Genomic DNA, 57,671 nt, shown 5'->3' with positions numbered 1-57,671 from the left:
ACTCTGTCCTCCTCTTTCTAAGAAAAAACATCAATAGCGAGCCGATGATAGGCCGTCAAGTAGAAACAGGGCTAGACCATTTGGGTCAAGTGCTGGATGAATTGTTTTTGAAAAACAAAGATGCAATTGCTTTCGTTCCCATTACTGACCCTAAGCATCCAATCATCTGGTCTGCAGGGATTGGCCTTATCATCGTTAGTGTTTTATCTTTCGTGGGCTGGCGGATGTACCAATCCGGTCGGCATATCGTTCCAATTAAGCACTCCCGAGCGCGGGAAAAGGAACTTGGCGATTAAAAAAAGGTTGAGCAGATGTCGAAATCTGCTCAACCTTTTTATTGTGCTTTAAAGCCTTCGCCTATTACGTCATGGACTTCACCTATGATGATAAATGCGCGAGGATCGATGGATTGAATGAGCTCGCGAAGACGTCTTGTTTCATGGCGATACACGACACAATACAATACTTCTTTATTGTTGCCGGAGTATGCACCCCTAGCAGGAAACAGAGTCACTCCTCGGTCTAATTCCTTTGTAATGGCTTCAGATAAAGGCACGGCTTCATCGCTTATAATCGTGAATGCCTTAGCAGCATGAGCGCCTTCGGATATGTAATCGATGAGTCGGGATGTAACAAAGACAGCAACGAGTGAGTAGAGGACTTTTTCCTTGGGCAAATAGAGAAAGGAAGTACCAATTACGATAACATCAATAATTAAGATAACTTGTCCAACACTCCAGCCCCTTTTCTTATTTCCGATTCGAGCCAGGATGTCTGAACCGCCCGTTGTGCCGCCGAAGCGGAAGACAAGGCCAAGTCCGGTACCTAGTGTGATCCCGGCATAAAGTGTGGCTAGAAAATAATCCTGGGTGGTATGAAAGGGGATCAGCCAGTTGTTATGTATGAGTTGTTCCATCACCCAGAGAAAAAACGACAAAGATACTACCCCGTAAATCGTGTACATCATCGGGCCTTTCCCGAAAACACGCCACCCGAGATAAAACAAGGGGATATTACATACCAAGGTAGATATGGAAGGAGGAACGTTAAGCACATATTTCAGCAGCAGAGCTACACCCGTAACGCCGCCTTCCATGAGCTCATTAGAAATAACAAAGTAATGTAAACCAAACGCATAAATTGCGGTGCCAATCGTAATGGCAAGTACATTTGTGAATTGATCGGCAAATCGTTCCTTAAAAATCATTTCGTTTCCTCCAAACCTCATGGTTCGCATCTGTCAAAAAAATTTGTCAACTTTTCTTGTTTAGTTTAACATAGTAATGATATCTTGGTGAAGAAGAAGGGGAGAAGGGTGAACATGTCGGAACGCACGCTGAAAGATATACAGAAGGAAGTCGATACTTATATTTCCCAGTTCAAGGAAGGATATTTCAGTCCTTTGGCTATGCTCGCTAGAATGTCCGAAGAAGTGGGGGAGTTAGCCCGTGAAGTGAACCATACCTACGGCGAAAAACCGAAAAAAAGCACCGAAGCGGACAACTCCATCGAGTTAGAACTCGGCGATATTATGTTTATAACGATCTGTTTCGCGAACTCACTGGGGATTGATTTGACGGATGCACATGATAAAATCATGCATAAGTTTAATACGAGAGATGCGGGTAGATGGACTAAAATTAACACCGAAATTACATAAGCTTCATAAACTATACCATCCCCTCTGAAGGGAGACTCTCTTTCGATAAGGAGGATGGGCAGATGAATGGAGAAGATCAAATACAGAAAGCGTACGAATCTATACTTTCACAAGACTTCGATAAAGCCATCGAATGGTTTGAAAAAGCGATAATCGCAGAACCGCACAATGCTGCCTATCACTACAAACTATCGATTACTTATGCAAGAAGCAACAAGCTGAGTAATGCCATTGAACATGCTTCAGAAGCTACCCAACTGGAACAAGATAATCAAGTGTACCGCTATCACTTGCAAGTGCTGCATGCCAGAGAATTGGTCGATAAAGCACGCAAGCAGTTAAGCACACAATCTGAGCATGCCGAAAGAGCAATTTTCTTGTTGAAGGAAGCAATTGTGCTCGATCCTCTTGCAATAGAAGCCTACCTGATACTTGGGGAAGCTTTTGCTTTTCGTAAAGACTACGGGAGAGCCTATCAAACGGTGATGGAAGCTGTTCGATTAGAACCGACTCACGAATTAGCCAAGCAGCAGGCTGCTCGCTACCAGCAAAAGATGAAAAATAGAGTTTGAAACATACACAAAGGAGAAACATCGTCATGGATCGTAAAATTCGAGTAGCCGTCATTGGGGCAAGTGGAAGAATGGGGAGAGAGGTTGTAAAGACCGTACTCACGGAGTCCGATATGGAATTAGTGGCGGGCATAAACCGCTCCTCTGGCCCAATTGATCTTGGAAAAATGGTAGGATTAGAAGAATGCGGCGTCAAAATGAGCAATGATTTGGAACTTGCGCTAACCGAATCCAAACCGGATGTAATAGTGGATTTTACTGGACCGCAAACAGCATTTTCGCATACAAGTTTAGCGATTCGGTTAGGCATTCGTCCCGTAATGGGGACTACTGGATTCACACCGCAGGATATTGCAGAGTTGGACAAGCAGTGTCAGGATAAAGGAATCGGCGGAATTATTGCGCCTAATTTCTCCATTGGAGCCATTCTGATGATGAAATTTGCAGCGCAAGCTTCTAAGTACTTCCCTCACTTGGAAATTATCGAGTATCATGGTGATCAAAAGCTCGACGCGCCTTCAGGAACTTCCGTGAAAACCGCTGAACTTATTTCTGAAGTTAGAGAAGAGATGAGGCAAGGTAATCCGAAAGAAGAAGAAACGATTGAAGGTTCGCGCGGCGGGTATTACAATGGGTTTAGAATACATAGCGTACGTCTGCCGGGTATTTTTGCTCAACAGGAAGTCATTATGGCTGAACAAGGGCAGGCACTTAAGATTAGACACGACTCTTATGACCGTGCTGCCTATATGCCGGGCGTAGCGATTGCTGTTCGTAAAGTAATGACATATAGCGGTATGATTTATGGATTCGAGCATTTTATAGATTAAGAAAGTCCTAGGGGAGTGGAAGTCAGAATGTTAAATATTGCGCTAATCGCTCACGACCGCAAAAAAGATGAGATGGTCAATTTCGTTACGGCGTATGAGCATGTCTTTGCAGGTCACAAATTATATGGAACTGGCACGACAGGACAGAGAATCATGGAGAATACGAAACTCGATGTCCATCGCTTTATGTCGGGTCCACTTGGCGGAGACCAGCAAATTGGTGCTTTGGTCGCTCAAAATGAGATGGATTTGATTATCTTCTTGCGCGATCCGTTAATGGCCCAGCCACATGAGCCGGATATCATTGCTCTATTGCGTTTATGCGATGTTCAAGGAATCCCATGCGCCACCAATATTGCTACAGCGGAAATCCTCGTTAAAGCGCTAGATCGTGGGGATTTTGCATGGAGAGAACTCGTACATAAATATAAACCGGGACTTGAATAAGATGAGCGAACAATTAGATATTCTTATTTTTGGCGCACATGCAGACGATGCGGAGATTGGGATGGCCGGAACGATTGCGAAGCATACCGCGATGGGCTATCGGGTGGGTATTTGCGATCTAACCTACGCAGAGATGTCCTCCAATGGGACGGTTGAGACGAGGAAAGAAGAAGCAGAGCAAGCGGCACAATTATTAGGATTGACCGTGCGAACGAATCTGGGCTTACCAGATCGAGGCTTGTTCATGACTCCCAGTCATATTGAACGAATTACAGCAGAAATCCGAAAATATAAACCTAGAATCGTTTTCGCTCCTTATTGGCAGGATCGACATCCCGATCATATTGCCTGCTCGGCATTAATTCAAGAAGCTGTCTTTAATGCCAAACTGCGCAAATATTTGCCGGAGTCTGATCCAGTCAACGTGGAAAACATGTATTTTTATTTTATAAATGATGTGTACGAAGCTGATTTTATAGTCAATGTAACAGATTATTACGAGACCAAAAAGGCTGCACTCAGCGCCTATCGTTCGCAGTTTATAACAGGGCAAGGCAGCGTAGCGACACCGCTTAATCAAGGTTATGTAGAGCGTGTAGTGGCACGTGATCATTTATTGGGACAAAAGCGTATGCTTCCATATGCAGAAGGTTTCGTCTCTAAACTGCCTATGGTGGTAGATCGATTCGATTGATCTGGAAAAGAGGTGCAAAATGAACGATAAACTTAAAATTGGAATTACGTGTTATCCGACGTTAGGCGGTTCAGGCGTTGTTGCAACAGAACTCGGCAAGCTGCTTGCCGAAAAAGGGCATGAGGTTCATTTTATTACGCATAGCATGCCGTTTCGCCTGGGTAAATTTCATAAAAATATTTTTTATCATGAAGTGGAAGTCAGTCAGTATTATGTGTTCCGTTACCCTCCATATGATCTTTCTCTTGCAAGCAAACTTGCACAAGTTGCCAAGATGGAAGAGCTTGACCTGCTTCATGTTCACTACGCGATTCCACATGCCGTCTGTGCACTGCTTGCCAAGCAAATGGTTGGAAGTAAGCTGAAGGTCGTCACTACGCTTCACGGAACGGATATTACGGTACTTGGCCAGGACCAATCCATTTCAGATTTAATTCGATATGCAATTAATGAGAGCGATGCCGTTACAGCGGTGTCGAAGGATTTAATTAAGGAAACTAGGGAATTACTGGATATTGACCGCGATATCGATTTGACCTATAACTTTGTTGATAAAAGGGTGTATTATCCGAGAGATGTTACAAAGCTTCGTGGAGAGTTTGCAAGGCCGGAAGAGAAGATCCTTATTCATATTTCCAATTTCAGACCGGTCAAGCGCGTTCAGGATGTCATTGATATCTTTGCGAATGTAAGCAAGCGGATCCCTTCGAGGCTCCTGTTTGTCGGCGAAGGACCTGATTTGTCCAAAATGATTGCCAAGGTAAAAGAGCTGGGTCTTACCGACAAAGTCACGTTCTGCGGTAAGCAGGATGACGTATCACAGGTGATTTCCCTTGCTGATGTCATGCTCCTGCCTTCGGAGAAAGAAAGCTTCGGATTGGTCGCTCTGGAGGCTATGGCGTGTGGTGTGCCTACGATTGGTTCAAATGCAGGAGGAATTCCAGAGCTGATTACGCATGGGGAAACCGGTTACCTTGCCAATGTGGGCGATACGGAAGCGATGGCAGATCATGTAGTGAACCTGCTCAGCAACCAAGTACTGTATGAGCAAGTGGTGCAAAATTGCTTAGACCGTGCCAGATACACATTTTGTAATGATATCACCACGCAACAGTATGAAGAGATTTATTATCGCGTGTTGGGAAGAGAACTTCCGGAATCACATCGGATTACAGCTTCATCCTGTCAATAAGAGGATGTACGCTGGATAGGAGTAACATGTTGGATGCTCGAAAAATATGGGAGGAAGATCGAGGCGCTTCCTACGTACTGGCAAAGCTTACGGAGGCAGGCTATGAAGCTTACCTCGTAGGCGGCTGCGTACGGGATGCCGTACTCGATCGGCCGATTAAAGATATCGATATCGCGACGTCAGCCTTGCCAGAGCAAGTGATTGCCTGCTTCCCGCGGACGGCGCCGACAGGACTTCAACACGGGACTGTCACCGTCATCCTGCAGCAGGGGACGTATGAAGTAACGACGTTCCGCCAAGAGGCGGAGTATGAAGGCTTTCGCCGCCCGGCTTCAGTCGCGTATATCTCCGACTTGACGGAAGATCTGAAGCGGCGTGATTTTACCATGAACGCGATGGCGATGGACCGCGAAGGCGAAGTGATCGATCCGTTTGCCGGGCAAATGGATCTCGCTTTAGGCGTGCTCCGTTGCGTAGGCAAAGCGGAGGAACGCTTCGGCGAAGATGCGCTGCGCATGCTTCGCTGCATTCGCTTTGCCTCGACCTATGAGCTGCAGGTCGAGGAGAGCACGTGGCAGGCGCTGCTAGCGCAAGCCCCGCTGCTGCGCCACATCGCCATGGAGCGCGTGCGCAGCGAGCTCCAGCGCATGATTGACGGCCCAGCCCCTGCGCGGGCCGTCCGGCTGCTTCTGGCGAGCCGCCTAACGGCGCACCTCAAAAAGCAGCTTCCGCTGCCTTTTGAGCGCTGGCTCGCCTGGGATGACGCGCTGGACGCTGTCAGCGCGCTGGAGGGGCAGCATGACCGCTGGTCCATGCTGCTGATGCTCCTGGAGGTGCCGGCGGACGTGGTCCGCACGGCGCTCCAGGAGCTGACCTTCTCCCGCGCCGACGGCGACGCGGTAGTGGCCGTTTTGGCCCTGCGCGAAGCAGTGGCCGCCTCTCCGTCAGACCCTGCTCCGCTGGAGCGGGTCTGGAAGCTTGGCGCGGTGCGCAGCGGCATAGCCGCCGCCCGCGCGCTGCTGCGGCTGCTGCGTGCGCTGCAGCCGAGTAACGGTCAGCGCGGCGAGCTCGCGCTGTTTCTTGAAGCAACCGCGCCGGAGCTGGTGCGCCGCGGAGAAGTTTGGCTGAGCGAGGTACCCTGCTTCAGCCTGAAGGACCTCGCCATATCCGGCAAGGATCTGGCGTCAGAGCTGGGCATGCAGCCGGGCCCATGGATGGGCAAGCTGCTGCAGGAATTGCTGGAGAAAACCGCGCTCGGGGGATTGCCGAACGAGCGAGAATCGCTTTTACATGCCGCGCGTGCTGCGAAGTAGCAGCGCGCGTGGTTTTTTTACTCGTGTTTTTCAACTAGTTAATTGGAGTGAACAAAATGAATGAGCGGATTTTAGAGCTATTTCAAGAATCCCCGGAAACTTACGTGTCAGGTGAGGAAATTAGCCGTAGATTAAACGTAAGTCGAACAGCGATTTGGAAGCATATCGAAGAGCTGCGGGCGGCTGGTTATGAATTTGAGGCAGCCCCGCGCAAAGGTTATCGGCTGGTGAGCAAACCGGATAAATGGCAGGTAGCTGAGCTGCTGCAGGGATTGAAGACGAAAGTGCTTGGACAAAAGGTGCACGTGTATGGAGAAGTTAGCTCGACTCAGACGATTGCGCACGCACTGGTAGCGTCAGGGGCTTCTGAAGGCACGCTTGTGCTTGCTGAGGCACAAACAGCTGGGCGTGGCCGAATGGGGCGTGCGTGGCATTCTCCAGCGGGTAAAGGGATATGGATGAGTCTTGTGCTAACGCCAAAGGTACCCGTCTACTTTATGCCGCAGTTGACACTGCTGAGCGCAGTCGCGCTTTGTCGCTCAATCCAGAAAGTATGCCGTGTTGACATCGGGATCAAATGGCCGAATGATTTGCTGATTAAAGGAAAGAAAGTCAGCGGGATTTTGCTGGAGAGCAGCGGCGAGGATGAAAGATTGAAGTATGTCATTGCTGGCATTGGCATATCCGTGAATTTGAAAGTCGAAGACTATCCGGAGGAATTGCGTTCAATTGCAACTTCTTTGGCGATTGAGTCTGGGACGGATATCAAAAGAGAAACGTTGGTACAAGCCTTTCTTTTAGAATTCGAAGAGCTGTATGCTTTGTACTTGGAAGAAGGATTCTCCCCAATACGATTGCTTTGGGAAGCCTTGAGTGTCACTCTCAAGCGTCCTATCCGAACACATACCCCGAGTGGTGTGATTGAGGGTATTGCGGACTCCTTGGATGACTCAGGTGCGTTAACGGTGATTAAAGGGGACGGAGAGAAAATCAAAGTCTATTCTGGCGATATTGAACTGCGTTAGAAAAGTTGAGGTATCAATTGGAAGCTACATTTGGTATAATTGAATAGCGAGGCGGTATCCTTAAAGGAACTGCACTTGCTGCAATACAAGCGTAGTAACATGTTCAACTCAGCCAAATAACGAGTAAACAAGATGTTAGATTCTGCTCTGAGCCTACGGGACCGAGACAGAAGAATCATTGGATTCTTTCTGAACGCGATCCTTTTAGCTCTTAGCTAAAAGGTTTTTTTATTTTATATGAGGAAGCTGGGATACAAATGGAAAAGCGCAAGCCGCTAACAACAGCTAGAATGAGAAAAATGAAGCAAGACGGCGTACCTATTACGATGGTAACGGCTTATGATTACCCGTCAGCTCGCTTGTCGGAAGAAGCCGGCATTGATGTGATCCTTGTTGGAGATTCACTTGGAAATGTTGTGTTAGGGTATGATTCGACCCTGCCGGTGACGCTTGATGACATGGTCTATCATACACGTGCCGCGGTCCGCGGCGCTTCGAACACGTTTATCGTAGCGGATATGCCATTCTTTACGTACCACGGAAGCCTGGACACCACTTTAAAAGGCGTCGCCCGTTTAATGCAAGAGGGTGGAGCGAAGGCTGTGAAACTCGAAGGAGGAGCTGAGATTGCCGCTACGGTCAAAGCGATCACAGAAGCTGGCGTTCCTGTTATTGGGCATCTTGGGTTGACTCCGCAGTCGGTTCATCAGCTTGGCGGTTTCCGTGTGCAAGGTCGGAGCTCAGAGCAAGCAGAGAAGCTGCTCAGCGACGCCAAAGCCATTGAAGAAGCGGGTGCTTTCGCGATTGTGCTGGAACTGGTTACAGATGAGCTAGCAGAATGGATCACCAAGCAGTTGTCGATCCCAACAATTGGTATTGGATCTGGGGTTCACTGCGATGGGCAGGTTCTTGTCTACCATGATCTATTACAGTATGGTTCTGACAGCGCGCCCAGAAAGTTTGTAAAAGCTTACGCGAATATCGGGGAAACTATTCGTGAAGGCATTCGTGAATATGTAAAAGAAGTGAAAGAGCGCACGTTCCCCGCGCAGGAAAATACGTTTCATATGGATAACGATGTAGTTCAATATTTGTACGGCGATAAGGAGTAGTGAGCGGCCATGAAAGCGATCCAGACAATGGAAGTGATTCATTCGATAGCCGATTTGCGTTCTCGTATTAGGGAATACCGACGTAAGAATGATGGATCTGTAGGTTTTGTGCCTACAATGGGTTATTTGCACGAAGGCCACGCCAGCTTGCTGCGTAAAGCACGTTCGCAGAGTGGGCTTGTGGTATTGAGTATTTTTGTCAATCCGCTGCAGTTTGGTCCTGGAGAGGATTTTGAGCGGTATCCGCGCAACACCGAGCGAGACCTTGAGGTTGCTGAAGCAGCCGGCGCAGATCTGGTTTTCATGCCTACGGTGAGTGAAATGTATCCGACTCCGACGCGCACGACTGTTGCTGTTTCAGGACTAACCTCGAGGCTCTGCGGAGCGTCGAGACCAGGACATTTTGACGGCGTTGCGACAGTGGTTAGTAAGTTGTTCCATATTGTGCAGCCAGATCAAGCATTTTTTGGACTAAAAGATGCCCAGCAGGTTGCTGTGATTAAGCAGATGGTGCAGGATCTGAATTTGCCGGTCGAAATCGTGCCTTGCCCAACACTGCGCGAAAAAGATGGTCTCGCCATGAGTTCACGCAATGTTTATCTTTCGGACGAAGAGCGGAAGCAAGCGTTAGTTCTTTCGCAAGCTTTGGACAAAGCAAAGGAATTCGTGCAAGCTCGAAATAACTTCAAAGCTGCCGAACTGGAAAGCCTGGTTAGCAGCCATATCACGTCAGCACCATTAGCCGTTATTGATTATGCGGAAGTTCTTGCCTTTCCAAGCTTAGAACCATTTGAAAACAGCACTCATACCGATTCCATCATTCTTGCCCTTGCCGTTAAATTCGGCAAAACACGTCTAATCGATAATGTCATTTTACAATTAAGGAAGTGAAGTTTATGTTTCGCACAATGATGAAAGCTAAAATACACCGCGCTACCGTAACAGAAGCGAATTTGAACTATATTGGAAGCATCACGATTGATGAGGATTTGCTTGATCTCGTTGATATGCTGCCGAATGAGAAAGTACAAATTGTTAATAACAATAACGGCGCACGCCTTGAAACGTATATCATTGCAGGCCCACGCGGGACTGGGGTCGTCTGTTTGAACGGTGCCGCGGCACGTTTGGTGCAAGAAGGTGATACGGTCATTATTATGACGTATGCCATGATGACCGACGAAGAAGCCAAGAAGCATCAACCAACTGTTGCGATCATGGGAACAAATAATAAAGTAGCCCAATTGTTAAAAGCAGAGGAGCATTCCACCATCCTTTAAGATGGTCACTTCCATGCATGAAATCGGCTCTGTTTACAAAGAATGAGGGTAAGCTTTCGAAGCAAAGGTGGGATGCCAAATGTTTAAGCATTTATTTTCCACAATGAACGAGGTTTTGGAAGAAATCCAAAAAGAATATCCGAATAGTGATGTGGAGAAAAGAGCGGAGCTCGACGAACAATTGCAAGTGTTGAAAACAATGAGCGATGAGTTCATTGAGGCGTGGCTGCTTTTTGAGGAGAAGCTGGGAAAGTTTTATGGGGCCGTGCCGATCAGTACCCAAACCCTTCATAAAGAACTGATGGACCTCGATCTGTCAGGGAAGCAAACGGATGAATTTGTCCGGGGGCAAGGGTACTACAAGCTTTACATGTATGATCAAGCGATCAAGGAATTTGAAGTCTTGATTCGCAGGCAGCCTGATTTCTTGTTGGCAAGGGTCTATTTGGCAATGGGGCATCTGCGGAAAGGGGAGTTTGGAGAGGCGTATAGGCACTTCAAATTCCTGCTGCCTCTGACGGATAACTCCAAGATGAAGGCTATTTCCTACAACGCCATGGGAGTCATACAGGTGCAGAATCAGAATATAGAAAAAGCATTCGAGTATTTTCAAAAAGCATACCATACGGACCCATCATGTATGGAGCCTCTCATCAATCTGGACGAGTCCTAAAACCAATGTGGCGATCAGGTATTCCCTTTTCCTAATAAGATTTGGTATGCTAGGAGAAGTGCAGGACGAAGGGATTGAAGATACACGTCATGAAATTTGCAGTTTTGGATTTTGAAACGACAGGAAGTCAGCCTGCGGATGAAATCATCCAAGTTGGACTGGTCATTATAGATCAATTTCAAATTATCGACAGGTATACTTCTCTGGTTAATCCAGGGATTGGTATACCTTCTTCCATTACAACACTTACTGGCATTACGGATGAGATGGTTGCTGATGCTCCCACGCTTGATCAAGTGATGTCGGATATGTTTCCACTTTTGTTTGATTGCGTACTCGTTGCGCACCATGCAGCTTTTGATGTTTCTTTTTTGCAAAAGGGACTGACCAAAACCGGTTACCCGCCATTCTCAGGTCGAGTGCTGGATACGATGGATATGCTTCGCATATTATTTCCATCCATTTCCAGTCTTCAATTGAGCATGGTAGCCGGTTTGTTTGGCATTGACCATGAACGGCCTCATCAAGCTGACAGTGACGCTGAGGTTACGGCTGAGATCTGGGTTCGATGCCTGGAAAGGCTGATTGGGCTGCCTCTCCTTACTGTGCAGCGGTTACAGCATATTTTCGAAAATAGCTCCAGCGACTTAGGTTGGTTTTTGGACGAAATATGTCTATATAAAGAATCGATTACTAGCATCGATACGGATACGAATCGTTATTTCCGCCAATTTACGCTGAATGTTACGGATTGGGGCGAAGAGGATGACATACGTGGGGTTTCTGATGAAGACGGACTAGGTACTTCCTTCAAAGAATTCCAGCAAGGCTTGAAATTAGCGCTTCAGCAGAAGTTTGAAGTTTTCGAAGAGCGGGAATCTCAAGAGCAAATGATCTACGAAGTGGAGAAATCGCTTGAGAACGATCAGCATTTGATGATTGAGGCGGGAACAGGCACAGGGAAATCACTTGGGTATTTGATACCGGCACTCTATTATGGCATCAAATATGAGAAGAAAGTGGTTGTCTCTACGCACACGATTAATCTGCAAGAGCAGCTTAGAGAGCGGGATATTCCGCTGTTGAAAGAGATTTTTCCGGTTCCTTTCAAGGCGGCGGTATTGAAAGGGAGAAGTCACTATTTGTGCTTGCGCAAATTTGAGACGAAACTGACAACTCGCGATTACGAGAATGGCAAAGAGGACCCAGTCACTGCGGCACAAATGGTCGTGTGGCTGAGCGAAACGGAACACGGGGATGAAGAGGAAATCCATTTTGGGAATAAAGGGGCTCAATTCTGGTACTCTGTTGCCAGTGATACAGACTCTTGTTTGAATCGGATGTGTCCATGGTACAAAAAATGCTTCTATCATCGCGCGCGTAACGACGCCAATACGGCTGATGTGATTATTACGAACCATTCCCTCCTGTTTACTGATATGAAGGCTGAGAACCGCCTCCTACCGGCTTACAAGCACCTTGTCATTGATGAGGCGCATCACTTTGAGGAAGTGGCGAGTAAACATCTTGGCATCGAGTTGCATTCCTCGGCGATGTATCATTCGTTAACTTGGCTTTACAAAGATAATCGGAGCGGACAACTGCCAATGCTGCGGTTTCGACTGCAGAAGTCGGATGAGCAGCAAGAACGTGCAGCGGCATGGAGTCATACGATTGATGGACTTTTCCCGAAAATTGTGCAGATGAAAGAGAATTGGGACCAGCTGAGCGAATCACTATATGAGCTGGTGTCGTCCAAAAGTGACCCGTCGCAAACGGAGAATTCCACGTATGTGCTGCGCATGAAGCCGGAGACATTGCCTGCTAATTGGCACGAGCTGATGACGATGGAGGACAATATTTATTTGAATGCGAATGATTTGCTTCGCACGCTTGATAAATTATTAAGTGATGTGAAGGAACATCAGGAGGCGTTCGGGGTTCAAGGGTTAGTGACGGACCTGAATGGAACCGTGAAAGAGCTCTATGAGCATCGAGATGCGCTGCACTTCTTTATGAAAATGGCGGATGAAGGCTATGTGTATTGGATGGAAGCGGGAACTTATGCCAGAGCGAAATCTCTTCAGCTTTTCTCTATTCCGACAGATGTCAGCAGCTTGCTTCAGCAGCATTTCTTTGAGACGAAAGAAAGCATTATCATGACATCCGCGACTTTGTCCGTGAATAAATCATTCCAGTATTCAGCTGATCAATTAGGGCTGGTGATTCCGCAGGATGAAGAGAGTGGTAAACTCAAAACCGTGCAACTGCCATCTCCTTTTAACTATCGAGAGCAAGCTCTGGTTGTTATTCCAAGAGACTTTCCTACGATTAAAGGTGCTGGAGATCCCGTTTTCATTGCATCGCTCATTGAATCGCTAAGTGAAGTAGCTATTGTGACCAAAGGTCGAATGCTGATCTTGTTCACATCCAATCGGATGCTTAAGCAGATTTATGCCGGGATGAAAGATTATTTGAAATCATACGGCATTACGGTGCTGGGTCAAGGAGTTGACAGCGGCAATCGCAGTAAATTAACCCGTATGTTCCAGGACAACAAGATGTGTGTGCTGCTTGGCACAAGTTCATTCTGGGAAGGCGTTGATATACCTGGTGATGCGCTGAGCTGCTTGGCCATTATCCGGCTGCCGTTTCAACCTCCGAACCATCCGCTTGTTGAGGCAAAATGTGAAAATATTAAGAAACGGAATGAGAACCCGTTCATGAAATTTTCTGTGCCGCAGGCGGTCATTCGATTTAAGCAAGGCTTCGGCCGGTTAGTTAGACGCGCATCTGACAAAGGGATTGTGATCATCTACGATACGCGTGTCATTGAAACCTTTTATGGCAAGCACTTCCTCTACTCACTGCCAGGACCCAAAATCGAGCATATGACAACGGAACAAATGTTACCAAGGATTGAGCAGTGGATGGGGGTGGCGCAGAAATGAAATCACAAAAAATATCGGAGGCTGTTGTTCGCAGGCTGCCCATTTATCTACGGTTCCTAAACGAGCTTGCTATGAAAAATGTCGCAACGGTATCTTCGCAGGATTTGGGTCAAAAGCTTGATCTGAATCCGGCCCAGATTCGTAAGGATTTGGCCTACTTCGGAGAATTCGGCAAAAAAGGCATCGGTTACGATATTGCTTATTTGATCGAGAAAATTAGACAGATACTCAAGCTTGATCGGCACATTCAGGTTGCTCTTGTTGGAGCGGGGAATCTTGGCCGCGCCTTATGCAATTATAATACTTATCTGCGAAATGATATGAAAATTGTCGCTGTTTTTGATGCGATGCCGTCCAAAGCAGGAGAGACCATCAATAACTTGACGGTTCAACCAATGGCGGAAATGAAGACGATTTTATCGGATTTAGGCGTGCGAATCGGGATTATCACAGTGCCTGCTAGCGAAGCTCAAAATGTGGCCAATCAATTTGTTGATTGCGGCATTGAAGCTATTTTGAATTTTGCTCCTGTTATTATAAAGGTTCCACCGGAAGTTCGCGTGCATTACGCGGATTTCACAACGGAGCTGCAAAGCTTAGCTTATTATTTAGATTAATATCGCAGATTAATATCCAAAAAAAGAACCTGACCATTAGGGAATTAGTTCCCTGGTCAGGTTCTTTTTCAATTAGAGAATCAGTCTAAAGATAAGGAAGTAGAGCGAGTACGCGAGCGCAATGCTGATTGGTATGGTAATGACCCAAGTAATCAACATACGGCTGACGGTGCCCCACTGAACTTCATGGAAACGCATGACACTGCCTGTCCCAATAATGGCGGAGGAAATTACATGTGTTGTCGATAAAGGTTTTCCGATATGGGTTGAGAACTGAATGACGAGAGACGATGTGAGGTCGGATGCAAAACCGTTAATCGGTTCAATCTTTACAATTTTACCAGATACGGTTTTAATAATTTTCCATCCACCGATCGAAGTTCCAAGACCCATGGCCAAAGCTGCTGAAATTTTGACCCAAAGAGGGACGTCGAGCGTTGTTTGAACATCGGCAGCGACTAAACCGAAGACGATAATTCCCATCGCTTTCTGTGCATCGTTACCGCCATGTGAGTAGGAAAGTAAACCCGCAGAAATAATCTGTAAAGTCCTGAATATACGATTGAGTTTGGATCTAGATGTATTTCCGGACCAGATGACGATGTATTTGATCAAAAGCATGATGAGGTAACCAAGGCCGAAGGCAATGATTGGTGAAAGAATCAAGATGATAATGATCTGTGTAAAACCGCTCCAATTCACAGCATTCACGCCAGCACCAGCAATAACCGCACCGGCAAGGGCCCCGAGCAAGGTGTGAGAAGAAGAGGAAGGAATAGCAAGATACCATGTCAGCAGGTTCCATATAATCGCCGCGAGCAGGGCTGCGATGACGATTTCAACGCCATTTTCAATTTTGGCCGGATTCGCGATACTGCCACCGACTGTTTTGGCTACTTTGGAAGATACCATCGCACCAACAAAGTTAAGCGTCGCTGCCATGGCGATAGCTACCCGCGGGCTGAGTGCGCGCGTAGAAATGGATGTTGCAATCGCATTGGCTGTATCGTGAAATCCATTAATGAAATCAAAAAGTAAAGCTAGTACAACAATTACGATTAAATAAGTTAACATGATTTCCTCCTAAGAGCTTTCCATTCGGAAAACTATCCTTCGTACACATCGACCGATTAAGTCTTATGAATAACGAAGTACCACGCTGTCTAGGATATTGGCTACGTCTTCGCAAGCGTCCGTTGTTTCTTCTAAGCGCTCGTAGATTTCTTTTAGTTTGAAGTCTTCGTACACGTCTTTACGCGTGATGAAAATTTGGCGAATTCCTTCACGCATCAAGCGATCGCCGTCATTCTCAAGGGAATTGATTGCAACCGTATGTTCAGGGATTTGCATATATTTCTTCTTCGCAAGCAGTTTGAAGGCATCGAGCATATGTTGGCAGGAATCCACGATGACAGCCGAGAAGTCTTTCATATATGTATCCGTATGGGAGACGTTCAAGTAGTCAAAACGAGCGATTGTAGCTTCAATACCGTCCGTGACATCATCCACTTTGGAGGCAAGAACCATGATGTCCTCACGATCGATCGGTGTAATGAACACTTTATTGAGTCCTTTGAAAATTTCGTGAGTGATGGAGTCTCCTGCATGTTCGAGATCGTGAATGGACTGAACGTAGTCTATTGGGGATTTGTCACCCATCATGGCTGTGCGAAACAGCTGTGCAGTTTGCAATGCGTTTTCTGCAGCGCGGATGAGCAGTTGCAAGAAATCGACTTCGTTCTTTTTTGTGAATAACGTGGTCATAAATGCCTCCTAGTATTTACTATATGTACAAGATTTTGATCGAATTTATAAGATAAACAGACCAACTTGTTGAAAAAACTCACAAAGTTAAAAATATCATAACAATTGGACCTAAAGCAACGAAAATTCCGTGACATTTTACAATTTCTTAACATTGGGCACTTCCTTGATTTTACAAGCACGAAGATGTAAAGTTTATATAGCGGTGTTTAACTTAGAATGAGCATAGAGAGGGTTTTTTAGTATGAAAAAAACATTAATTATGAACGGTCATTTCATTTCTACTATTAAAGGAAAATCATCTATCAAAGGCTGTATGGTCATAGAAGGCGATCTGATTACATATATCGGTGAAGAAATTCCTGAACCCAAGGAAAACTACGATGAAATCATCGATGGTGCGAATAAATTGTACATGCCTGGCTTAGTCAATACGCATGGTCATGCCGCGATGTCGCTGCTTAGAGGATATGGCGACGATTTAGCGCTTCAGATCTGGCTAGAAGAGAAAATGTGGCCGATGGAAGCGAAATTTACGGCTCAAGATGTGAAATGGGGCACCAGTCTGTCCATTTTGGAAATGATGAAAGGCGGGACTACTACTTTCGTCGATATGTACGACCATATGAACGAAGTGGCGAAGGCCGCCCAAGAATCAGGGATGCGCGGCGTACTTGCACGGGGTGTGATCGGGCTGTGCCCTGCTGATGTACAAACGGCTAAACTGAAAGATGCAACTGAATTTGCAAAAACCTGGCATGGTGCAGCGAATGGACGCATTACGACGATGATGTCTCCTCATGCACCATACACATGTCCACCTGATTACATTGAACGAATCGTTCAAGCGGCTCATGATTTGAATTTGCCGATTCACACGCACATGTCGGAAACAAGCCGCGAAGTGCAAGGAAATGTAGATCAATACGGATTGCGTCCTGTTGCACATCTTGAGAAGATCGGTGTTTTCAGCAGACCTACACTTGTAGCGCATGGTGTCCATTTAACGGATGATGAAATAAGCGTTCTAAAACAATATGATGTTCGCGTCTCGCACAACCCAGGAAGTAATCTGAAGCTTGCCTCTGGTGTAGCGCGTGTGCCTGAGCTGCTTCGCGCTGGGGTGAAAGTTTCACTTGGTACGGACGGTGCTGCATCCAATAATAATTTGGACATGTTTGAAGAAATGAGACTTGCCGCGTTGATTCACAAAGGTGTTTCTGGTGATCCACTAGCTGTACCTGCTGCTGAAGCGTTATTGCTAGGAACGAAGATGGGGGCGGAGTCCATCTGGTTGGATAACGTAGGATTACTGCAGCCAGGCATGAAAGCAGATTTTATCGCGCTGGATATAGATCAGCCTCATTTCCTGCCAAAAACTGATTTTGTTTCTCACGTTGTTTATTCCGCTTGTGCCAAAGATGTCGTAGACGTCTGTGTGGACGGCAATTGGATTGTCCGCAAAGGCGAATGCTTAACGATGGACGAAGAAAAAATCAAACGTGAATTTGAACTGTGCTTCGACAGATTAATTGGTTAAGAAGGTGCCGGCAGTTTGTTTGGGGAGGTGAGCGGCGCTCATGGGTGCAAAGCGAACGAGAATTATTACTTTTGGTGTTTTTATTGTATTGACGCTTGGCGTCGTGCTCAGCCGCTTCTACTTAAATGTGCAAAAAGATCATTGGGACGGCAAACGCATCGCGGTAGAAACAGCTTTTGAGAAAAGCATCATGACGAAAGCGGCAAAAGTGGATTTCTTTTATGGGGATGAGCCTTTTCGGATCGTTTATGGGGAAGATAAGCTTGGCCAAGGTGTCATTGTGTGGGTCTCTGATAAGGACATTCACACGGAGATGGCTTCTGAAGGCTTCACGGAAGCACAAATCCGGGATGTTGTTATGAAGAAAAATTCGGGTGTGGAGATTGAACGCGTCATGCCGGGGAAGCTGGGTCAGGAGTACATTTGGGAAGTTTTTTATAAAAAGAAAGATGATAGCGGCACAAGATATTTTTATGATTATTATAAATTCAAAGATGGACTATATTTGGATACCTACAGACTCAGCCTGCAATAGGCTGAGTTTTCTTGTTTCCACTCATTTCATAAGGTCATAGTATATATCGCATGATATACTATTCGTATGGATTTGGACGCAACATAATATATCGAGAAAGGGGGACGTTGACTGATGAAGCTACGTCTCTTACCTGTCGTACTGAGTGTCATTATTTCTGCCGGCGTATTATTCGGAGGCTGGTTTGCTTATACAAGTTTTGCTATGGAAAACCCATTATCAGATATCATTAGTAAAGTTCCCGGAGTGACAAGCTCAACAATGAAATTGGAAAAAGATCGTGTTGATATAGAAGTAAATTTACAAGCAGATGCGAATTTAAGAACAGTTGTTGAGCGGATTAATAAAGATGGAGCATCGATTATTGGCAAACGTACTGTGAATATTCAAGTTAAAGATAATCCGTCTGAGAAGCTTAATGAGTGGTGGTCCAAAGCTCTATTCGAGGTCGCTCAAGCGATGGAGACCAAGCATTACGCGGACATTCCAACGACCTTGCAAAAGTATGCGGCTGACATGCCTAGTATGAAGGTTGAAAGTGAAATGGACCAAACTTACGTGTATATTCGATTAACAGATGGTGATGCCACAAAATTCATTATGCTTCCTAGATCCACGCAGATTGGAGTGTGGCCGAATGAGTAAAATTTATAAAGAAATTGGTATAGGCGCTATTCCGGTATTGCTTGTTTTTTTAATTTTCTTAGGGGTTAATATTATCCCGATTTTATTCGTCGGTATATTAGGCGTTTCTTTGTTTTATATGATTAGAGGACGCGGCGGTGTAGGAATTTCTGCTGGTGGTGGCGGTGATCGTAAAAGCAAAACTCGGACACCGGCTTATCTCACCTTTGACGAGATTGGCGGTCAGGACAGAGCGAAGAAAGAGTTGACGGAAGCTCTTGATTTTTTAATTAAACATGAAGAAATTAAGAAGTTGGGGATTCGTCCTCTCAAAGGGATATTGCTTACAGGGCCTCCTGGGACCGGTAAAACATTGATGGCTAAAGCTGCAGCTCATTATACAAATTCCGTTTATTTAGCCGCATCAGGCAGTGAGTTTGTAGAGATGTATGTCGGTGTAGGTGCAAGCCGTGTTCGTGATCTTTTTAAAGAAGCTAGAAGCCGCGCTGCGAAAGAGGGCAAAGATAACGCGATTATTTTTATCGATGAGATTGATGTTATTGGCGGTAAGCGTGATGGCGGTCAACAGCGCGAGTACGACCAAACACTGAACCAATTGTTAACGGAAATGGACGGTATTCATACGAATGATGCTCCGCGTATTTTGATTATGGCAGCAACGAACCGTAAAGAAATGCTCGACAGCGCGCTGCTTCGTCCAGGGCGTTTTGACCGTCATATCGAAGTGGATTTACCGGATAAGAAAGGTCGACTATCCATTCTAAATATTCATGTGAAAAATAAGCCGTTAGCTATCGGAGCTTCCTTAGATGCTATTGCGGAACAAACGTTCGGTTTCTCTGGTGCGCAGTTGGAAGGTGTGCTGAATGAAGCAGCCATTTATGCTATGCGTGAGGATAAAAAGGAAATTGAACAGCATCATTTGGCATCCGCGATTGATAAAATCATGATGGGTGAGCGGACGGATAAGGAAACCGCGCAGGATGAGAAAGAACGCGTTGCTTACCATGAACTAGGCCATGCTATCATTGCAGAGCTCGTGCGTCCTGGCTCAGTTTCGCAAGTAACCGTTAGCCCGCGTGGGAAAGCGCTTGGTTATGTACGTCATAATCCTCCGAAGGACCATTATTTGTACACGAAGGATTATATCGAACAACAAATCATGATCGCTTTAGGCGGCGCTGCGGCGGAGGAAATGTTCTATGGCGGACGCAGTACGGGTTCGCGGAATGACTTTGAGCAAGCTTTGTCTATGGTACGTAACATGATGGACTCCGGCTTAACATCACTAGGGATCATAGACCGTGAAATGGTCACTAAGGATCAACTGATGAAAGAGAACACAGCTATTCTTGATGCGTTAATGATACGCACCAAGTCGCTGCTGGAGCAGCAGCGGAGCGTATTTGATCATTCCTTCGCGATTTTGATGGGCGAAGAAGTGATCTCGGGCGATACATTCCGTAAATTGTTCGATGCTTCCGTTTCACAAATTGCATAGAAATTGTTGAGGTTGTCACCAAAAGTAGCGATAAAGCGGCTATTTTCGGGACGGCCTCTTTTTTTATATGTATTTTGTGTCTAAGCTCTTAAAGTTCCGCAAGGTTTTGTGACTAATAATGAAATTTGGAAGCAAAAATTGTATGATATGAGTGGGTTCCTTAGGTTGTATTGCCTTACAGTTGTGAATGATAAGTATGAGCCCTAAAGAAGGAGAAATATGGCATGGTGTTTAAAACAATTGGTGTAGTTGGCGGTGGCACGATGGGGCAAGGCATTTCTGAAATGCTTGCAGCCAGAGGCTTAGAGGTATTACTTCTTGAGAAAACAGTAGAGAAGCTGGACCGTGCCCTTGAGCAAATCCAGGTTAGTTTAGATAAACAAATCGAACGCTGGGCTTTGACGGAAGCAGAGAAAAAGCTCATTTTAGCTAAAATAAAGAAAGCGGATTCCCTCCAAGACATGGCTGAGTGCGATATGGTCATAGAAACCATTACGGAGGATTTGAATGCCAAGAAGCATGTCTTCTTTCAATTGAATCAAATTTGCAATCCATCCATTATTTTAGCGACGAATACATCAACACTCAGCGTAACTGAAATTGCTGCTATCACAACCCATCCGCAGCGGGTCATTGGCCTGCATTTCTTGCATCCGGTTGCGAAAGTCAATCTCGTAGAAATAATCCGAGCGATGAAAACGTCCGATGAAACCTTCGAACAAACCAGACGATTTGTTGATGAATTCATCCATAAAAAAGGGATTAGTGTGAATGAGTCTCCTGGTTTTATTACATCGAGACTGATCTGTACGCTCATCAATGAAGCCTTGCACACGCTCTCCGAAGGCGTAGCTACGGCGGAAGATATCGATACCGCGATGCGGATCGGTTACGATTTCAAGTACGGTCCCTTAGAAATGTGCGATCGCTTCGGCTTGGATGCCGTGCATGATGCGCTCGAAGGCATGTTCCGCGATTATGGGGACATCAAGTATCGGCCTTCATTTCTTCTGAAGAAAATGGTACGTGCTGGTCATTTAGGTGTAAAAACGGGAGAAGGATTTTTCCTTTATGACAAGGACGGTGACAGGTTATGAATATTCTCGTCATTAATGCGGGGAGTTCATCGCTCAAGTATCAGCTTTTTCATATAGAAAATGATACGGTTCTGGCTAAGGGCCGAGTGGAGCGGATTGGGATGGAAACAGCTATCCTCGTGCATGAGCCGAAGGATAAGCCTGAAGTTCACGAAGTAAGTGAAATTTTGGAGCACACCACGGCGATCCGCAAGGTGCTTGCGCTGCTCGTTCATCCTGAGCACGGTGTGCTCGCGTCAACGGCAGAGATTCACGCTGTCGGGCACCGCGTCGTTCACGGCGGTGAAAGCTTCAAAAGCTCCGTCCTCGTGAACCACGAGGTGAAGCAGGAGATTAAGCGGCTCTTTGATTTGGCGCCGCTGCACAATCCGGCGCATATGCTCGGCATATCCGCCGTGGAGGCGAACATGCCGGATGTTCCTCAGGCCGTTGTTTTCGACACGGCCTTCCATCAGACCATGCCGGCACAGGCCTACCTGTACCCGGTACCGATGGCGTTGTACCGGAAGCACAAGGTGCGCCGGTATGGTTTTCACGGCACTTCGCACAACTATGTCAGCGAACGTGCTGCAGCCTTTCTAGGCCGCCCTCTGGAGCAGTTGAAGCTCATTACCTGTCACATCGGTAACGGGGCTTCCTGCGCCGCCATAGAGGGCGGCAAGTCCGTGGATACGAGCATGGGGATGACCCCGCTCGAAGGTCTGATGATGGGCACGCGCAGCGGCGATCTGGATCCTGCTATCGTGCCTTATGCGATGGGCAAGGAGGATCTGACGATTGGTGAGATCTCTTCCATGCTGAATAAGCACAGCGGACTGCAGGCGATCTCAGGGCTATCCAGCGATATGCGAGAGATTACAGAAGCGATGGAAGCGGGAGATAAAAACGCCAAGCTGGCTTTTGAGATGTATGAGTATCGCTTGCGGAAATACATCGGAGCTTACGCCGCGGCCATGAATGGCGTGGATGCAATCGTCTTTACAGCGGGTGTCGGCGAGAATTCAGAAGCGCTGCGCAAGCGAGTTTGCGAGCATCTGACTTACCTCGGTGTAGAGTTCGATGATGCCGCAAACCGCACGGGAAGAGGGCTGGAACGACGTATTTCAACGGTAAATTCCAACGTGCAAGTGCTGGTCATACCGACGAATGAAGAATGGGTTATCGCCAAAGACACCTATGATTTAGTTCAATCAACCACACACTGAATCTTTGCTCGAAATAGTGTACAATAGAAAAGCGCCGAATTTAGCACTGGGGCAACCCGGCAGAAAAAGGTTCGCATGAAAACTCAAGGAGGTACTAAATCAGTATGAAATGTACGATTGGTGAAGTAAAACATCATGTCGGCGAGTCAGTAACAATTGGCTGTTGGCTAAACAAGAAACGGTCTAGCGGTAAAATTCAATTTTTACAACTTAGAGACGGTTCAGGATATATACAAGGTATCGTGGTAAAAAGTGAAGTAGGCGAAGACGTATGGGAAGCGGCGTCCAAGCTGACTCAAGAAAGCTCGCTGTACATAACAGGCAAAGTGAAAGAGGATACGCGAAGCAAAGGCGGCTTTGAGCTTGATGTTACTGGCGTTCAGATCATTCAAGTAACCGAAGAATATCCGATTACACCGAAGGAGCATGGCGTTGATTTCCTGATGGACAACCGCCATCTGTGGATTCGCAGTCCGCGTCAACGTGCGGTTCTGGTTATTCGTGCTCAGATTATTCAAGCTGTTCAGCAATTCTTCAATGACCGCGGCTTCCATCTGGTAGATCCGCCGATTCTGACTCCTTCCTCTTGCGAAGGTACAACGAATTTGTTCCACACCAAGTACTTTGATGAAGATGCCTTCCTAACACAAAGCGGACAGCTGTATATGGAAGCAGCTGCGATGGCGCTGGGTCGCGTGTATTCTTTCGGGCCTACGTTCCGTGCAGAGAAATCGAAGACTCGAAGACATCTGATTGAGTTCTGGATGATCGAGCCAGAAATGGCGTTCGTGGACCATGCCGAAAACCTCGAAGTTCAGGAGCAATTCGTATCCCACATCGTACAAACCGTACTCAAAAATTGTACACAAGAGCTGGAAACCTTAGAGCGTGACACGTCCAAATTGGAGAAAATCAAAGGCTCATTCCCTCGTATCACGTACGATCAAGCCGTTGAGTTCCTGCAAAAGAACGGACATGAATTCGAATGGGGCGAAGATTTCGGTGCGCCGCATGAGACTGCTATTGCTGCAGAGTATGAAACACCTGTGTTCATTACACACTGGCCAACAGAAATTAAAGCTTTTTATATGAAACCAGATCCTAGCCGCCCGGAAGTCGTGTTATGCGCGGATATGATTGCGCCTGAGGGTTATGGCGAAATTATCGGAGGGAGTCAGCGAATTGATGATCCGGAATTAATGGAACAACGCTTCAAAGAGCACGATTTATCCAAAGAAGCCTACCAATGGTATCTGGACCTGCGGAAATACGGTACTGTGCCGCATTCTGGTTTCGGTCTTGGTCTTGAGCGTACAGTTGCTTGGATTTGTGGTCTAGATCACGTTCGCGAAACCATTCCATTCCCACGTTTGTTATACCGTCTATATCCGTAATCCGTTTATCGACCAAAGGTAGAAAGGGGACCGGATGAGTAAATCGTTCACTACACAGCAGCAGATCGAGGCCGTCCTATTGGCCAGTTTCCAGGAAGGCAGCGTCGCGGTACCGCTTCTTCTGCTGAAGAACTATCGTGCCCTTCAGTTAAGCGAAATCGAGGTCATGACGCTAATCCATCTCATTACCTTTTTGGATAAGGAAAAGTACGATTTTCCAACTACGGACGAGATTCAATCTCGGATGTCAGCTCCCCCAGATCTGGTCATTTCCAGCTTACAGAAATTGATTCATGAGCAATTCATCACAATTGATGAAGACACGGAAGAATCGACTGGGATCCGCAGTGAGAGATATAATCTTACACCGCTTTATCGGAAGTTAGCCAAACAGGTAGCAGAGCAAGAACTGGCCAAATTATCGGCTGTGCGCACGACAGTGCTGATCGATGAGGGTGCCAAAAATATTTTCTCCACGTTTGAAAAAGAATTTGCGCGTCCATTAACACCGATGGAGCTGGAAACAATCAGCGGTTGGTTAGACAAGGATCAATACAAGGAAGACCTCATTATGACGGCATTGAAGGAAGCTGTTTTTGCCGGCAAGGTACACTTCCGTTATATTGACCGGATTCTCCTGGAATGGAGCCGCAACCGAGTCGGGACAGTGGATCAAGCGAAGGAATATTCACAACGTTTCAGACAATCTAGATAAGATAAGAGGCTGTCTCAAAAGCAGAGTAATCTACCATTGGGACAGTCTATTTTTTGTCTGCAAAGGTTGGCACTATAAATGTATAGGCAGCATGCAAGTCATAGAGGAACTAGAGGGCGCTATTTGCGGGATATTGGTGTTAGGAGGGGCTATGCGGAACTACAGGACTTTATTTGTCCTAATAACCTTACATGGAAGTCAAAGCAGGCGAAATAGCGGATCATAGTTCCCATTATGGTTGACATATATTTGACTGTATCGACTTTTTATAAATAAAAGGCTATCTCCTAGGTCATTTCAGACCTTTGAGACAGCCTCTTTGGTTTCTACAGCCTATCATCTTATTTATTCAGCAAATGAGAGCGATAAACGTATTCAAACAGGAATTCGAAAGCTTCCAAATGACGTTTAGCTTCGAACGCATTCGCACCCCATGCATAAATACCATGTTTGCGCAGGACGATTCCCGGAATCCGCGGGATAATGGCATCTTCGACGAGCGCGGCAATACGCGGGATTTCTGCATAATTTGGTAAAATGGGAATCTCAATTTGCGCTTCTTCGTCCCAGATGTTGAAAGCTTTGATCAGCTCAACGCCATCGACGGGAATGCTTTTACGCTCCCAATAAAGTTCTGAAATCAAATTATTAAAAATGGTATGCACATGAAAAATAGCGCCAGCGCCTGTTAAGCGATAGATTTCGCTATGGATTAGCGTTTCGGCTGAAGGCTTCAGGCTTGTAGCTTCGGTAGCAACGCCTTTCTCGTTTACAAGCAGGAAATCTTCCGGCGTTTGCACGGATTTATCTCTGCCGCTTGAAGTGATGGCAAAAGTGAATTGTTCAGGCTCGAAGCCGCCTACTCGAATGGATAAATTGCCGCTAGTCGCAGGAAACCAGCCCCTTGCTGCTAAATTGGCTTTAATCTCACGCAGTTCAGCGAAAGCGCGTTGTTTCTCTTCCAGTAAAATACTCATGCTACAGGTTCAGCCTCCAGTTGCTTCATAATATCGAAGAAGTTATCGAATGGGTAATACGCGTATCCCAGCTGCTCGCACATGTCGACAAGATGGGAGCGTGCAAAAATGGTATCAACCAGCTTAGCTCCTTCGAAATCTGTAATGCTATCTCCGATGATGATCCGCTCATACCGATTGGCATCATAAGACCGAATAATGCTTGTTTTACACATGCCACAGTCCGTTTGGCAATGCTCATCACATTTGTTAGGCCACAAAATTTCAATGACGCTGCCCTCAAATGAAGAGGCATTGCTGTAAATGTGCTCATGCGGAATGGGAAAAGGCTTCAGCAGCGGGTAAATAAAGAAATCGATGCCTCCGCTTGTGATTAATAGCTTGATGTTCTGTTCTTTGCAGTAATCCACGAACTCCCCGAAGCCGTCCCGGATGACCGCATTCCCAATGGCATACGCAACAATTTCATCCTTGCGTGAGGTGGGCAGCAGGGCGAACATTTCGCCGACGCCTTGACGAATGGAAATGCTTTTATCCAAAATGCGTTCCACGATCGCTTCCCAACCTGCTGGGTTAAAATGTTTCATGATAGCTACAATGTTATCATTCACGGTGATGGTACCGTCAAAATCGCAAAAAATTATGCGTTCCTTACTCATTCTCTAATCCCCCAAGTGTCAATAGCTGATAGTAATTCTGGATGTGTTTGGGCGTAGTCGCGAAGCTGTATGCCTTGCAGTGTGGCATCTATCGCTTGTCGGAATGCTCGTCCTCCGGCGATTGTACCAAGCGGATGACCATGAATGCCTCCACCTGCATTCACAATGACGTCTTGACCGAAGTCTCTCAGAATGAGAGGGACCAAACCAGGGTGTATACCCGCAGACGGCACTGGGAAGGAAGCAGCCAGTTTCAAATGAGCATCTGCCGGAGCCTTGTAGCTGTAATCGGTATGTAGATCATTTGTTAGAAGCACATGTTTGATCGCTAGGTTCTCTTCTCTCGGCATGACGACAGAACCGTAAGGAGAAGGGAAAAGAACCAGATCAGCTCCTGCGAGACGCATCAATTTACCTAGCAGCACGGAAGGGGAGATCCCGTAGTGTGGTGAAGGATACGTTGCGCCTGCCATTGCAGGATGGGCCATAATCGGAATCGTAATCTCAGGGTCAGCGCTCAGCTCATGCAGGACATCGAAGCCATAGGCTAGTACATTGAATAACAGAGCGTTAGCTCCTGCCCGAATCGCTTTTCTAGCTTGGGCAGCCAGCTTCGATGTAGGGCCGGTTAAATTAACGGCATATAGCAGCTTCTGGCCTGTTTCTTTGGAGGCTTGTTCAGCTGCTTCCATACAAATCTCAATCCGCTTCTCAAGCGGAGTTAACGGATTTTCAAACAAGATTTCATCGTCTTTGATTAAATCTACGCCACCTGCCGCTTGCAAATAAAATTGTTCGCGCAGCGCTGGTAGCTCATAGCCGACAACGGATTTGAAGATGCTCATCAGCAGCGGACGGTCATGCACGCCAAGAAGGTCGCGCACGCCTTGCATGCCGAACTTCGGTCCGGAGAAGCCAGCAAGGAAATCGGTGGAGAATTTCAAATCAATGAGCTTAATTTTGCCGTCCATGGACAGTTTACCGAAAACGGTGACTAACAGCGCAGGGATATCCCTGCTGAAATTGACGTCAGGATAAGCGATCGTAATATCCGCATAGCGCGTAGCGATCGGCTCTCCAGGCGCAGGCTCGTGAACCTCCACGGCAATCACTTTGCCCAAATGCTTTTCCATTTGTGCCTTCTGAGCCTCAGGCAGCTCTGTCCAAGAGCCAACTGTCAGGCCGACAGCAATGCCAGTTGCTTTTTTATGAAAATCGGCTTTCTCATCGAAACTCCGATATGTGGCTAAACAATATGCACTCATCGTAAATGTTCACCTGCTTTGCTAGAATAAAACCTCGTTCACTTAGGACAATTTGCTCACTGGACTTGGGGCCGCAATCTGCTCGCCCATTTCTTTGGCCCGTTCAGCTGAGCGGAATACGGCCTTCGTAATAGCTTCCGTAAACTGGTAATGATCCAACGCTTCAATAGAAGCCTGTGTAGCACCATTTGGTGACGTTACCTTACGACGAAGCTCAGCTGGATCTTCTTGTGTATGCTGGACCATATGTGCGGCGCCAAGCACGGTTTGCAGTGTTAATTGACGGGAATCTTCCTCGGTCAGACCGCCTTCGATGCCAGCTTTGATCATAGCTTCCATGAAATAGTAGACATACGCAGGACCGCTGCCGGATACGCCAGTAAGAATTTCAAGCTTCTCTTCCTCAACAATGGATACGATGCCGACTGCTTCGAACATTTGGGTTGCGAGCTGCTTGAATGTATCATTAACGTTTGCAGAGAAGCTCATTCCTGTTGCTCCTAATCCAATCGTTGAGGACGTGTTCGGCATTGTCCGAACGATACCCATATTTGAATCCAGCAAGACTTCTATTTTGGCGATGGATAAGCCGGCGATGACGGAAACGAGCAGTTGATCTTCATTCAGAAATGGTTTCAAATCTTCAAAAGCCGTCACAACATCTTTGGGTTTCATGCAAAGAACAACGACATTCGCTTGGCGCAGGTAAGCTTCTTTGGTGATGGGATCGGAAGTAGCCTGCAGGCCATACTCAGAACGCAGAAAGGCTAAACGGTCTTGATCGGAACGATTCATAACAAAAATATGCTGCGGATCGGCTACTTGGGTCTGGATCAGACCTCGGATGATAGCTTCCGACATGGAGCCTGCACCGACAAAAGCAATTTTGGCTTGGGATAAAGTTGTGGACATCGTACATTCCTCCTCAAATTGTAAAAAACTATTGACGTATTTGACCGCTTCCATAGATGCGGTATTTGGTTGAAGTTAAGGCTGGCAGACCCATCGGTCCGCGAGCGTGCAGTTTTTGAGTAGAAATGCCGATCTCCGCACCGAATCCGAATTCAAAACCATCTGTGAAACGCGTCGACGCATTGTGGTAAACCGCTGCCGCATCGACTTCTTGCAGGAATCTCTCCGCATTTGAGGCATTTTCCGTCACAATACATTCGGAATGCATCGTCCCGAATTTGCGAATGTGGTCAAGCGCTTCATCCAAATCTTTGACCACTTTGATATTAAGAATGTAATCTCCGTATTCTGTCGCCCATTCCGGTTCAGCAGCATTCTGTATGCTAGGGACTAATGCTCTGGCATGCTGATCTCCCCTTAGCTCGACATTTGCGCCAGTGAAGGCTTCCGCAATCGCGTTCAAATGCTTGGATGCCACAGCGTCATGAACGAGCAAAGTTTCCATCGAATTGCAAACGGAAGGACGTTGAGCCTTGGCGTTAAGCCCAATAGAGATGGCCATTTCAAGTTGTGCGCTTTCGTCTATAAAAGTATGACATACACCCGCTCCTGTTTCAATGACAGGGACGGAGGCGTTATTGACAACATTTTGAATAAGTGAATGCCCGCCTCTTGGGATGAGAACGTCGATGAGGCCGTTCAGTTTCAGCATTTCGTCTACAGAACTGCGATCTGCACTTAGAATCAATTGGAGAGCGTCAGCTGGGATGGCAGAACGATTTAGTGCGCCATGCAAAACCTCAACGATTTTCTCATTGGAAAATAGAGCGGAAGAACCGCCACGCAGCACGACGGCGTTGCCTGTTTTGAGGCACAATCCTGCGGCATCAACGGTAACATTGGGTCTAGCTTCATAGATGATGCCGATCACGCCAAGAGGAACACGAATTTTGCGAATGCGAAGTCCATTCGGACGATCGAAATCTTCAAGCGTATCCCCGATTGGATCGGGCAATTCAGCGATTTGACGCAAACCCTCGGCGATGGCTGCAATCCGGGTTTCGTTAAGGGCAAGACGGTCAAGCAGGGAAGCGCTAGTACCTTGTTGTTTGCCACGCTCCAAATCTTTGGCATTAGCTTCAATAATGGCTTGTTGTTCAGTAACAAGGGCATCAGCCATAAGCAGCAGTGCTGTATTTTTTTGTTCCGTTGTAAGATTACCCATTGTTTGGGCAGCTTGTTTCGCTAATTTGGACTTTTGAACGACTTCACTCATGGGAAGATCGACCTCCTGTTTGGAAAAAAGTTTGGCAGTGCTCAGCTAATTGCTCCGTTGAAAGCTCATATTGATCTCCGCTGCGGCGTTCCTTACATTCAACGATATGCTCTGCAGCTTTCTTCCCTACGGTAATTCGAAGTGGGAAACCAAGTAGATCAGCATCGTTGAATTTAACGCCAGGACGTTCTTCACGATCATCCCAGAGGACGGAATATCCGGCAGCAGTCAATGTTTTGTAAATCTCTGTGGATAACTTCATCTGAATCTCATCCTGTACATGAACCGTTAGCAGGTGAACGGCGAATGGGGTGACAGATACCGGCCAGATGATTCCTCGCTCATCATTGTTTTGTTCAATAATGGCGGCTAGCACACGGGAAACGCCAATCCCATAGCAGCCCATAATGATTGGCTCTGCAGCGCCATTCTCGTCGCTGAACGACGCGCCTAATGATCGGCTGTATTTGGTTCCTAGCTTGAAAACATGACCGACCTCGATCCCTTTGGCAAAAGAGAGTTCATGTCCGCAGGTTAGGCATTGTTCGCCCTCGGTAACATTACGCAGATCATAGCAAGTCAAATCAGCGAGATCGCGCTCTACTTGAACATTCATGAGGTGATAATCGACTTCATTCGCGCCGATCACTGCGTCCTGCATGCCTGTGATGGATGAGTCCGCGATGATCTTGATATTCTGAAGTCCAAGGGGTCCGATGAACCCAGCGATGGAGCCTAATTTTTGGATGTCGGCTTCGGAAAGCATAGTGAACTCTGAACCGCCAAAGACATTTTTCAATTTAATTTCATTGACTTCACAGTCACCGCGAAGAAGGACGATAACTGGTTCTTCATTCACTTTAATCGCGATAGATTTAATAATTTGCTGAGGTGAGATGTGAAGGAACTCGCTTAGCTGTTTAATGCTCGTCACCTGTGGTGTATGCACTTTCTGGGGCTTGCCATTAAGGTCTAGCTGCTTGCTTGCAGCAGGAGGAGATGCTGCTGGCAATTGGCCAACGGCTTTCTCCAAATTGGCAGCATAATGACAGGAAGGGCAATGAACAATGGTATCTTCTCCAATGTCTGCGAGCGCCATGAACTCATGCGTATCCGTACCGCCGATGGCCCCGGAATCAGCTTCAACCGCCCTGAAATTTAACCCGCAACGTGTGAAAATGCGATCATAAGCGTTGTACATGCTCTCGTAGCTTTCATCGAGTCCGCTCTGTGAACGATCGAAGGAATACGCATCCTTCATCAGGAACTCACGCCCGCGCAGCAGACCGAATCTTGGTCTACGTTCATCCCGATACTTCGTTTGTATTTGATAAAGTGTTACAGGCAGTTTTTTGTAGGATTGAATTTCGTCTTTCACAATCGTTGTAATAACTTCCTCATGCGTCGCTCCTAGAGCAAATTCACGACCATGCCTGTCTTCCAGACGCATTAATTCGGGTCCATATACATCCCAACGGCCAGATGCTTTCCATAATTCGGAGGGATGGAGCGCTGGCATAAGCATTTCTTGAGCACCTGCGGCGTCCATCTCTTCCCGAACGATGGTTTGGATATGTTGAAGGGCTTTAAGTCCCAAAGGTAAGTAAGAATAAATACCGCTGGATAGCTGGCGGATTAATCCTGCACGCAGCATCAGCTTGTGGCTTGCGACCTCAGCATCACCTGGGACGTCTCGTAAAGTTGGGATTAGCATACGTTGTTGTCTCATCGCCCATGTGCCTCACTTTCATCTATCATTATTAAGCAAGTGGAACCCATTCATCACGGTGAATGACTTCAATTCTTGCCACTTCTACGCGCTTCTGAACTTCCTCGGTTGATAAGCCTGCAGCCGCTTGTATTTGCCATGCTGCGTAATTAACTACACCGCGTCCGAGCAGCGTGCCTTCGTTGCTGAGCACTTCGACCACGTCGCCGGGGTGGAAGTCTCCGGTAGCTCCAATGATACCGGCGGGGAGCAGGCTCTTGCCGCCGCTCATCAGGGCTGATCTTGCGCCTGGATCGACAAGGATTTGTCCTTGGGGCAGCGAGTGGAAGCCTACCCACTGTTTCTTCACCGGCAGATTATTCAGCACGGTGTCAAAGTACGTGCCCTTGCCGCTGCCGCCAACGGCATTAGACAGATCACCGGGCTCCAGCACGCGCCCGATAAAGACCGGCACGCCCCCGCGCATCGCGATGCGGGCGGCTTCAACCTTCGAGCGCATGCCGCCGGTGCCGACCGCGCTCCCAGAACCTCCAGCGAAGCTGAACAGCTCATCGCTGATGGCGGCTACGCGATCGATTCGCTGCGCGTTCGCGTTCTTGCGGGGATCGTCCGTGTACAGGCCGTCCATATCTGTAATGATGATCAATTTGCTGGCCTTCGCCAAATTGCCCACCAAGGCTGACAATGTATCGTTATCGCCGAACTTCAGTTCATCCACCGCGACGGTGTCGTTCTCGTTGATAATCGGGATGACGCCGCGCTGCAGCAGCTCGTCGATCGTCATAATCGCGTTCTGGACGCGCTTGCGGTTGGAGAAGTCGTACCGGGTCAGCAGAATTTGTGCCACGCTAACGCCGTGGGACGCAAATGCTTCATGGTACGCCTGCATGAGCAGCGCTTGCCCGACGGCGGCAGCGGCTTGTTTCTCGTGCAGCACCTTGGGCCGCGTGCGGTACCCAAGGGAGGTGAAGCCTGCGGCAACGGCGCCGGATGTCACGAGCAGAACTTGGTTGCCATCCTTCTGCAATTGCGCTAGTTCCGATGCGAAAAAGCGGATTTTATCGGGATTTAAGCCACCCGTATCTGAAGTTAAAGAAGAACTGCCGATTTTCACGACGATGCGCTGTATCATTACGATCCCATCCTTTGTTTGAGCAAATATGTACATGTAGATACAAAAAAGACTCCCGTCCTTATAACATAAGGACGAAAGTCTGTTGGCTTCCGCGGTACCACCTTAGATTGGCGCACGCCAAAAGGCTGCACCCAACTCTAGATTCCCTGGATAACAGCAGGGGACTGTTCAACTCATCGTTGACGGTTCAGGGGCGGGTTCGGAATCGGTTCACGGCAAGCTCTCTCAGTCGCTGGAGCTCACTCTCTGGTTACGTGCTGCACGTTCCTACTATTCCCATCATAACATTGCGATATAGAAGTTTTGAAAGACTTCCTTTTTGATTCTATATAGAATAGCACGGGGTACGAGCGTTTGTAAAGAAGCATAAGCCACTATTTTTTCTGATTAACCGAATAGATTCAGCTTCCCGATTCGTTGTACGGCTTCTGCTAATCTTTCTTCTGAAGATAAGAGACCTAGACGCACGTAACCTTCGCCATGTGTACCAAACCCAATGCCTGGCGCGACAACAACTTTTGCTTCCTGAAGAAGCAAATCAGCAAGACTTTGCGACGTGTGTCCCTTCGGAACAGGCAGCCAGGAGAAGAAGGACCCTTGGGAAGGACGAGCATTCCATCCAATGTCCGCGAGAGCAGAGTACAAGGCATTACGACGGCTCTCATACACATCCCTAAGCTCGCTAACGCAATCTTGTGAAGCGGTAAGCGCCGTTGCTGCAGCCGCTTGAATACCACCGAATAAGGAGCAGTAGTAGTGATCCTGCATTAAGTTGATGAGGCGGATAACCTCTCGGTTGCCAAGCGCAAAACCAACGCGCCAGCCAGCCATGTTATATGTTTTGGAGAGTGTATAAAACTCGATGCCAACCTCTTTGGCGCCAGGCGTTTGTAAGAAACTTATCGGCTTCTCGCCGTCGAATCCTATAGCGCCGTAAGCGAAATCACTCGCTACGACCACACCATTGCGCTGCGCGAATTGAACCGTTTCTTCATAGAAGGAAGCGGGAGCTGTGGCACCAGTTGGATTGTTCGGATAGTTGATGAACATAAGCTTCGCACGATCCAGGTCGGATTGTTTCAAAGCCGAGTAATCCGGAAGAAAATTATTTTCTTCTCGCAGAGGCATGAAAGCCATCTCCGCGCCGGCTAAAGCGACACCTGACCAATAATCGGGATACCCTGGGTCAGGCACAAGGCAAACATCGCCAGGGTTCAGCAAGCACTGTGCGATCTCGATGAGTCCTGTTTTGCCTCCAAAAAGAATGGCGACTTCCGTATCCGGATCAAGATCAACCTGGTGATCTTCCTTGTAACGCTGTGCAATAGCTTGTTTTAGAAACGGAAAACCACTGAAAGGCGGGTATTTGTGGTACAAAGGATTCGCGGCAGCTTCCTGCATCGAAGCTACGATATGAGGAGGCGTCGGGCGATCCGGGTTGCCTTGTCCGAGATTGATTACATCATGTCCTAAGGCAATTTGTTCATTCGCTTTACCTACGAGGGTAGCAAAAAATTGGGTAGGCAAGCCTTTCATACGTTCAGCAGGCTGTATGGAAAAAGCACTTGTTTTGGTAGATAGCGTAGTCACGTCTTTAATTCACACTCCGGAGGTCGGGATTTTAATTAATAACCTAAATGTAACATGATTAGTCTTTTTTTCATAGTGATGAAAAAAACGATTTTACAATGATCTGGCCTTGTCATACAGTTAGTTCATAAGCTGTAGAAAGGTGATGTGAGCTATGTCTGACCAATCACAAGTTGCTCAAGTTTTTATACAGGAGTCGATTCGAGCTTTTGAGAGTATGAAAAAGCTGGCGGATCAAGCATTTGCGCAAGCAGCGGACGAGCATTTTTATCAAATCTTAGATGAAGAATCGAACTCTTTGGAAATGTTGATTAAACACATGCATGGGAATATGTTATCCCGTTGGGTCGATTTTCTAACATCGGATGGGGAAAAGGAGACGCGGGAGCGCGACAGGGAATTTGAAAGCAGCCGTTACTCGCGGGAGGAGCTTATTTCTTTGTGGGAGGAAGGGTGGAAGGTGCTGTTTGATGCCCTGCATGCGCTAACACCAGAGGATGTTCTTCGTATCGTTCGCATTCGCGGACAAGAGCTTACAGTGATTCAAGGCATCCAGCGCCAGGTTTCTCATTACGGCTATCATGTGGGACAAATTGTATTCCTAAGCAAACACTTGGCCAGCCAAAGCTGGAAAACGCTCAGTATTGCAAGAGGACAATCGAAAGCTTTCAGGCCATCTTAAGTCAGTACTTGGGTTCAAAACGATTTTCGATTATGATGGATAACATAAATGGCTATTTTTGCCCTCTGGAAGGAGTATTTACAGCATGTCAGAATCCAAACAGCTTCATGTGGCACTCATTCAAATGGATATCACGATCGGTGAGCCAGATACGAACTTTACACGATTGGAGAAACTTCTCCAAGATGCCGTACAAAACAACCCCAAACCGGATGTCATTGTTTTTCCTGAAATGTGGAATACCGGCTATGCCTTGACGGAGATTCAGGAGCTTGCAGATGTGAATGGGAAAAGGACGAAAGCACTATTAAGTAGCTTTGCCAAAGCGAACCATGTGAATATTATTGGCGGCTCGATTGCTGAAAAAAAAGAAAATCGTGTGCTGAACACGATATATGCGTTCGATCGCGAAGGAATGGAAATTGCGGAGTATTCCAAAATTCATTTATTCCGCTTGATGGATGAAGAGAAATTTCTGCACAGCGGCGACCAGCTTGGCCGATTTGAGCTCGAAGGCGTTCCGGCTGGTGCTATGATTTGTTACGATATTCGCTTCCCGGAGCTGGCGCGCAAATTAGCGCTGGATGGAGCTAGAATCTTATTCGTGCCTGCAGAGTGGCCGCATCCGCGTTTGCATCACTGGCGTACGCTGCTCATGGCTAGAGCGATTGAGAATCAAATGTACGTGGTTTCTTGCAACCGTGTTGGAACTAGTGGTACAACGAGTTTCTTTGGACATTCCATGGTCATTGACCCTTGGGGCGAAGTGCTTGTGGAGGGCGACGAAAGCGAAGCGATTTTGCATGCAACCATTGATTTAGAGGAAGTTGTACGTGTAAGGGCTAAAATCCCAGTCTTTGAGGACCGCCGTCCGCATTTGTATTAATTTTTTTTGAATTAGGCGTTAAGCATTTGATTTTTTGTAGGTTTTTCTGTAAACTAAAGCCAATTGAATGATCAATTGCGGCTGTGAAGGATGAATAGTACTTGAACAACTTCTTGTTCAGCGAGCTGGGGACGGTGAAAGCCCAGACAGGAGCTCAAGGAAAAGGCTATCCGGAGCCGATACGATAAAGGGGATACATGGCTTATACAGGTGTATCAACTAGGGTGGAACCGCGGGTGCGTAAGGCTCTCGTCCCTAGGCATGATTTGATGCCTTTGGATGTGGAGCTTTTTTTGCGTGCTCATATCCAAACGGACGTCTTAGGGCTTAGCCCATTATGATAAGCTGAAGGAGCGAATGAACAATGAGTGTTACGATGGATCAAGTTGTCGCATTAGCAAAGCACAGAGGTTTTGTATTCCCAGGTTCCGAAATTTATGGCGGTTTGGCCAACACATGGGATTACGGCCCATTAGGTGTTGAATTGAAGAATAACATCAAACGTGCTTGGTGGAAAAAATTTGTTCAGGAATCCCCGTACAACGTGGGTCTTGACGCAGCCATTCTGATGAACCCACAGGCATGGGTAGCTTCAGGTCATGTAGGAAATTTCAACGATCCAATGATCGATTGTAAAAACTGTAAAGCACGCCACCGTGCGGATAAACTGATTGAGAATAAACTAGCTGAAAAAGACATCGAAATCGTCGTGGACGGTATGACTTTCGATGATATGATGAAGCTGATCGTCGAGAATAACATTGTTTGCCCGGATTGCGGCAGCAAGGATTTCACGGATATTCGTCAGTTCAATCTGATGTTCAAAACATTCCAAGGCGTAACAGAAGCAAGCTCGAACGTCGTTTACCTGCGTCCTGAAACAGCTCAAGGTATTTTTGTTAACTTTAAAAATGTGCAGCGCACGATGCGTAAGAAGCTGCCATTCGGTATCGGTCAAGTCGGTAAAAGCTTCCGGAACGAAATCACGCCAGGTAACTTTACGTTCCGTACGCGTGAATTTGAACAAATGGAGCTTGAGTTCTTCTGCAAACCAGGCGAGGATATGAAATGGTTTGAGTACTGGAGAAGCTTCTGCCACAACTGGCTGTTATCTCTAGGCGCTAAAGGTGAAAACCTTCGTTTGCGTGACCACAATGAAGACGAATTGTCTCACTATAGTAATGCTACGACGGATATTGAGTACAAATTCCCATTCGGTTGGGGCGAGCTTTGGGGTATTGCGGATCGTACAGACTTCGACTTGAAACAGCACATGGAGCATTCCGGTGAAGATTTCAACTATATCGATCAAGAAACGAATGAGCGTTATGTTCCTTATTGCATCGAGCCATCCCTTGGCGCAGACCGTGTGACGTTGGCGCTTTTGATTGACGCATTCGAAGAGCAAAAGCTGGAAGGTGACGACAGCCGTACTGTGCTTCACTTCCATCCTGCCCTTGCTCCTATCAAAGCAGCTATTTTCCCGCTTTCCAAGAAGTTGAATGAAGGCGCACAAGCTGTGTTTGCTGATCTAGCGAAACATTTCATGGTTGACTATGACGATACAGGTTCAATCGGTAAAAGATACCGTCGTCACGATGAAATCGGTACGCCATTCTGTATCACGTACGATTTCGAGTCCGAGACAGATGGTCAAGTAACGGTTCGTGACCGTGACACAATGGAACAAACGCGGATGCCTATTTCTGAATTAAAAGCATTCATCGAGAATTCGCTTCAGTTTTAAATCAAAGAGGCTGGCCATTAGGGTAAATAAACCTTCTGGTCAGCCTCTTTTTCCTGTTGCGAGTTCATTTCAGTGAGAACCGTGGGGAACTACGGGGCGCTATTTTGCTCAAATAGCCAAAAAGAGGCTATCCCTCTGTCATTCACATGACTTATGGGACAGCCTTCTTTTGATTAAATAACGTAATCGAGAACTTCACTGTAAGGCAGATAGCGGTTAACGTCAGTGAGCGGCGGACTATAGACATGAATGGACACGGCGGGCTCATGGAACGGATTGCTAAGCTGATGGATTTGATCCTTCGGAGCTGTAAAATAATCACCTGTTTTAATAAAATCATCACTATGAACAACCGGGTAACCTTCCGTGTCTAGCAGGAATTTAGAGTTGACAATATTGCCTTGAACGAGGCAAGCAGCGCCTACGGACGCTCCGTGATTATGAATGGCCGTTGCGGCAGAAGCGGGAATATGAATGATAATGACTTCAAGCTCTTTTGTGCTGTAAATAACATTTCGGCCATAAGGGAGTTTCACAGGCTCGGTTTTATAATCTTGCACCTCATGAAGTAAACTGTTTAGGGATTGAAGCGCTGATTTTATTTGTTCTAATGAGGGTTCTTGCAACTTACAGAATGTCTGCTCAATTGCTTTTACTAACATCATGGTTTCCGCCTCCTAGGCATTGAGTATCTCTTTATCAATAATAATTAGAGAAACGATAAGTTTTTATTATATAGTATGCTTTTGGTGTTGGAAGGGTTAGGGGAATTGGCATAAGTTCCAAAAGAAAAGGGCTTGCAATCCGTCCACAGACGGGGAAGTTTTCATTCTTTCGTGCAATATGCAAGATCCACGAAGTCTGACACAATGGGGAGTAGAAGAGTAACGCGAAAGTTTATCGAAGGGAATGAAAGCTGATGAAAGTGATGGATGCGAATTTGAAAACGCAGAATGAACTAGAGATTTACAGTGTGTTCAGCGCCCTGCAAGCCGCATGGAATGAGCATAATGGGCAGGCATTTGGCCAATGCTTTACGGAGGATGCCGACTATGTCACGTTCAATGGGCAGCACCTGAAAGGGCGTCAAGCGATTGCGGAAGTTCATCAGAAACTATTTGACGGCGTATTGCGAGGTTCCTCAATGACAGAAGGAGGTTCGATCCAGATTCGATTTTTGCAGGGGGACATGGCTCTTGCTCACTGCGTTGGTGCGATTAAACTAAGATGGCAGAGAAAAGCTCCGAAAAACCGAGATTCCATTAATACGAATGTATTGATAAAAGAAAAAGACGGTTGGAAAATCACAGCATTCCACAACTGCCGCATCCAACCGCCTAATTTTATTCAACAATGGTTTATGAAATAGCAAGAGAATTAGACGCGAAACGGAGGCATTCGCCTGCCATCGATATCCGTGAACCCATATTCGGCAGCTAATGAACCAACCTCGTGCAGTAGTCCAGCCTTCAGGTGTACTAGTGGATCTGAAGCTAGTGCAACAACGGCGCGCCCAATATACTCGACGGATTCCGTTGGGTGTAAATCTTCAATTTTCATGAAGTCAGGATCGCCAGGTTCGAGACCGTAATGCTTGTACACGGCTTCAGTGCGCATCCAACCAGGAGCTAACGCTAGTGCTGTTACATCTAGTTGATTTGCTTTAAGATTCAGAGACATAGCACGGGTCATATGCACAACTGCACGTTTCACAGTGTCATAAAATACATTCACAGGGTAATCGCCGCCAATATCGGAGTAGACACCTGTGTTAATAATTAATCCGCGCTTCTGCTCAAGGAAGAAGGTTGACATGGCATAGCGACTGGACACCATTTGAGCACGTAAGCCGGCGTCGAACATGTTGTCCCAACGTTTCAATGGCTGCTCCCAGAAAGGCGCTAAAAAATCATCCTTTTCAATGTCCTCATATCCGCCCCAAGCGTTGTTGACTACAAGATCAAGAGAGCCTTGCTCCTGTTTGATCTGGTCGTACAGTTTTTTAACATCCGATTCAATTGTATGATCACAACGAACCGCGATGCCAACGCCGCCGCGTGCAGTCAATTCATCCGCTGTATCTTCAATCGTACCTGTTAGATCTGTCTGAGTCGACTGTTCTCTTGTACTGCGGCCAGTGACATAAACGGTGGCACCTGCTTCACCAAGTGCTAAGGCAATGCCCCTGCCAGCGCCTCGGCTAGACCCAGTTACTAGGGCTACCTGACCTTGAAGCTGCTTACTATTTGTCATTCTTTATGCCTCCTTCATGTCTATCACCAAGTTACTTTGCACATATAGCTTACCTCGTTACTATGACAATTCATGTCAAGGATTATAATTGCGCTAAAAAGCTCATACTTGTGAATCTTCGTCCAAAGTGCAGTATGCGCGAAGCATACCCTGAAGCTGGTCGCGAATCCATTCCACCATTTCCGAGGGTTCTTCGACTACGGCATCTGTCCCCATACTAAGGAAAAATTTTGAAAAATAAAGTAAATTGCTTTGGTGCATCTCAGTTACTAATTCGCCGCTCCCGTCGGCATGTACCGTGACTTGCTCATCACTGCCACTGCTTCGCTCGTAAGCTCTGACACCACCGGGTGTAAGCTTGACACGGAGTCTTATTTGCTGGGAGGAATCTATCTTTTGGCTCACTCCACCTGATAGCCAATCAAGAATTGTATAGTTCTTGAGGTCTTTGCTCGGATGGTCCGGCTCAGCACGTTCCAAGCTTTGCAGGCGATCTGTGCGAAATAACAGGATGCGATCTTTTTTAAAACAATAGGATGGAAAGTACCAGTAACCATTCGATGCGTAAATGCCGATAGGCTGTACGGTTCGTTCCGTTACACCATCTTTGGATGCGTAGGTAATGTGGAGGGGAAGAGCATCGATCGAAGCCTCCAATAATTGCTCCAAATAAGGAGAACTATGTGTGCGAGTAGGTGTCCAAAATGATACGCGGTTCTTAAGAGCATCAATTCTTCTCTTGGTGTCCGTCGGAAGATAGTGATAAAACTTACCTAACGCTGAAGTCGATTCTGCAGCAAAAGGCAGCGCTCCATAATACTGAAGCGACTGAAAAGCGAAGAACATCGCTACGGCCTCCTGTTCCGTAAACAGAATTGGAGGGAGCATTCGCTTCTTCAGCAAGCGGTATCCGCCGTGCGGGCCGAATTCCGTATACAGCGGCATCCCGAGCTCGGTAAGCTCCTGCAAATCGCGGTGCATGGTTCGCTCCGAGACGCCGAATTCCTGGGAGAGCTCCTTGGTCGTGAAGGCCATGCGCTCATTAACGGCCATCATAAGCTGAATTAAACGCTGCGTTTTGTTCATGACAGTTCGTTCCTCCTAGGATTCTTAGAGTTAACCAATTGTCTGCATGACCTCTTTCATTGTGCTGACGAAAGCCTCAGCTGCTTTGGAGAGATATCTGCCTTTGCGGTAGGCGATGACAAGTGTTCGGGTTGGTCTGCCTTCTAAGGCAAGATGAACGGGAGACAACTCGCTGAAGCTGCGCTTTGAGATCAAATACGGCACAAATGCGATGCCCATCCCAGCTGCCACAAGAGATTGGACGGTTTCCATGTTGCTGGATTCGAACACGATATTAGGAACAATCCCAGCGTTTTGACAGAGATCAAGCGTAAGTTTTCGAAAACCTTGCCCTTTCTTTAAGGCGATGAACGCTTCTTTTTCCAATTGCGAGATGCGGATCGGTTCTTGGGCCTGAGTCAACGAATGACGCGGGGGTACGGCAAGAACGATTTCTTCTTCTAATAGTGTTTCATAAATAAGCGATTCTTCCCGCATCGGCAAGGAAAGGAGAGAAATATCGGTTTGCCCGTTCATTGTCAATGTCTCCAAGTTTGCTGAAGTCTCTTCAACGAGCGAAATTTCTATATCCGGATAAGCGGCTTGGAACACAGGGACCACAAAGGGGAGGATAGTTGAGCCAGTTATCGGCATACTGCCTACGACGAGGCGTCCTTTTTTCATCTGAGAAATGTCTTCCATTTCTTTTTTGAGCTGCTCCACCATGTCAAGGATTTTTTGGGACTTTTCGACGAATAAAGAGCCAGCATGCGTAAGTTCAACAGAGTTAGTACTTCGCTGGAACAGGAGAACGCCGATCTCTTTCTCAAGCTTGGACAGCTGCTGACTGAGTGAAGGCTGTGCGATATGAAGTTTTTCTGCAGCTCGTGAAAAGTTCCGTTCAATGGCAATTTGAATCGCATATTGTAGTTGACGTAATTCCAATGATTTTACAACTCCTATTGTGAATGATAAGGATCATGTTTATTGCTTTTAACTATAAAGCAGTCACACGTGTTTTATTTATCATATATCATGATCATATTTTAGCATAACCAATAAATAAAAGAGGCTGCCACACAAGTATAATAAATCTACATGCGGACAGCCCTTTTTACCCGAATTAATTAAAATCATTACTTCTTCACCGTACTCCGGTACATCAGGAACAGTAAATACGGAGCGCCAATGACAGCAACTACGATGCCAGAGGGGATCTCTTTGGGAATGGCGATCACTTTCCCAATAATATCGGCAATGACAAGTAATATGGCACCGATCAAAGCTGACAGTACAACCGATTTCTGGTGTCGCTGTCCCATGAAGATCCGAACAGCATGTGGAGCGAGCAGCCCGATGAAGGATATAGTGCCTACACATGCTACCGCTATTGCTGCGATGAAGACCCCGATGCTTGCCGCAATCAGGCGGGTTTTCTGCAGCTTGAGGCCTAACCCGAGCGAGACAAGATCCCCAAAAGCAAGCAAATCCATACGGCGGCCAAGCAGCCAGGCAATTGGCAATAGGATTGCCATTGCCACGCTCAATTGGGAGAATTCCAACCAACCTCTGGCATAGGTGCTCCCTGCCAACCAGGTTAGTGCTGGAGCAGCACCAAGCTTGGATTTAATGATCAGGAATTGGATAACCGCTGATCCAAGTGCAGAAATAGCGATTCCGACAAGGATTAATACGACTGGGTTCAGTCCTTTTTTCCAAGCTAGTACATACACACTGCCGGCAGAGAGGAGAGCGCCGGCCATCGCGCCGATCGGCACCCACATCCCTGATGCGGTTGACCATAGGGTGAGCACGAGAAGCGCTCCCATACCAGCTCCTGTCGTAACACCGACAACGGAAGGGTCGGCGAGCGGATTGCGAACGGCGCCTTGCATCATGGAGCCGGCAATCGCAAGTGAAGCTCCAGCAAGTGCGGCTACTAGTACGCGAGGCAGGCGTAAGTTAAGGATGACATTGCTGGACATCTCGGGGCCGTTACCGGATAAAACGGCAAGGACATCCGAAAACGGAATTTTTAAAGCACCGGCAGATAAACCGGTTAGAATAAGTACAAGCAGAGAAGCAGAGGAAAGCAAAATAAGCAAGGGGTACGAAATTTTGCTGCCGATGTAGCCGACACCCATTGTTGAGCCGCTATCCGATGATGATTGCATCTTCGAGCCTCGAACAGCAAGCCAAATAAGCCATGGAGCCCCGAGGACAGCGGTGACAGACCCTGCAGGCAGCTCGCCAAGCGTGCTGCGAAACATTTTGGCTATCGTATCCGCTGAAATCAGCACGACCGCTCCCCATAAAGCGCTGCCTGGAATTAAGAACCTATGTCGTCTAAGTCCAATCAAACGAATCAGATGAGGGGCAATGAGCCCGACAAAGCCAATAGGACCAACGACACTAACCGTTACTCCAGCTAGCAAAATGGCAGCAGCAAGTGCCAGGAAACGGATCAAATTCACATTTTCCCCTAAAGAAACAGCCGTATCTTCATTCAGTTCCAGCATATCCAGCTTTTGACTGAACAAAAGGGCGGCCGCTAATCCAATCGTAACCCAAGGAAGAGCGTAGCGGACGCCGAGCCAATCATTCTGTCCTAACGCGCCTGAGCCCCACATAAAGAGACCGTTGGTCTCATTCTCGTACATAATCTGCAGCCCACTAGTAAAGGCAGAGAGGACGAGCGAGACGATCATTCCGGCCAAAGCCATGCGCAGTGGAGTGCTTTTGCGCCCGCCTGACATAAAGTAAGCCATGACGGCCGCGCCGCATGCGCCAATAAGCGCGAGTAGCAGCGAATGATCCGACCTTAAGCTAGGGAAGTAAACCGCTGCAAGTACGATGATAAAATAAGCACCTGCATTTAATCCCAGTGTTGAGGCAGATGCAAGTGGATTGCGTGTAACTGTTTGGAGCAATGCTCCTGCAACAGCGAGGGAAGCTCCGGCCAGAAGGCCAATGACGGCACGCGGCAAGCGAAGCCCCCGAACCATGTGATGGTCGGGGGTATCTTGTGGATTCAGCAATGCGTTCACGATGGTATGAACGGTAATAGGGGCTTCTCCCTGCGTGATGTTCAGGAAGAGGACCAGGAGCAGAGCAAGAAAGCCTCCTCCAAAAACGAGAAGAGCTTTCCAGGTCGTTTGCCGATGTATAAAAGGATCTGATTTTACTTGAATTTGACTCATTTGGTTAATGCGTTAGCTGTCAGTTCGGCAAATACTTTCGCGGACAAAGGACCGCCGAATGTCCAAGTGTTGCCAGGCAGCTTGTAGGTTTTGTTCTCTTTTACAAAGGAAAGGCCTTTCCAAACAGCGTTGTCTTTGAGTTGTTTCTCGAATACATTATCGTTATCTTGAACGATGTAAATAAAGTTGGCGTTTTGCACGGCAGGCAGTGCTTCTACGGAAGCTGTTGAGTAGCCGTACAGTTCAAATTTATTGGATTTAAACACGTTCTTCAATCCGATACGCTGAAGAATTTGTACGGCCATAGAGTTGTCCAAGAACATACGAAGATCTGCGTTATTTTGATTGCTGAAAGCTTGTGTTAATGCGACTTCAGCACCTTCTTTTTTAGCGGCGGCAAGCTTAGCTTTCGTATCGGTATATGCTTTTTGTAGATCGGCAAGCACTTTCTCGCCTTCCGCTTTCTTACCTACAACATCAGAAATTGTTTTAAAGGTTTTTTCCATCTCCGCGTATTGATCACCTTTTCCCTCAGCAGGGTAGGAGTTAAATACGATAGTAGGTGCGATTTTTTTAAGTGCTTCATAGTTTTTGCTTGAACGAAGAGTGCTCGTAATAATGAGATCAGGCTTGAGACCTGTAATGGTTTCTAGGTTAGGTTCTTGACGTGTTCCTACATCAACTACAGAAGCATCCAAAGCAGGCGTTACGTTAACCCAATTTGCATAGCCTTTTTTATCAGCAGACCCGATTGGTTGAATCCCAAGGGCGAGCAGATCTTCCGCATATGCCCACTCTAGCGTTACGACACGTTTAGGGGTGCCTTTAATTTCTGTCGTTCCAAGCTCATGTGTAATGGTTTTGACAGTGTCGGCAGCAGCGGTAGCAGCAGCTGTAGGCTTCACTGAAGCAGCCTCACTTGGTGAAGGTGTTGAACTGGATGTGCTAGCGGAATTACCGCAAGCAGAAGTAAGGAAAAGCATAACGAGTGAAGCTGTAACCGTTAATGGTTTAATGAATTTTTTACGCACAATGAAACCCTCCTGAGTATGTATCTGTATATGGATAGAATTGATGGTGATTCAATCCTACCTAGAGAATGATAATCATTATCACTATTAAAGTCAATGATTAATTAAATTATAGGATTAATCTATCAAGCTTATAGTTATTATATCTTGGAGCAATGACGGTAATCGTGCTAAACTACGTTATGAGGGTAAGACATTAACAAATTGAGCGGATAATGACAAGAGGTGACTGGATATGAGTAAAAAGACGATGTTCGAGAAAATCTGGGATAATCACGTAATTAACCAGGAAGAAGGCAAACCAAGCGTTATTTATATCGACTTGCAGTTGGTGCATGAAGTAACATCACCGCAAGCATTTGAAGGGCTTCGCTTATCAGGTCGCAAAGTTCGCAGACCAGATTTGACTTACGCAACAATGGATCATAACGTTCCAACGAAGGACCGTTACAATATTACGGATCCTATTTCCAAACAACAAATTGATACACTTTCACAAAACTGCCGTGATTTCGGCGTTACATTATTCGATCTTGACAGCATCGACCAAGGTGTCGTGCACGTTATGGGACCTGAACTGGGGCTAACGCATCCAGGTAAAACAATCGTTTGCGGCGATAGCCACACATCGACACACGGTGCTTTCGGGGCGCTTGCATTCGGTATTGGTACAAGTGAAGTTGAGCACGTTCTTGCAACGCAAACACTGCAACAATCCAAAGCCAAAACACTAGAAGTTCGCATTACGGGTAATTTGAAACCGGGTGTGACAGCGAAGGACTTGATCCTTGGTGTTATTGCGAAATATGGCACGGATTTTGCGACTGGCTACGTTATCGAGTATACAGGGGAAGCGATTCGCAGTCTTTCCATGGAAGAGCGTATGACAGTTTGTAACATGTCCATCGAAGGCGGAGCTAGAGCAGGATTGATTGCTCCAGACGCAACGACTTTCAATTATCTGCGTGGTCGCGAGTATGTGCCTCAAGGCGCTGATTTCGATGCAGCAGTTGTTGAATGGTCCAAGTATGTAACGGACGAAGGCGCAGCGTATGACTGGGTACTTGAGTTTGACGCTGATACTTTGATTCCGCAAGTAACTTGGGGAACTAGCCCGGGTATGGGTACAAGCGTTACTGCTCTTGTTCCAGATCCGCAAAGCTTTGAAACCGAAAATGAACGTAAAGCAGCTGAAAAAGCGCTTGAATATATGGATTTAACACCAGGAACACCAATGACAGAGCTGAAAGTTGACTATGTTTTCATCGGTTCTTGTACGAATGGACGTATCGAAGATCTTCGCGCAGCTGCGAAAATCGCACAAGGATACTCAGTTGATCCAAGTGTTACAGCCATCGTAGTACCAGGGTCCGGTCGCGTTAAGATTCAAGCTGAAAAAGAAGGTTTGGACAAAATCTTTACAGCCGCGGGCTTCGAATGGCGCGATGCAGGCTGCAGTATGTGTTTGGCAATGAACCCTGACGTTCTGCAACCAGGTCAACGTTGTGCGTCGACTTCCAACCGTAACTTCGAAGGCCGTCAAGGCCGCGGTGGACGTACGCATCTCGTTTCCCCAGCGATGGCTGTCGCTGCAGCGGTCAAAGGTCATTTCTACGATGTTCGTGATTGGGAAATTAAAGAATACCAACAAGCTTAATTTTGGCTGATTAAGGAGAATGAAAACATGGAAGCTTTCAAACAACATACAGGCCTTGTAGGTCCTGTGGATCGTGTCAATGTAGATACAGATGCAATTATTCCTAAGCAATTTCTTAAAAGAATTGAGCGCTCCGGTTTCGGTCAATTCCTATTCTTCGAGTGGAGATGGGATGAAGCGGGTAACGTAATCGAGAACTTTCCTCTGAATCAGGATCGTTACCAAGGCGCTTCCGTCTTGCTCTCCAGAGCGAACTTCGGCTGCGGATCTTCCCGTGAGCATGCACCATGGGCGATTCAAGATTTTGGCTTCCGAGTCATCATCGCACCTTCTTATGCGGATATTTTCTATAACAACTGCTTTAAAAACAGCATTCTGCCTATTAAACTTTCGGAAGAACAAGTTGATGATTTGTTTGCTCGCACAAATGAGCATGAAGGTTACAAGCTAAATGTTGATCTTGAGAACAACAAACTTACAGACGACTATGGCCTGGAAATTAACTTTAACATCGACGAGCACCGTCGTCAGTTTTTGCTACAAGGTTTGGATGATATCGGTTTAACACTCCAGCATGAAGACAAAATTACGGCTTACGAGCAAGCTCACGCTAAGCGTTTGGCTTATAAATAAGTTCGGGTCGAAGACGCATCTCTATGGGGACTCCATAGGATGCGTCTTTTTTTTGTAAATTTATTATGCAACTTTTGGTAGTTTCTTACGTCTAATAGATTACTAGATTGTCGAACGGACGGAGGTTATGCTGTCGGGCTAAGTGACTAATATGAGATAAAGGACAATTGCTGCTAGGTTTTGAGAGACAGAGGTCTCATTTTTGTGATTACGACTATAATTCCGACAATATATAGAGGTGAATGATGAAATTTCCTGCAATTTGTTTCATGCTGTTGGTTTCTGTGCTGCTGCTGCCTACTACTGCATTGGGGGCAGAAGCTCCTAATGCGATTAAGCTCTTTTTGAATGAAAAAAGATTAGTTTCGAGTGAAGTGCAACCACGTATTATTAGTGGAAATACAATTGTGCCTGTGCGAATTATCGTTGAAGAAATTGGCGCTAAGGTAACTTGGGATGAAGCCACGAGCAAAGTAACAATCGTCAAGGACGATGTGAATATTCAATTGGTTATCAACAGCAAAACGGCACTGATTAAAGGCAAAAAGGAAGCCATGGAGGTTGCTCCGATCATTGATAAAGGCAATACAATGCTACCTCTCCGTTTCATTGGGCAGCAAATGGGTATTGAATTTACATGGGACGCATCCACTTCTTCCGTACATATGTTCAAAAAAGACGAGAGCGATTCCAAACCCGTAACAGGTCCGGTTGATGTCGTCGATGACAAAACGCCAACGAAACCGCCAACAACTACGCCGCCAACAACACCAACAAATCCAGCCAAACCAGGGGAAGGTACTGGCACTGGTACTGGCACCAACATTCCTGATCCAAATGTTCATCTGGTGCAATCGATCGTGTTGACCGATAAGGAGTTAACGGTAACGGCCAAAGACGGATCGCTCGTACCGACGACGATGAAATTAGCCAATCCGAATCGGATTGTATTAGATTTCCCAAACACTATTTTAGATGAACCTCTCAAGAAACTGCTTGTCAAAAATGCGGGAGAGTTGATTTCGAAGCATCCACTCATCGAGAAAGTTCGCTTTTCCAACTTTAACGATAACCCGGCTACTGTAAGAGTTATTCTGGATTTGAAAAGTACTGCTGATATTAAGGTTCAGGCTTCCAAGCTTCCTAATCAATGGAAAGCGACAATTGCCGAACATCAGTTGACTGTCGTTATTGATGCTGGTCACGGCGACAATGATCCTGGCGCATTATCCATAACGGGCAGACATGAGAAGGATTTTACACTGTCTATGGCGAAGAAAGTAGAGCAGCTTCTCCTTCAGGACAAGCGTCTTAATGTTTTGATGACTCGTTCTGATGATACGTTCATTCCGCTGGATGACCGGGTATCTTTTGCTAATAACATTCAATCGGACCTTTTCTTATCTATTCACGGGAATAGTGCTAAGGCTACGGTATCCGGAACAGAAACGTACTACAACAGACCGGAAAGCGCAGCTTTTGCGAATGTCATTCACAAGTATGCGGTCCCTGCTATAGGGTTTCCTGATCGCAAAGTACGCGAAGCTGATTTTAGAGTCATCACGAAAACGACCATGCCGGCTGTTCTGCTGGAAGTAGGGTACTTGTCTAATAAGAACGATGAAACTGCGATGTATAAGGATGCGTTCCAGGACAAGCTAGCCGCTGCTCTCGTTACTGCTATCAAAGAATATTTGAACCTCAAGTAAGAGGTGAGAGCTCTATTTATGCTACGATGCTAGTTTTGCTAAGCAAAACGCGAAGGAGTGAGTGAAATGACTCAAACAAAACGATTCATACAGGGGGCACTCCTTGTGAGTGCTATAACATTGTCTGTAACGGCCTGTGGTCAAAAAAACCAATTGGTGAGCGGTAATGGTGCGCAGACATCTACAGCCCCAATCTCGACATCTTCGGTTCAAAGTCCTGCACCAACGGTTGCGGCGACTCCAACACCAGAACCTGTCTTGCAAAAAAAGATTAAAGCTTACTATAGCGATCAAGACGAAATGAAGCTTGTAGAGAAAGAAGTTACGATCTCTTACAAGAAGGACTCAGATGTATATGGGGCAGCCCTGAACGCGCTTAAGAAAAGTGATGATCCTAAAGCCATTCCTTTATTTGATGATTTGAAGTTTACAAGTTCAGTTTTTGATAAAACCAAAGGGGAACTGAAAGTGGATCTCACTTTTGGACCCAAAACGCAATTGGGCGCCCCTGGGGAAGAAATGTTTTTGAATGCACTAAAGAAAACGGTTTTTCAGTTTCCAGAAGTAAAAAGCTTATACATCCTGAAGGATGGGAAACAAGTCGACAGCTTAATGGGGCATCTGGAGCTTCCCTACCCAATCAAACGACCTAATTAAATGGAAGAGCAGAGGAGTTAATAAGAGAGATGAGAAACAAGAAGTTGGCAAGCGCAATCTTAAGTTCATTAATTGTAACAAGTTTAGCAGGAACGCCGGCTCTAGCCGCTGGGACCGTGAATGGAACCTCAACAAATAACGTCAAACTTTCTTTCCCGGATGTAAAATCAGATTATTGGGGAATTCGGCATATTTCGAAATTGGCCTTGGAAGGAATCATCGAAGGTTATGAAGATGGTGCCTACCGCGCAGAAAATTCGGTTTCCCAGCAGGATGTGCTGATTATGGCCGTCCGCATGATGGGCTTGCAGGATGAAGTTAATGACATGACATCAACAACGGTTTTTCCTGATTTCATGCTTGTGGATTCTTATGCGAGAAATTATGTAGCTGTAGCTCTTCAAAAAGGATTAATTACGAACGAAGAAGAGAAAGAAAGAAGCTCGAGCGATAAGTCCAAAGAGAAGTGGGGACAGCGTCAGGCATCAAGAGAATGGGTAGCAGAGATCGTTATTCGGGCAATTGGCCAAGGCGCCTTCGCCCAAAGCTTATCCCAAACGCAAACGACATTTAACGATAATAGCGAAATCAGTTCTACATCGCTTGGATATGTGAATGCTGCGGTAGCATTGAAAGTGGTCGATGGCTTTGAGGACGGGACGTTCCAACCGAAAGGTGCGGTCACACGCGCTCAAATGGCTGCATTCTTAAGCCGCTCCCAGAAAGATCTCACATCTTTACCAGCACATGCGAAAAAAGGATACTTGACCACCCTCACAAGCGGTACGATTGGCCTTATGGACAAAGATGGCAATACGAGTACATATAAACTCTCACCGAATGCTGTCTTCTATGGTAACAAAAACGATACGGCGATCGATCCGAAAGAACTTCAAGAAACTTATGAAGTTTCCATTGTTGAAGTGAATGGTGTTGCTTACTATGTTGAAATCGTGAAAGACGAGCTGCAGCTGGACATCCAAGAGGGGAAATTGCTCAAACTAAACATGAACTCCCTGAAGGCTACATTGGATGATTTTGAAAGTTATGATTTGGCGGCAGATGTGGCAGTAACGGATACGGAAGGTCGCGGCCTTAGCCTTGGAGATATTGTAACCGGTAGTACAATTCAGCTGCGTAAAAGCAAAATTGTCAAAACGGACAAATACACGTCTATCATTGTCAAACAAGTGCCGGTTAATAAAACAGCAAATGGAGCGATTCAAAACCTGAACAAAGACTCCGCACAAATTACGCTGCTGGATACGGAATCAGGTCAACCTGAATCTTACAGTTTCTCTTCTGCTTTACTTATTACTTCTACGGATAACAGCTTGGCAGATTTGAATTCATTACACATTGGCGATATCGTCGAGTATACGATTAAGAACAGCGAAGTTGTGAAAATTGCTGTTAAGAAGCAAGCGGATGTCGGCGTTAGCATTGAAGGGACTTTTAAAGAATTCTCAGAAGATAAAACGACGGTATTGATAAATAAAACAACAGGTAAACCTGTTGATGCTTATGAATTGTCTGAGAATGTTAAGGTTGTTATCAATGGAGTAACGAACGCTAGTATTTACGACCTTGCTGCAGGCGATCAGTTGAAACTGGAAGTTCTCAATAATAAAGTAACTTTGATTACAGTGGCAAACCGCTCCATTGAAAATTTATATTTTGCCAAAATAGTGGGTTATGATCAGAATTTGAAGCTGCTTTCGGTTATCGATAATAAAGGTGAGCCTCATGCGTATATTTTGACGGATAGCGTATCAATTTCATATGCTGGCATGAAACTTCCTTTAGCTAACTTTAGTGGTACATTTACAGTAGGAAAATATGTAGATTTACTGGTTTCACAAAAAAAGGTTACACAAGTTCAGATGTCCACGCAGCTAAACGGCTCTATCACGCAATTAAATCTGCAAACGAACGATATTACGTTAAAAACGGATAGCGGTCAAAGCTTGTCATTCAAGCTGCAGTATGCACCTGTCGTTGAGCTGGCGAATAAACCAAACAGTACACTTTCGGATCTGAAAGTCGGAGATACGATCTCTCTTCAAATTAGTTTCGACCAAAGTATCGTTACTAAAATCACGACTAGTAAAACTGCGATGTACAAAACGGTTATTACAAATGTGAATTCCAAGCAAATTACCGTGGCCGATGAAGCGAATACGCAGTATGTCATCTCACTAGACGGTGTACCGATCGTGAAACCGGATCAAAGCGCAGGCTCGATCAATGATTTTGTTTTGGATGACTATGTGAAGCTTTCGTTCGATGGTGCAAAAGTTGTCAGAGCTGAGATTGCAACTCCGGTAATCGGGAAGGTAACTGCTGTGAATGCGGCTAGCTCCTCGTTGACCGTTCAGGACTTTACTGGAAAAAGCCAAGTTATTAATGCAGGAACCAATTTCGGCGTGAAGCTGAATGGCGGATCGGATTATAATTTCGCATCTATTAAAGTAGGCGATCGTGTACAAGTAATGAAAGACGCGAGTGATAAGCTAATGATTCAAGTGGCTGCTGCGACTAAACGAGAAGTTGATAATTACAGCTCAGTTGTTAATCAAATGTACTTGAAATCAACTACTGCTGGAGATAAAACTTCCTATAGCCTTTTCCCAAGAGCTTATTATCACAAAGGAACAGATATTGTGGGTCCATCTTCTTTTGTGTCTGGCGATCAAGTCATGATTTATGTGCTGGATAATAAAATTGTTGAGATTGAGAAGTAACATTGAACAAAACAAACCTCAAATCCGTCTGTATCGTAGGAGCTTGTCTCCTGCTGCAGGCGGGTTTTTTATCATTTTAAAAATAAATATGGCAATTTTTTAGAAAATGTTCGCATTTTGACGCTAACAAGCATTGATTCTAACGTCACAATTCGCTAAACTGGAGAATATTACGACCCTAAGGAAGTAAAGACATGACGCAGAAGTTAGTAAGGCATATTTTGGATACGATTGGTGAACTATTTCCGGATGCACATTGCGAGCTGCGTCACAGTAATCCATTTGAATTAACGATTGCTGTTTTGCTATCCGCTCAATGCACCGATGAAACCGTAAATAAGGTGACATTGGATTTATTTCAGAAATATAAGAGACCTGAAGATTACTTGGCCGTTCCTTTGGAGGAGCTGGAACAAGACATCAGACGGATTGGATTATTTCGAAATAAAGCGAGCAATATTCAAAAACTGTGCCGGCTGCTGCTGGACAAGTTTGATGGTGAGATCCCAGAGAAGCACGAACATTTAGTCGAGCTGCCTGGTGTAGGCCGAAAAACGGCAAACGTCGTTGTCTCTAACGCATTTGGCGTACCTGCCATTGCGGTTGACACTCATGTAGAACGCGTGTCCAAGCGATTAGGATTGGTGGGCATCGATGATTCGGTGCTTGAGGTTGAAAAGAAGCTGATGAAAAAGGTTCCTCGGGAAGAATGGACACAAACCCATCATCGTCTGATTTTTTTTGGCCGGTATCATTGTAAAGCGCAAAACCCGAAATGCGAGGTTTGTCCACTCTTGGATCATTGTCGCGAGGGTAAGAAACGTATGAAACCAAGCTCAACTAGGAAAACTATTACAAACAAATGATATGCAGACAAAGGATGGGATTTAAATGAAATGCATCGCCGTATACACCAATAGCTTTGAACAATTCTCTGATATTTTCGAACAAGTGATTAATACTCCATTAGCCGATAATGAGGAAAAAGTCATTGAAGGTATTACAGTCAGTGAATCAGGTGAAGTTCCTCAGAATTACATAGACAAGATGAAAACAAAAACTGAAGTTGTTGTGATGAAAGTAAAAGAATCGGATATTACGATTCTACAGCATCGTGATGTTTTTGAAATTTTCTTGCCTGAAAAAGAAAAAGTGGTTATGTCCTAAAAAATTAAATCTCCCTCTGGGAGATTTTTTTCTGTATCATCATAGATATAGGATTGGATAGAAGACCGGTTAATAAGGAGCGGAACGGACGAATGACGCAAGCTATAGATACAAGCATTTCGGTCATGCCGGATGCGATTAAGAAGATGCAGTTGAATCTGCAAACAACTGGGGATCTAGATAACGCAAGTAAGCTGGGGCAGCTACTCATGAAGATTGATTCAGGCAGAATGAATATTGCTTTCTGCGGTCATTTTTCAGCGGGGAAATCAACTTTAATTAACCAACTATGCGGGCATCCGCTGCTTCCATCCTCTCCGATACCAACGAGTGCAAATATCGTAAGTATCCGTAATGGGACGCCTGGCGCTCATGTTACACATCGACATGCAAGCCTTCAAGGAAAAACGAATACGATTCCACTTGATGAGCTTGAAGCTTATTGTGTGAATGGAACAGACATTGAAACGGTGGAAATATCGTTTCCCATTGCTTTTCTAGGCGAACACACAGCGCTGCTGGACACACCAGGGATTGATTCCACGGATGATGCCCACCATAAATCAACGGAATCGGCGCTGCATTTGGCGGATGTCGTGTTTTATGTGATGGATTACAATCACGTGCAATCCGAAGTGAATCTCGCGTTTACGAAGAAAATGAAGGAGTGGGGCAAACCGCTCTACCTCATTGTCAATATGATCGATAAGCACAAAGAATGGGAATTGCCGTTTACGCAGTATCAAGAGGGGACGAAACAAGCCTTTCTGAACTGGGGAATCGTGCCGGATGACCTGCTCTTTGTCACAATGAAAGAGCCGAATCACCCTCATAACGAGTATGGGAAGCTGCAATGGCTCTTGAGCCGCTTAATTGAGCGTGGCGATGAGCTGCGCAGCTTCAGTATTGACGCCTCTGCGCGCTATCTTGCAGACGAGCATGGCAAATGGTTAGCTGAGCAGCATGAGCCCCAGAAGGCTGAGCTTATGGAGCAAATCAGCCAAGAAGGCGATGTACAGGAGGTAGAGGCGCAGTCAGCTGCAAAGCAGCAAGAGCTAACGGTCTTAAAAGGGCTGCCGGAAGCATTGACGGCACAGCTGCGTAAGGAAGTTGGCACGATTATTGAGAATGCCAACATCACTCCAGCCTTGACCCGCGATCAGGCTCACGCGTATTTAGAGAGCCGAAAGCCTGGGTTCAAGGTAGGATTCTTCTCCAGAGCTGCACAGACGGCTCTGGAGACGGAGAAACGGCTCACTGCGTTTCAAGCAGATTTGTCAGAGCAGGTGGAAGCACAGCTGGATTGGCATCTGCGGGATGCTTTGAAGAAGGCTGCGCAAAGCCAAGGGCAGCATGATCCTGAGCTCTTGGGTCAGATTGAAGCTTTGCGCGTCGAAGTTACATCACAGTGGCTCGCGGCACAAGTAAACGCTGGCGCCACATTTGGCGGCGAATATACACTTAACTTTATGAAGCAAGTGGCGTCTGATCTTAAACAGCAGTACCGCAAACAGGCATTTGCGGTTATCGACCTGCTCGCGGCTGCCGTCCGCGAGAACAACACGCAAGCCGCAGCTGCGCTTGCGGCTGAGCTAGAAGCGCTGGGCAGCCGCCTCAGCGCTGTCCGCGAACTGCGCCGCCTCGAAGAAGCCGAGGCGGCAGCGACTGCCCAGCTGCTGCGCATGGCCAGCTGGGCAAGACCATCTGCGCCGGCGCTGCCGGACGCGCAGCAGTACACCCCCATGGAGGAGCAAGCAGCTGCCCCGCTGAGCGGGGGGCTGCATGTCACCTCCATGGATAAGATCTTGCAGGCCGCTGCCACAGCATCGGCGGCCGTAGCGCCTGCAGCCGCTGCCCCAGTGGAGGCAGCGGCATCTGCGGGGGCCGCGTTCACCTCGGGTGAACACGGCAGGCGCATGGAGCGCAAAGCCGCCGACTTGCTGGCGGCTTCCCAGCTCATCGACGGATTGCCGTCGATGCGATCGATCGCGCGCGCCATGCGCGAGAAATCGGAACGTCTGCGGCAGCGGACGTTCACGATTGCGCTGTTCGGCGCATTTAGCGCCGGCAAGTCCTCTTTCGCCAATGCGTTGATTGGTGAAAGAGTGCTGCCGGTCTCGCCGAACCCGACGACGGCGGCCATTAATAAAATCATGCCGCCGCAAGAAGGTTGGCCGCATGGCACAGCCAAGGTGAAAATGAAGAAAGCAGATGCGATTCTGCAGGACGTTCTGTATTCACTAGAAATTTTGGGCGTGCAAGCCAGTGATATGGCGTCCTCATTGAAACGCATAGGCGCTCTTTCGCCAGCAGATGTAACTGCGAAAGGAAAGCCGCACTATTCATTTCTTAAGGCAGTCGAGAAGGGCTGGGAGCTGGCGCAGAATCATTTGGGCACGGAGCTGAAAATCAGCAAAGAGGAGTTTCCAAGTTACGTTGCGGACGAGTCGAAGTCTTGTTTTGTTGAATTTATAGAATTATATTATTCAAATCCCTTGACGGAACAAGGCATTATTTTCGTTGATACACCTGGTGCAGATTCCATTAATGCCCGCCATACAGGCGTTGCTTTTAATTATATAAAAAATGCCGACGCCATTCTTTTCGTGACTTATTATAATCATGCGTTCTCGCAGGCGGACCGTGAGTTCCTTTTACAGCTTGGACGTGTCAAAGATAGTTTTGAAATGGATAAAATGTTTTTCATCGTGAATGCTGCCGATCTTGCAGCAAGCCCCGAAGAACTGCAGGGTGTGATGACCCATGTGGAAACGAATCTCTTGCAGCACGGGATCCGCAATCCGCGTATTTACCCGATATCCAGTTATTTAGCAGCAGAAGGGAAAATTACCGGTAACGAGGCACTAGTGGCGCAGTCGGGTATCCGTCCATTTGAAGGTGAATTTGTGCAGTTTACATTCAATGAGCTTAGCGATGTCGCGATACATGCAGCGAATTTGGAGCTGCACCGCGCGATTTCCACGATGCAGCAGTGGCTGGAGAGCGCTCAAACAGGGGAAGAACAGCGGAAGCAACAGCTTGTGAAGCTGGAGCAGTCTGAGCGAGAGTGTGCAGAGCTGCTTCACAATACAGTTTTCGAAGCCGAGCTCAAAGAGTTGAAGAAAGAGATTCAGGAGCTTCTGTATTATGTGAAGCAGCGTACGATGTACCGGTTTGGCGAATTATACAATTACGCCTTTAATCCCTCCACGTTCCGTGAGGAAGCGAGAGATCCGAAGCAAGCGCTCCAGTCGGCCTGGGGCGAGCTGCTGCGCATGATCGGTTATGATCTTTCTCAAGAAGTGCTTGCTACGACGCTGCGCGTTGAGAATCGCATGAATCTGATATCCGGAAATCGTGTTAAACGATGGGAAGAGCAGCTTCGCCAAGTCATGGATGGTTTCGAGAGCGGTACTTACGAATCCAACACGTTTACGACGCCTGAAATCAGCTCGAAAATGGAAGCCCCTGAGATTTCACTTAAATTGCTGCAAAGTCATTTCAAGAATCCGAAGCAATTTTTTGAAGGTGATGGTAAAAGCAAGCTGAGAGCTGATTTGGAAAATCGGATGACAGCACCGGTGGCTCAGTTTATTGAGCTTCAAACTTCTGAGCTCGAAGAGGCCTATGCGAATCAGCTGGAAAATTGGCTGATGAAACAGAAAAATCAGCTGCTTGGGCAGCTGAATGAGCACGCTGAAGGGATGCGCGATGCCCTTGAAATGAAGATTGATTTGAACGAACTAATATCCAAACAGCATCAATTAAAGTCGTTTGTTTAACAATTAAACATTAGGGTTGGCCATGTTCAATTGAACGTGACCAACCCTTTTTCACGCATGTGTATGTAAAGGCTTACATCGTTGGTTATCGGGATGATTTTAAAGAATAGGGGGGATTCCTGCACGTTTTTGTGAAGTTATGGGGTTTTAAGC

Annotated in this window: 52 protein-coding genes (1 of these 52 running past the window's edge); 35 read left to right on the top strand and 17 right to left on the bottom strand. The window is 46.5% G+C overall.

Going from position 1 to position 57,671, the window contains the following annotated elements:
• Positions 1–296, top strand: partial view of a sporulation protein YpjB gene (locus AC58VC_RS02450; protein WP_497367274.1) — the end only. Its footprint begins 595 nt before the window's first position; the window shows 296 of its 891 coding nt (coding positions 596–891); its start codon lies off the left edge, out of view; it ends in the stop codon at positions 294–296.
• A gap of 38 nt (positions 297–334) precedes the next feature.
• Here AC58VC_RS02450 and AC58VC_RS02445 read toward each other — a convergent pair whose 3' ends face one another.
• The gene (locus AC58VC_RS02445; protein WP_497367273.1) at positions 335–1,207 is read right to left on the bottom strand and encodes a YitT family protein; all 873 of its coding nucleotides are present in this window, start codon (positions 1,205–1,207) and stop codon (positions 335–337) included.
• A 114-nt stretch (positions 1,208–1,321) separates the two neighbouring features.
• Between AC58VC_RS02445 and AC58VC_RS02440 the strand changes: the two genes are divergently transcribed.
• From AC58VC_RS02440 to AC58VC_RS02375, 14 genes are all read left to right on the top strand, one after another.
• The gene (locus AC58VC_RS02440) at positions 1,322–1,660 is read left to right on the top strand and encodes a nucleotide pyrophosphohydrolase (RefSeq protein WP_497367272.1); all 339 of its coding nucleotides are present in this window, start codon (positions 1,322–1,324) and stop codon (positions 1,658–1,660) included.
• 62 nt (positions 1,661–1,722) lie between these two features.
• On the top strand, positions 1,723–2,232 hold the full coding sequence (locus tag AC58VC_RS02435) for a tetratricopeptide repeat protein (protein WP_497367271.1): 510 nt from the start codon (positions 1,723–1,725) through the stop codon (positions 2,230–2,232).
• Positions 2,233–2,258: 26 nt separating this feature from the next.
• Positions 2,259–3,062: a 4-hydroxy-tetrahydrodipicolinate reductase gene (dapB, locus tag AC58VC_RS02430; RefSeq protein WP_497367270.1), complete on the top strand. Its 804-nt coding sequence runs from the start codon at positions 2,259–2,261 to the stop codon at positions 3,060–3,062.
• Between the two features lie 27 nt (positions 3,063–3,089).
• Positions 3,090–3,509: a methylglyoxal synthase gene (locus AC58VC_RS02425; RefSeq protein ID WP_477501235.1), complete on the top strand. Its 420-nt coding sequence runs from the start codon at positions 3,090–3,092 to the stop codon at positions 3,507–3,509.
• A 1-nt stretch (position 3,510) separates the two neighbouring features.
• On the top strand, positions 3,511–4,203 hold the full coding sequence (gene bshB1, locus AC58VC_RS02420; protein ID WP_497367269.1) for a bacillithiol biosynthesis deacetylase BshB1: 693 nt from the start codon (positions 3,511–3,513) through the stop codon (positions 4,201–4,203).
• A gap of 19 nt (positions 4,204–4,222) precedes the next feature.
• Positions 4,223–5,395, top strand: a complete 1,173-nt coding sequence (gene bshA / locus AC58VC_RS02415) for an N-acetyl-alpha-D-glucosaminyl L-malate synthase BshA (protein WP_497367268.1) — start codon at positions 4,223–4,225, stop codon at positions 5,393–5,395.
• A gap of 26 nt (positions 5,396–5,421) precedes the next feature.
• Positions 5,422–6,708, top strand: coding sequence for a CCA tRNA nucleotidyltransferase (locus AC58VC_RS02410; RefSeq protein ID WP_497367267.1), 1,287 nt, complete (start codon positions 5,422–5,424; stop codon positions 6,706–6,708).
• Between the two features lie 56 nt (positions 6,709–6,764).
• Complete coding sequence (locus AC58VC_RS02405; protein WP_497367266.1) at positions 6,765–7,733, top strand: biotin--[acetyl-CoA-carboxylase] ligase; 969 nt, start codon at positions 6,765–6,767, stop codon at positions 7,731–7,733.
• A 257-nt stretch (positions 7,734–7,990) separates the two neighbouring features.
• Positions 7,991–8,845 (top strand): 3-methyl-2-oxobutanoate hydroxymethyltransferase, encoded by an 855-nt coding sequence (gene panB / locus AC58VC_RS02400; RefSeq protein WP_145655272.1) that lies wholly within the window; start codon positions 7,991–7,993, stop codon positions 8,843–8,845.
• A 27-nt stretch (positions 8,846–8,872) separates the two neighbouring features.
• Positions 8,873–9,736 carry a pantoate--beta-alanine ligase gene (gene panC / locus AC58VC_RS02395; protein ID WP_497367887.1) on the top strand — a complete coding sequence of 288 codons (864 nt, stop codon included), beginning with the start codon at positions 8,873–8,875 and terminating at the stop codon, positions 9,734–9,736.
• Positions 9,737–9,741: 5 nt separating this feature from the next.
• Complete coding sequence (panD, locus tag AC58VC_RS02390; protein ID WP_315949310.1) at positions 9,742–10,125, top strand: aspartate 1-decarboxylase; 384 nt, start codon at positions 9,742–9,744, stop codon at positions 10,123–10,125.
• 79 nt (positions 10,126–10,204) lie between these two features.
• The gene (locus AC58VC_RS02385; protein WP_127451445.1) at positions 10,205–10,798 is read left to right on the top strand and encodes a tetratricopeptide repeat protein; all 594 of its coding nucleotides are present in this window, start codon (positions 10,205–10,207) and stop codon (positions 10,796–10,798) included.
• A gap of 89 nt (positions 10,799–10,887) precedes the next feature.
• Positions 10,888–13,749, top strand: coding sequence for an ATP-dependent DNA helicase DinG (dinG, locus tag AC58VC_RS02380; RefSeq protein WP_497367265.1), 2,862 nt, complete (start codon positions 10,888–10,890; stop codon positions 13,747–13,749).
• Positions 13,746–14,366: a redox-sensing transcriptional repressor Rex gene (locus tag AC58VC_RS02375; RefSeq protein ID WP_497367264.1), complete on the top strand. Its 621-nt coding sequence runs from the start codon at positions 13,746–13,748 to the stop codon at positions 14,364–14,366. Before dinG ends, AC58VC_RS02375 begins: the two co-directional genes overlap by 4 nt.
• A 72-nt stretch (positions 14,367–14,438) precedes the next feature.
• Here the strand turns inward: AC58VC_RS02375 and AC58VC_RS02370 are convergent, their stop codons facing one another.
• Together AC58VC_RS02370 and AC58VC_RS02365 are read right to left on the bottom strand one after the other, a co-directional pair.
• Entirely contained in the window at positions 14,439–15,440 is a 1,002-nt protein-coding gene (locus AC58VC_RS02370; protein ID WP_161408525.1) for an inorganic phosphate transporter, read from the bottom strand.
• Between the two features lie 63 nt (positions 15,441–15,503).
• Entirely contained in the window at positions 15,504–16,130 is a 627-nt protein-coding gene (locus AC58VC_RS02365) for a DUF47 domain-containing protein (RefSeq protein ID WP_127451452.1), read from the bottom strand.
• A 244-nt stretch (positions 16,131–16,374) separates the two neighbouring features.
• Between AC58VC_RS02365 and AC58VC_RS02360 the strand changes: the two genes are divergently transcribed.
• The 8 genes from AC58VC_RS02360 to AC58VC_RS02325 all read left to right on the top strand — a co-directional run bounded on the left by AC58VC_RS02360 (position 16,375) and on the right by AC58VC_RS02325 (position 24,762).
• A complete protein-coding gene (locus AC58VC_RS02360) occupies positions 16,375–17,670 on the top strand; it encodes an amidohydrolase (protein WP_497367263.1) in 1,296 nt (431 codons plus the stop codon).
• 40 nt (positions 17,671–17,710) lie between these two features.
• Positions 17,711–18,205, top strand: a complete 495-nt coding sequence (locus tag AC58VC_RS02355; RefSeq protein WP_497367262.1) for a cell wall elongation regulator TseB-like domain-containing protein — start codon at positions 17,711–17,713, stop codon at positions 18,203–18,205.
• A gap of 114 nt (positions 18,206–18,319) precedes the next feature.
• Positions 18,320–18,850 (top strand): hypothetical protein, encoded by a 531-nt coding sequence (locus AC58VC_RS02350; protein WP_497367261.1) that lies wholly within the window; start codon positions 18,320–18,322, stop codon positions 18,848–18,850.
• Positions 18,843–20,351 carry an AAA family ATPase gene (locus tag AC58VC_RS02345; protein WP_497367260.1) on the top strand — a complete coding sequence of 503 codons (1,509 nt, stop codon included), beginning with the start codon at positions 18,843–18,845 and terminating at the stop codon, positions 20,349–20,351. The genes AC58VC_RS02350 and AC58VC_RS02345 overlap by 8 nt, the downstream gene beginning before the upstream one ends.
• 224 nt (positions 20,352–20,575) lie before the next feature.
• Positions 20,576–21,448 (top strand): 3-hydroxyacyl-CoA dehydrogenase family protein, encoded by an 873-nt coding sequence (locus AC58VC_RS02340; RefSeq protein ID WP_497367259.1) that lies wholly within the window; start codon positions 20,576–20,578, stop codon positions 21,446–21,448.
• Entirely contained in the window at positions 21,445–22,653 is a 1,209-nt protein-coding gene (locus AC58VC_RS02335; RefSeq protein ID WP_497367258.1) for an acetate kinase, read from the top strand. The genes AC58VC_RS02340 and AC58VC_RS02335 overlap by 4 nt, the downstream gene beginning before the upstream one ends.
• A 98-nt stretch (positions 22,654–22,751) precedes the next feature.
• Positions 22,752–24,047 carry an asparagine--tRNA ligase gene (gene asnS, locus AC58VC_RS02330; RefSeq protein WP_497367886.1) on the top strand — a complete coding sequence of 432 codons (1,296 nt, stop codon included), beginning with the start codon at positions 22,752–22,754 and terminating at the stop codon, positions 24,045–24,047.
• Positions 24,048–24,081: 34 nt separating this feature from the next.
• A complete protein-coding gene (locus AC58VC_RS02325) occupies positions 24,082–24,762 on the top strand; it encodes a DnaD domain-containing protein (protein WP_497367257.1) in 681 nt (226 codons plus the stop codon).
• 341 nt (positions 24,763–25,103) lie between these two features.
• Here the strand turns inward: AC58VC_RS02325 and mtnB are convergent, their stop codons facing one another.
• From mtnB to AC58VC_RS02285, 8 genes are all read right to left on the bottom strand, one after another.
• Positions 25,104–25,739 (bottom strand): methylthioribulose 1-phosphate dehydratase, encoded by a 636-nt coding sequence (gene mtnB / locus AC58VC_RS02320; RefSeq protein WP_497367256.1) that lies wholly within the window; start codon positions 25,737–25,739, stop codon positions 25,104–25,106.
• On the bottom strand, positions 25,736–26,398 hold the full coding sequence (locus AC58VC_RS02315; RefSeq protein WP_497367255.1) for a 2-hydroxy-3-keto-5-methylthiopentenyl-1-phosphate phosphatase: 663 nt from the start codon (positions 26,396–26,398) through the stop codon (positions 25,736–25,738). Before AC58VC_RS02315 ends, mtnB begins: the two co-directional genes overlap by 4 nt.
• Positions 26,395–27,663, bottom strand: a complete 1,269-nt coding sequence (locus AC58VC_RS02310; RefSeq protein WP_497367254.1) for a 2,3-diketo-5-methylthiopentyl-1-phosphate enolase — start codon at positions 27,661–27,663, stop codon at positions 26,395–26,397. The genes AC58VC_RS02315 and AC58VC_RS02310 overlap by 4 nt, the downstream gene beginning before the upstream one ends.
• Positions 27,664–27,705: 42 nt before the next feature.
• Positions 27,706–28,575 carry a pyrroline-5-carboxylate reductase gene (gene proC / locus AC58VC_RS02305; protein ID WP_497367253.1) on the bottom strand — a complete coding sequence of 290 codons (870 nt, stop codon included), beginning with the start codon at positions 28,573–28,575 and terminating at the stop codon, positions 27,706–27,708.
• 28 nt (positions 28,576–28,603) lie between these two features.
• The gene (locus tag AC58VC_RS02300; protein WP_497367252.1) at positions 28,604–29,851 is read right to left on the bottom strand and encodes a glutamate-5-semialdehyde dehydrogenase; all 1,248 of its coding nucleotides are present in this window, start codon (positions 29,849–29,851) and stop codon (positions 28,604–28,606) included.
• Positions 29,844–31,580 carry a proline--tRNA ligase gene (locus AC58VC_RS02295; protein ID WP_497367251.1) on the bottom strand — a complete coding sequence of 579 codons (1,737 nt, stop codon included), beginning with the start codon at positions 31,578–31,580 and terminating at the stop codon, positions 29,844–29,846. The genes AC58VC_RS02300 and AC58VC_RS02295 overlap by 8 nt, the downstream gene beginning before the upstream one ends.
• 31 nt (positions 31,581–31,611) lie before the next feature.
• Complete coding sequence (gene proB / locus AC58VC_RS02290) at positions 31,612–32,712, bottom strand: glutamate 5-kinase (protein ID WP_497367250.1); 1,101 nt, start codon at positions 32,710–32,712, stop codon at positions 31,612–31,614.
• A gap of 390 nt (positions 32,713–33,102) precedes the next feature.
• Positions 33,103–34,305, bottom strand: a complete 1,203-nt coding sequence (locus AC58VC_RS02285; RefSeq protein ID WP_497367249.1) for a pyridoxal phosphate-dependent aminotransferase — start codon at positions 34,303–34,305, stop codon at positions 33,103–33,105.
• Between the two features lie 154 nt (positions 34,306–34,459).
• Here AC58VC_RS02285 and AC58VC_RS02280 point away from each other — a divergent pair, with 154 nt between their 5' ends.
• The 3 genes from AC58VC_RS02280 (at position 34,460) to AC58VC_RS02270 (ending at position 37,620) form a co-directional block, all read left to right on the top strand.
• Positions 34,460–34,987, top strand: coding sequence for a DUF1572 family protein (locus AC58VC_RS02280; protein WP_497367248.1), 528 nt, complete (start codon positions 34,460–34,462; stop codon positions 34,985–34,987).
• 85 nt (positions 34,988–35,072) lie between these two features.
• Positions 35,073–35,873, top strand: coding sequence for a carbon-nitrogen family hydrolase (locus tag AC58VC_RS02275; RefSeq protein WP_497367247.1), 801 nt, complete (start codon positions 35,073–35,075; stop codon positions 35,871–35,873).
• Between the two features lie 364 nt (positions 35,874–36,237).
• Complete coding sequence (locus AC58VC_RS02270) at positions 36,238–37,620, top strand: glycine--tRNA ligase (RefSeq protein WP_145655236.1); 1,383 nt, start codon at positions 36,238–36,240, stop codon at positions 37,618–37,620.
• Positions 37,621–37,793: 173 nt separating this feature from the next.
• On the opposite strand, the gene AC58VC_RS02265 is transcribed toward AC58VC_RS02270, so the two are convergent.
• Entirely contained in the window at positions 37,794–38,285 is a 492-nt protein-coding gene (locus tag AC58VC_RS02265) for a cysteine dioxygenase (RefSeq protein WP_497367246.1), read from the bottom strand.
• Positions 38,286–38,539: 254 nt separating this feature from the next.
• Between AC58VC_RS02265 and AC58VC_RS02260 the strand changes: the two genes are divergently transcribed.
• Positions 38,540–38,989, top strand: a complete 450-nt coding sequence (locus tag AC58VC_RS02260; RefSeq protein ID WP_497367245.1) for an SgcJ/EcaC family oxidoreductase — start codon at positions 38,540–38,542, stop codon at positions 38,987–38,989.
• Positions 38,990–38,997: 8 nt separating this feature from the next.
• On the opposite strand, the gene AC58VC_RS02255 is transcribed toward AC58VC_RS02260, so the two are convergent.
• The 5 genes from AC58VC_RS02255 to AC58VC_RS02235 form a co-directional block, all read right to left on the bottom strand.
• A complete protein-coding gene (locus AC58VC_RS02255) occupies positions 38,998–39,873 on the bottom strand; it encodes an SDR family NAD(P)-dependent oxidoreductase (protein ID WP_497367244.1) in 876 nt (291 codons plus the stop codon).
• A gap of 102 nt (positions 39,874–39,975) precedes the next feature.
• Positions 39,976–40,959: a helix-turn-helix transcriptional regulator gene (locus AC58VC_RS02250; RefSeq protein WP_497367243.1), complete on the bottom strand. Its 984-nt coding sequence runs from the start codon at positions 40,957–40,959 to the stop codon at positions 39,976–39,978.
• A gap of 30 nt (positions 40,960–40,989) precedes the next feature.
• Positions 40,990–41,883 (bottom strand): LysR family transcriptional regulator, encoded by an 894-nt coding sequence (locus tag AC58VC_RS02245; protein ID WP_497367242.1) that lies wholly within the window; start codon positions 41,881–41,883, stop codon positions 40,990–40,992.
• Between the two features lie 191 nt (positions 41,884–42,074).
• Positions 42,075–44,138, bottom strand: a complete 2,064-nt coding sequence (locus AC58VC_RS02240) for an iron ABC transporter permease (RefSeq protein ID WP_497367241.1) — start codon at positions 44,136–44,138, stop codon at positions 42,075–42,077.
• Positions 44,135–45,169: an ABC transporter substrate-binding protein gene (locus AC58VC_RS02235; RefSeq protein ID WP_497367240.1), complete on the bottom strand. Its 1,035-nt coding sequence runs from the start codon at positions 45,167–45,169 to the stop codon at positions 44,135–44,137. Before AC58VC_RS02235 ends, AC58VC_RS02240 begins: the two co-directional genes overlap by 4 nt.
• A gap of 235 nt (positions 45,170–45,404) precedes the next feature.
• On the opposite strand from AC58VC_RS02235, the gene leuC reads away from it, so the two are divergent.
• From leuC to AC58VC_RS02195, 8 genes are all read left to right on the top strand, one after another.
• Positions 45,405–46,826, top strand: coding sequence for a 3-isopropylmalate dehydratase large subunit (gene leuC / locus AC58VC_RS02230; RefSeq protein ID WP_497367239.1), 1,422 nt, complete (start codon positions 45,405–45,407; stop codon positions 46,824–46,826).
• 27 nt (positions 46,827–46,853) lie between these two features.
• Complete coding sequence (leuD, locus tag AC58VC_RS02225; RefSeq protein ID WP_497367238.1) at positions 46,854–47,459, top strand: 3-isopropylmalate dehydratase small subunit; 606 nt, start codon at positions 46,854–46,856, stop codon at positions 47,457–47,459.
• A 245-nt stretch (positions 47,460–47,704) separates the two neighbouring features.
• Positions 47,705–49,168, top strand: a complete 1,464-nt coding sequence (locus tag AC58VC_RS02220; protein ID WP_497367237.1) for an N-acetylmuramoyl-L-alanine amidase family protein — start codon at positions 47,705–47,707, stop codon at positions 49,166–49,168.
• Positions 49,169–49,273: 105 nt separating this feature from the next.
• Positions 49,274–49,825 (top strand): GerMN domain-containing protein, encoded by a 552-nt coding sequence (locus tag AC58VC_RS02215; protein ID WP_497367236.1) that lies wholly within the window; start codon positions 49,274–49,276, stop codon positions 49,823–49,825.
• Between the two features lie 29 nt (positions 49,826–49,854).
• Positions 49,855–52,569, top strand: coding sequence for an S-layer homology domain-containing protein (locus tag AC58VC_RS02210; RefSeq protein ID WP_497367235.1), 2,715 nt, complete (start codon positions 49,855–49,857; stop codon positions 52,567–52,569).
• A 194-nt stretch (positions 52,570–52,763) separates the two neighbouring features.
• A complete protein-coding gene (gene nth / locus AC58VC_RS02205; protein ID WP_145655226.1) occupies positions 52,764–53,435 on the top strand; it encodes an endonuclease III in 672 nt (223 codons plus the stop codon).
• Between the two features lie 25 nt (positions 53,436–53,460).
• Positions 53,461–53,736 (top strand): NAD/NADP transhydrogenase alpha subunit, encoded by a 276-nt coding sequence (locus AC58VC_RS02200; protein ID WP_127451514.1) that lies wholly within the window; start codon positions 53,461–53,463, stop codon positions 53,734–53,736.
• Between the two features lie 92 nt (positions 53,737–53,828).
• Positions 53,829–57,518, top strand: a complete 3,690-nt coding sequence (locus tag AC58VC_RS02195; protein ID WP_497367234.1) for a dynamin family protein — start codon at positions 53,829–53,831, stop codon at positions 57,516–57,518.
• The last annotated feature ends 153 nt before the right edge of the window (positions 57,519–57,671 follow it).

This window comes from Paenibacillus sp. J22R67, from assembly GCF_059692175.1.
The sequence above is the reverse complement of the archived record's forward strand: the minus strand, read 5'-3'. Positions and strand labels throughout refer to the sequence as shown.

What these genes read in the sequence shown, in the direction of transcription:
- AC58VC_RS02370 (WP_161408525.1), bottom strand. Translation starts at nt 15,440, where the DNA reads ATGTTAACTTATTTAATCGTAATTGTTGTACTAGCTTTACTTTTTGAT.
- AC58VC_RS02200 (WP_127451514.1), top strand. Translation starts at nt 53,461, where the DNA reads ATGAAATGCATCGCCGTATACACCAATAGCTTTGAACAATTCTCTGAT.
- dapB (WP_497367270.1), top strand. Translation starts at nt 2,259, where the DNA reads ATGGATCGTAAAATTCGAGTAGCCGTCATTGGGGCAAGTGGAAGAATG.
- AC58VC_RS02375 (WP_497367264.1), top strand. Translation starts at nt 13,746, where the DNA reads ATGAAATCACAAAAAATATCGGAGGCTGTTGTTCGCAGGCTGCCCATT.
- AC58VC_RS02275 (WP_497367247.1), top strand. Translation starts at nt 35,073, where the DNA reads ATGTCAGAATCCAAACAGCTTCATGTGGCACTCATTCAAATGGATATC.
- AC58VC_RS02310 (WP_497367254.1), bottom strand. Translation starts at nt 27,663, where the DNA reads ATGAGTGCATATTGTTTAGCCACATATCGGAGTTTCGATGAGAAAGCC.
- panB (WP_145655272.1), top strand. Translation starts at nt 7,991, where the DNA reads ATGGAAAAGCGCAAGCCGCTAACAACAGCTAGAATGAGAAAAATGAAG.
- AC58VC_RS02265 (WP_497367246.1), bottom strand. Translation starts at nt 38,285, where the DNA reads ATGATGTTAGTAAAAGCAATTGAGCAGACATTCTGTAAGTTGCAAGAA.
- panD (WP_315949310.1), top strand. Translation starts at nt 9,742, where the DNA reads ATGTTTCGCACAATGATGAAAGCTAAAATACACCGCGCTACCGTAACA.
- AC58VC_RS02345 (WP_497367260.1), top strand. Translation starts at nt 18,843, where the DNA reads ATGAGTAAAATTTATAAAGAAATTGGTATAGGCGCTATTCCGGTATTG.
- AC58VC_RS02435 (WP_497367271.1), top strand. Translation starts at nt 1,723, where the DNA reads ATGAATGGAGAAGATCAAATACAGAAAGCGTACGAATCTATACTTTCA.
- AC58VC_RS02335 (WP_497367258.1), top strand. Translation starts at nt 21,445, where the DNA reads ATGAATATTCTCGTCATTAATGCGGGGAGTTCATCGCTCAAGTATCAG.
- AC58VC_RS02410 (WP_497367267.1), top strand. Translation starts at nt 5,422, where the DNA reads ATGTTGGATGCTCGAAAAATATGGGAGGAAGATCGAGGCGCTTCCTAC.
- AC58VC_RS02445 (WP_497367273.1), bottom strand. Translation starts at nt 1,207, where the DNA reads ATGATTTTTAAGGAACGATTTGCCGATCAATTCACAAATGTACTTGCC.
- AC58VC_RS02365 (WP_127451452.1), bottom strand. Translation starts at nt 16,130, where the DNA reads ATGACCACGTTATTCACAAAAAAGAACGAAGTCGATTTCTTGCAACTG.
- AC58VC_RS02295 (WP_497367251.1), bottom strand. Translation starts at nt 31,580, where the DNA reads ATGAGACAACAACGTATGCTAATCCCAACTTTACGAGACGTCCCAGGT.
- AC58VC_RS02270 (WP_145655236.1), top strand. Translation starts at nt 36,238, where the DNA reads ATGAGTGTTACGATGGATCAAGTTGTCGCATTAGCAAAGCACAGAGGT.
- AC58VC_RS02210 (WP_497367235.1), top strand. Translation starts at nt 49,855, where the DNA reads ATGAGAAACAAGAAGTTGGCAAGCGCAATCTTAAGTTCATTAATTGTA.
- AC58VC_RS02240 (WP_497367241.1), bottom strand. Translation starts at nt 44,138, where the DNA reads ATGAGTCAAATTCAAGTAAAATCAGATCCTTTTATACATCGGCAAACG.
- AC58VC_RS02355 (WP_497367262.1), top strand. Translation starts at nt 17,711, where the DNA reads ATGGGTGCAAAGCGAACGAGAATTATTACTTTTGGTGTTTTTATTGTA.
- bshA (WP_497367268.1), top strand. Translation starts at nt 4,223, where the DNA reads ATGAACGATAAACTTAAAATTGGAATTACGTGTTATCCGACGTTAGGC.
- AC58VC_RS02250 (WP_497367243.1), bottom strand. Translation starts at nt 40,959, where the DNA reads ATGAACAAAACGCAGCGTTTAATTCAGCTTATGATGGCCGTTAATGAG.
- AC58VC_RS02385 (WP_127451445.1), top strand. Translation starts at nt 10,205, where the DNA reads ATGTTTAAGCATTTATTTTCCACAATGAACGAGGTTTTGGAAGAAATC.
- panC (WP_497367887.1), top strand. Translation starts at nt 8,873, where the DNA reads ATGGAAGTGATTCATTCGATAGCCGATTTGCGTTCTCGTATTAGGGAA.
- AC58VC_RS02325 (WP_497367257.1), top strand. Translation starts at nt 24,082, where the DNA reads ATGAGTAAATCGTTCACTACACAGCAGCAGATCGAGGCCGTCCTATTG.
- proC (WP_497367253.1), bottom strand. Translation starts at nt 28,575, where the DNA reads ATGTCCACAACTTTATCCCAAGCCAAAATTGCTTTTGTCGGTGCAGGC.
- AC58VC_RS02195 (WP_497367234.1), top strand. Translation starts at nt 53,829, where the DNA reads ATGACGCAAGCTATAGATACAAGCATTTCGGTCATGCCGGATGCGATT.
- nth (WP_145655226.1), top strand. Translation starts at nt 52,764, where the DNA reads ATGACGCAGAAGTTAGTAAGGCATATTTTGGATACGATTGGTGAACTA.
- bshB1 (WP_497367269.1), top strand. Translation starts at nt 3,511, where the DNA reads ATGAGCGAACAATTAGATATTCTTATTTTTGGCGCACATGCAGACGAT.
- AC58VC_RS02360 (WP_497367263.1), top strand. Translation starts at nt 16,375, where the DNA reads ATGAAAAAAACATTAATTATGAACGGTCATTTCATTTCTACTATTAAA.
- AC58VC_RS02280 (WP_497367248.1), top strand. Translation starts at nt 34,460, where the DNA reads ATGTCTGACCAATCACAAGTTGCTCAAGTTTTTATACAGGAGTCGATT.
- AC58VC_RS02350 (WP_497367261.1), top strand. Translation starts at nt 18,320, where the DNA reads ATGAAGCTACGTCTCTTACCTGTCGTACTGAGTGTCATTATTTCTGCC.
- AC58VC_RS02300 (WP_497367252.1), bottom strand. Translation starts at nt 29,851, where the DNA reads ATGAGTGAAGTCGTTCAAAAGTCCAAATTAGCGAAACAAGCTGCCCAA.
- AC58VC_RS02220 (WP_497367237.1), top strand. Translation starts at nt 47,705, where the DNA reads ATGAAATTTCCTGCAATTTGTTTCATGCTGTTGGTTTCTGTGCTGCTG.
- AC58VC_RS02425 (WP_477501235.1), top strand. Translation starts at nt 3,090, where the DNA reads ATGTTAAATATTGCGCTAATCGCTCACGACCGCAAAAAAGATGAGATG.
- AC58VC_RS02315 (WP_497367255.1), bottom strand. Translation starts at nt 26,398, where the DNA reads ATGAGTAAGGAACGCATAATTTTTTGCGATTTTGACGGTACCATCACC.
- mtnB (WP_497367256.1), bottom strand. Translation starts at nt 25,739, where the DNA reads ATGAGTATTTTACTGGAAGAGAAACAACGCGCTTTCGCTGAACTGCGT.
- leuD (WP_497367238.1), top strand. Translation starts at nt 46,854, where the DNA reads ATGGAAGCTTTCAAACAACATACAGGCCTTGTAGGTCCTGTGGATCGT.
- leuC (WP_497367239.1), top strand. Translation starts at nt 45,405, where the DNA reads ATGAGTAAAAAGACGATGTTCGAGAAAATCTGGGATAATCACGTAATT.
- AC58VC_RS02405 (WP_497367266.1), top strand. Translation starts at nt 6,765, where the DNA reads ATGAATGAGCGGATTTTAGAGCTATTTCAAGAATCCCCGGAAACTTAC.
- AC58VC_RS02255 (WP_497367244.1), bottom strand. Translation starts at nt 39,873, where the DNA reads ATGACAAATAGTAAGCAGCTTCAAGGTCAGGTAGCCCTAGTAACTGGG.
- dinG (WP_497367265.1), top strand. Translation starts at nt 10,888, where the DNA reads ATGAAATTTGCAGTTTTGGATTTTGAAACGACAGGAAGTCAGCCTGCG.
- AC58VC_RS02440 (WP_497367272.1), top strand. Translation starts at nt 1,322, where the DNA reads ATGTCGGAACGCACGCTGAAAGATATACAGAAGGAAGTCGATACTTAT.
- AC58VC_RS02340 (WP_497367259.1), top strand. Translation starts at nt 20,576, where the DNA reads ATGGTGTTTAAAACAATTGGTGTAGTTGGCGGTGGCACGATGGGGCAA.
- proB (WP_497367250.1), bottom strand. Translation starts at nt 32,712, where the DNA reads ATGATACAGCGCATCGTCGTGAAAATCGGCAGTTCTTCTTTAACTTCA.
- AC58VC_RS02260 (WP_497367245.1), top strand. Translation starts at nt 38,540, where the DNA reads ATGAAAGTGATGGATGCGAATTTGAAAACGCAGAATGAACTAGAGATT.